Source organism: Catalinimonas locisalis (assembly GCF_038039535.1).
In the GTDB taxonomy this organism is placed as follows: Bacteria; Bacteroidota; Bacteroidia; order Cytophagales; family Cyclobacteriaceae; genus Catalinimonas.
This window is the reverse complement of record NZ_JBBPHP010000004.1, coordinates 288,357-329,857: the sequence shown is the minus strand read 5'-3', so window position 1 is coordinate 329,857 and position 41,501 is coordinate 288,357. Positions and strand designations below refer to the sequence as shown.

General features: G+C 40.8%; 35 protein-coding genes and 1 pseudogene (1 of these 36 only partly in view). 17 read left to right on the top strand and 19 right to left on the bottom strand.

Annotation, left to right across the window (positions count from 1 at the left end; translation table 11 throughout):
* Positions 1-182 precede the first annotated feature (182 nt).
* The 4 genes and pseudogenes from ppk1 to WJR50_RS08615 all read left to right on the top strand — a co-directional run bounded on the left by ppk1 (position 183) and on the right by WJR50_RS08615 (position 3,176).
* Positions 183-2,297, top strand: coding sequence for a polyphosphate kinase 1 (gene ppk1 / locus WJR50_RS08630; protein ID WP_341292849.1), 2,115 nt, complete (start codon positions 183-185; stop codon positions 2,295-2,297).
* Between the two features lie 115 nt (positions 2,298-2,412).
* A pseudogene (locus WJR50_RS08625) lies at positions 2,413-2,496 on the top strand (IS1/IS1595 family N-terminal zinc-binding domain-containing protein); the annotation flags it as partial.
* A 39-nt stretch (positions 2,497-2,535) separates the two neighbouring features.
* Positions 2,536-2,787, top strand: a complete 252-nt coding sequence (locus WJR50_RS08620; RefSeq protein WP_341292854.1) for a hypothetical protein — start codon at positions 2,536-2,538, stop codon at positions 2,785-2,787.
* Positions 2,772-3,176: an IS1 family transposase gene (locus WJR50_RS08615; protein ID WP_341292848.1), complete on the top strand. Its 405-nt coding sequence runs from the start codon at positions 2,772-2,774 to the stop codon at positions 3,174-3,176. The genes WJR50_RS08620 and WJR50_RS08615 overlap by 16 nt, the downstream gene beginning before the upstream one ends.
* A gap of 43 nt (positions 3,177-3,219) precedes the next feature.
* Here the strand turns inward: WJR50_RS08615 and WJR50_RS08610 are convergent, their stop codons facing one another.
* On the bottom strand, positions 3,220-4,131 hold the full coding sequence (locus WJR50_RS08610) for a Ppx/GppA phosphatase family protein (protein ID WP_341292847.1): 912 nt from the start codon (positions 4,129-4,131) through the stop codon (positions 3,220-3,222).
* A 168-nt stretch (positions 4,132-4,299) separates the two neighbouring features.
* Here WJR50_RS08610 and metF point away from each other — a divergent pair, with 168 nt between their 5' ends.
* Positions 4,300-5,253, top strand: coding sequence for a methylenetetrahydrofolate reductase [NAD(P)H] (metF, locus tag WJR50_RS08605; RefSeq protein ID WP_341292846.1), 954 nt, complete (start codon positions 4,300-4,302; stop codon positions 5,251-5,253).
* Positions 5,254-5,448: 195 nt separating this feature from the next.
* On the opposite strand, the gene WJR50_RS08600 is transcribed toward metF, so the two are convergent.
* Positions 5,449-6,576 (bottom strand): PQQ-dependent sugar dehydrogenase, encoded by a 1,128-nt coding sequence (locus WJR50_RS08600; protein ID WP_341292845.1) that lies wholly within the window; start codon positions 6,574-6,576, stop codon positions 5,449-5,451.
* A 230-nt stretch (positions 6,577-6,806) separates the two neighbouring features.
* Positions 6,807-7,661, bottom strand: a complete 855-nt coding sequence (locus WJR50_RS08595) for an alpha/beta hydrolase (RefSeq protein ID WP_341292844.1) — start codon at positions 7,659-7,661, stop codon at positions 6,807-6,809.
* 80 nt (positions 7,662-7,741) lie between these two features.
* Between WJR50_RS08595 and WJR50_RS08590 the strand changes: the two genes are divergently transcribed.
* A complete protein-coding gene (locus WJR50_RS08590) occupies positions 7,742-9,724 on the top strand; it encodes a sialate O-acetylesterase (RefSeq protein ID WP_341292843.1) in 1,983 nt (660 codons plus the stop codon).
* Between the two features lie 115 nt (positions 9,725-9,839).
* Positions 9,840-10,640, top strand: coding sequence for a YceI family protein (locus WJR50_RS08585; RefSeq protein WP_341292842.1), 801 nt, complete (start codon positions 9,840-9,842; stop codon positions 10,638-10,640).
* An 82-nt stretch (positions 10,641-10,722) separates the two neighbouring features.
* Here WJR50_RS08585 and WJR50_RS08580 read toward each other — a convergent pair whose 3' ends face one another.
* The gene (locus tag WJR50_RS08580; protein ID WP_341292841.1) at positions 10,723-11,826 is read right to left on the bottom strand and encodes a DUF1573 domain-containing protein; all 1,104 of its coding nucleotides are present in this window, start codon (positions 11,824-11,826) and stop codon (positions 10,723-10,725) included.
* Positions 11,827-12,050: 224 nt separating this feature from the next.
* Between WJR50_RS08580 and trpS the strand changes: the two genes are divergently transcribed.
* Positions 12,051-13,019: a tryptophan--tRNA ligase gene (gene trpS, locus WJR50_RS08575; protein ID WP_341292840.1), complete on the top strand. Its 969-nt coding sequence runs from the start codon at positions 12,051-12,053 to the stop codon at positions 13,017-13,019.
* 75 nt (positions 13,020-13,094) lie between these two features.
* On the opposite strand, the gene WJR50_RS08570 is transcribed toward trpS, so the two are convergent.
* Both WJR50_RS08570 and WJR50_RS08565 read right to left on the bottom strand, forming a co-directional pair.
* Entirely contained in the window at positions 13,095-15,332 is a 2,238-nt protein-coding gene (locus WJR50_RS08570) for a M1 family metallopeptidase (protein WP_341292839.1), read from the bottom strand.
* A 164-nt stretch (positions 15,333-15,496) separates the two neighbouring features.
* Entirely contained in the window at positions 15,497-15,910 is a 414-nt protein-coding gene (locus tag WJR50_RS08565; RefSeq protein WP_341292838.1) for a hypothetical protein, read from the bottom strand.
* Between the two features lie 589 nt (positions 15,911-16,499).
* On the opposite strand from WJR50_RS08565, the gene WJR50_RS08560 reads away from it, so the two are divergent.
* The 6 genes from WJR50_RS08560 (at position 16,500) to WJR50_RS08535 (ending at position 23,313) form a co-directional block, all read left to right on the top strand.
* Positions 16,500-17,156, top strand: a complete 657-nt coding sequence (locus WJR50_RS08560) for a response regulator (protein ID WP_341292837.1) — start codon at positions 16,500-16,502, stop codon at positions 17,154-17,156.
* 317 nt (positions 17,157-17,473) lie between these two features.
* Positions 17,474-19,201 (top strand): phospho-sugar mutase, encoded by a 1,728-nt coding sequence (locus WJR50_RS08555; protein WP_341292836.1) that lies wholly within the window; start codon positions 17,474-17,476, stop codon positions 19,199-19,201.
* A gap of 41 nt (positions 19,202-19,242) precedes the next feature.
* Complete coding sequence (locus WJR50_RS08550; protein WP_341292835.1) at positions 19,243-20,595, top strand: DNA recombination protein RmuC; 1,353 nt, start codon at positions 19,243-19,245, stop codon at positions 20,593-20,595.
* A 105-nt stretch (positions 20,596-20,700) separates the two neighbouring features.
* Positions 20,701-21,045, top strand: coding sequence for a MerR family transcriptional regulator (locus WJR50_RS08545; protein WP_341292834.1), 345 nt, complete (start codon positions 20,701-20,703; stop codon positions 21,043-21,045).
* Positions 21,046-21,047: 2 nt separating this feature from the next.
* Complete coding sequence (gene dprA, locus WJR50_RS08540) at positions 21,048-22,190, top strand: DNA-processing protein DprA (RefSeq protein ID WP_341292833.1); 1,143 nt, start codon at positions 21,048-21,050, stop codon at positions 22,188-22,190.
* A gap of 37 nt (positions 22,191-22,227) precedes the next feature.
* Positions 22,228-23,313 (top strand): tetratricopeptide repeat protein, encoded by a 1,086-nt coding sequence (locus tag WJR50_RS08535; RefSeq protein ID WP_341292832.1) that lies wholly within the window; start codon positions 22,228-22,230, stop codon positions 23,311-23,313.
* A gap of 8 nt (positions 23,314-23,321) precedes the next feature.
* On the opposite strand, the gene WJR50_RS08530 is transcribed toward WJR50_RS08535, so the two are convergent.
* The 5 genes from WJR50_RS08530 to tamL all read right to left on the bottom strand — a co-directional run bounded on the left by WJR50_RS08530 (position 23,322) and on the right by tamL (position 31,158).
* The gene (locus tag WJR50_RS08530; protein WP_341292831.1) at positions 23,322-23,951 is read right to left on the bottom strand and encodes a tetratricopeptide repeat protein; all 630 of its coding nucleotides are present in this window, start codon (positions 23,949-23,951) and stop codon (positions 23,322-23,324) included.
* Positions 23,952-24,059: 108 nt separating this feature from the next.
* Positions 24,060-24,959, bottom strand: coding sequence for an oxygen-dependent coproporphyrinogen oxidase (gene hemF / locus WJR50_RS08525; protein WP_341292830.1), 900 nt, complete (start codon positions 24,957-24,959; stop codon positions 24,060-24,062).
* A complete protein-coding gene (locus tag WJR50_RS08520; protein ID WP_341292829.1) occupies positions 24,952-25,446 on the bottom strand; it encodes a CIA30 family protein in 495 nt (164 codons plus the stop codon). The genes hemF and WJR50_RS08520 overlap by 8 nt, the downstream gene beginning before the upstream one ends.
* A gap of 175 nt (positions 25,447-25,621) precedes the next feature.
* Entirely contained in the window at positions 25,622-28,432 is a 2,811-nt protein-coding gene (locus WJR50_RS08515; RefSeq protein ID WP_341292828.1) for a fibronectin type III domain-containing protein, read from the bottom strand.
* A gap of 260 nt (positions 28,433-28,692) precedes the next feature.
* On the bottom strand, positions 28,693-31,158 hold the full coding sequence (tamL, locus tag WJR50_RS08510) for a translocation and assembly module lipoprotein TamL (protein ID WP_341292827.1): 2,466 nt from the start codon (positions 31,156-31,158) through the stop codon (positions 28,693-28,695).
* Between tamL and WJR50_RS08505 the strand changes: the two genes are divergently transcribed.
* Positions 31,149-31,901 (top strand): TrmH family RNA methyltransferase, encoded by a 753-nt coding sequence (locus WJR50_RS08505; RefSeq protein WP_341292826.1) that lies wholly within the window; start codon positions 31,149-31,151, stop codon positions 31,899-31,901. The two genes, tamL and WJR50_RS08505, sit on opposite strands and share 10 nt — an antisense overlap.
* 305 nt (positions 31,902-32,206) lie before the next feature.
* Positions 32,207-32,875, top strand: coding sequence for a response regulator (locus WJR50_RS08500; protein WP_341292825.1), 669 nt, complete (start codon positions 32,207-32,209; stop codon positions 32,873-32,875).
* Here WJR50_RS08500 and WJR50_RS08495 read toward each other — a convergent pair whose 3' ends face one another.
* From WJR50_RS08495 to WJR50_RS08460, 8 genes are all read right to left on the bottom strand, one after another.
* Positions 32,876-33,676, bottom strand: a complete 801-nt coding sequence (locus WJR50_RS08495; RefSeq protein WP_341292824.1) for a queuosine precursor transporter — start codon at positions 33,674-33,676, stop codon at positions 32,876-32,878.
* 2 nt (positions 33,677-33,678) lie between these two features.
* Complete coding sequence (locus tag WJR50_RS08490) at positions 33,679-34,599, bottom strand: ribonuclease Z (RefSeq protein WP_341292823.1); 921 nt, start codon at positions 34,597-34,599, stop codon at positions 33,679-33,681.
* Between the two features lie 3 nt (positions 34,600-34,602).
* Positions 34,603-35,001 carry an STAS domain-containing protein gene (locus WJR50_RS08485; RefSeq protein ID WP_341292822.1) on the bottom strand — a complete coding sequence of 133 codons (399 nt, stop codon included), beginning with the start codon at positions 34,999-35,001 and terminating at the stop codon, positions 34,603-34,605.
* Between the two features lie 139 nt (positions 35,002-35,140).
* On the bottom strand, positions 35,141-36,076 hold the full coding sequence (locus WJR50_RS08480; RefSeq protein WP_341292821.1) for a phosphoribosylaminoimidazolesuccinocarboxamide synthase: 936 nt from the start codon (positions 36,074-36,076) through the stop codon (positions 35,141-35,143).
* A 100-nt stretch (positions 36,077-36,176) separates the two neighbouring features.
* Positions 36,177-37,487, bottom strand: a complete 1,311-nt coding sequence (locus WJR50_RS08475; protein WP_341292820.1) for a toxin-antitoxin system YwqK family antitoxin — start codon at positions 37,485-37,487, stop codon at positions 36,177-36,179.
* 52 nt (positions 37,488-37,539) lie between these two features.
* The gene (locus tag WJR50_RS08470; protein WP_341292819.1) at positions 37,540-38,511 is read right to left on the bottom strand and encodes a DUF2027 domain-containing protein; all 972 of its coding nucleotides are present in this window, start codon (positions 38,509-38,511) and stop codon (positions 37,540-37,542) included.
* A gap of 68 nt (positions 38,512-38,579) precedes the next feature.
* The gene (locus WJR50_RS08465) at positions 38,580-39,506 is read right to left on the bottom strand and encodes a DUF2279 domain-containing protein (RefSeq protein WP_341292818.1); all 927 of its coding nucleotides are present in this window, start codon (positions 39,504-39,506) and stop codon (positions 38,580-38,582) included.
* Between the two features lie 61 nt (positions 39,507-39,567).
* The gene (locus WJR50_RS08460; RefSeq protein WP_341292817.1) at positions 39,568-40,878 is read right to left on the bottom strand and encodes a cryptochrome/photolyase family protein; all 1,311 of its coding nucleotides are present in this window, start codon (positions 40,876-40,878) and stop codon (positions 39,568-39,570) included.
* Positions 40,879-41,049: 171 nt separating this feature from the next.
* On the opposite strand from WJR50_RS08460, the gene icd reads away from it, so the two are divergent.
* Positions 41,050-41,501, top strand: partial view of an NADP-dependent isocitrate dehydrogenase gene (gene icd, locus WJR50_RS08455; protein WP_341292816.1) — the start only. Its footprint extends 769 nt past the window's final position; 452 of the gene's 1,221 nt are visible here — the first part of the coding sequence; the start codon lies at positions 41,050-41,052; the stop codon falls past the right edge of the window.

The window sequence follows — 41,501 nt, the reverse complement described above, 5'->3', positions numbered from 1 at the left end:
TGGCTACTTTGGCAAAACTGTCAAATTATCATCAACCGACTGGCGTAAATACCAAATAGAATTTTTAAACATGATCTTAGAAATAAATCAGGATGAACGAGTAGAACATTTTTTCGTATTTCATCATTAGAATAAGTAAGTTGAATTTTCTTAAGCAAAGCTTTATAACCTTTATACACTGGATGTTAGCCAAAGACAGAGTACAATCTTCAATAGCCACAAGCAACTATATAAGCCGTGACCTGAGCTGGATGCAATTTAACTACCGAGTGCTGGAACAGGCCAAAAAATCCAATCGCAACATTTTTGAGAAGCTCAAGTTCATGGCCATCACTTCCTCTAACCTTGACGAGTTTTTTATGATTAGGCTGGGTAGTTTGTACAATTATCTGGATTACGGCAAAGAGAGGATAGACTACTCAGGCCTGAGAGAAAAACCTTTCCGTAAAAAGCTCTTGAAAGAAGTACATCAGTTCGTCAAAGAGCAGAACGATTATTATACTGGTAAACTGGTTCCGGAATTTAAGAAACAACATTTCCGTATCGTCAAAAATATCAAGGAGCTTGAGGCGAATGAGAAAAAGAAGATCTCAGATTATTTTAATCGTACGATCTACCCCATGCTCACTCCGATGGTATACGACAGCTACCATGCTTTCCCTACCCTGATGAATAAAATACTCATCTACGGAGTAGTGACACGTAACCCACAGGAAAAAAAAGACCAGAAGAAGCTTTCTTTTGTACAGATTCCTCAGAACCTTCCTCGTTTTTATGAGATTGACCGGGGAGATGAGTTCTTGTTTGTACCCATTGAAGAGGCTATCCGGGAGCATATAGACTTGCTGTTCCGTAATATTGAAATGCTTTCTGTAAGCCTGTTTCGTATCACCCGAAATGGTGATTTTACCTTAGATGAAAGTGATGATATAGAAGCAAATTTTATTGAGGAAGTAAGACGAAAGCTAAAAACAAGAAAGACCGGCCGCGTAGTAAGAGTAGAGGTAGAAGAAGGTTACAGCCATTGGATGATGCGGCTGCTGGTCAATCGCTGGAACATAGACAAAGACAATATTTTTGAAGTGCCCAGTGGGGGAATTATTGACTACACGGCACTTTTTGAAGTAATCAGTAATAGTGAGTTCAAAAATAAGTTACCTAAGCCGCATCTTCCGGTACCCCCACTCACCTATCCTGAAACCGGCTCTGAAGATATCTTTGAAGTATTAAAGGATAGAGATATTCTGCTACATCATCCCTATAATGACATTGAGCCGCTTTTGGAACTCATTGAACAGTCGGCTGAAGACTCGAATGTGCTGGCCATTAAACTTACCATTTATCGCCTGGCCAAAGATTCGCGTATAACCACCGCATTGCTCAAAGCTGCGGAAAGTGGTAAACATGTGTCGGTACTGTTTGAAGTGAAGGCCCGCTTTGATGAGGAAAATAATATGCGCGAAGCGCAGAAACTGCATAAAGCTGGCTGCTTTGTCATCTATGGTATCAGTAATTTTAAAACCCATACCAAGCTGTTGCTGATTGTTAGGCGAGATGGAAAAAGTGTTACCCGTTATGTGCATATGTCCAGCGGAAATTATAATGAGAAAACTGCTAAACTGTACACTGATTTGGGCTTGCTGAGTACCAATGAAGTGTACGCCCATGATGTGTCAGAATTTTTTAATGTAATTACCGGGCACTCCTTACCCACAAATTATCAATACCTGCTTACTGCCCCCAAAGATATGCGGCAGCAGCTGATAGAGCTGATCAGGGCTGAAGCCGAAAATGCCAGAAATGGCCTGCCCAGTGGTATTGTAATCAAAATAAATTCACTGGAAGACAGAGAGACCATTGAAGAGCTTTACAAAGCTTCACAGGCTGGCGTAACGATCAAACTGATTGTGCGAGGAATATGCTGTCTGCGTCCCGGACGTACCGGCCTGAGTGAAAACATAACAGTACGCTCCATAGTGGGAGATTATCTGGAACACTCGCGTATTTATTATTTTCATAATAACAATGACCCCAAGGTCTACGGTGGAAGTGCTGACGTGATGGTACGTAGTTTTGACAGGCGATTAGAGTCTCTCTTTCTGTTTGTGGATCCAATTGTCAAAAGGCAGGCCATCAATATTCTGGCTTATAATCTGAAAGATAATGTAAATACCTATATCATGCAGGAAAGTGGGGAATATGTGATCAGGGAAAGAGGTAAAGAGGCTGCTTTTAATATTCACCGGGAGTTCTATAGAGTTACGCGTGATGAGTTGGATAAGGTAAAGCTATTTTAATGAAGCGCATTTAATTTGTAGTATCAAAGAAAGCTTGGTTGAGGGTAGTGTTCTTTAAGTAAGGATGAGGATTTTGAAAGAATAGCAATGTGAGGGAAGTTTGTAGGATGCGACCGTGCGACGTCCGCTCAAACAAACTCACCCTTGCCCACATTGCCAAAGTGAATATACAGTCAAGAACGGCAAAACCTACTATGGTAAGCAAAATCATAAGTGTAAAATCTGTAAAAGACAATTTGTGGAACGGAAAGATGCACCCTATCAAAGCTTTAAAGAAGAAGTTCTTCCTCTCTTGCTACTAGAACGGCTTTCTTTGCGCGGTATTAGCAGAGTATTAGGCCAAAGCTTGACCTGGATTGATAAACGAATGAGGGTACTGTGGGATAGTTTGCCGAAAGAACTACCTATTGGTAGGCTTGATGATGCCCTCATTGATCTTTACTGCCTGGAAGCAGCGGTCCCCGCCGGAACGAAATGTGGAGCTTTGTAGGGGCGAAAGATTGTCCAGAATGGATTTGGATAGCCATTGAACGAAATACTCGGCTAGTGGTAGGCTATCATATTGGTAGCCGTGATGAGCAAGGTGCTTTGGGGCTACTATTGAGCATTCCAGGCAGGTTATTAAACAATTCATTGGTCTTTACCGATGACTTCCCTTCCTATGGTACCGTATTTAAGAAGGGACAACTACAGCAGGAAGGAAAAGGTCAGAATACTAAAATTGAACGGATCAACAATACCATCCGCCAACGTTGCAGTCGGCTGGTTAGAAAAGCATTATCCTTCTCCAAGAAATGGGAAAATCACTACTTAGCCATCAAATATTTTCTAGTAGATTACAATCTTGCCATTTTAGCAAAAAAAACATCCTTACTTTAAGTGCACGACCTGGTTGAGAATGTAAGCGTTGAGAGGCAGCAGATCAACTCGCTTTGATTTGGTGCTTCTCATAGAGCATTTGCATTACGCCGTCTTTAAGTCCCAGTTTAGGTACCAGTATCTGGGTTGCTCTGGCCCATTGCATCGCAGCAATATAAATGTCAGAAGCTGGTATAATTACATCAGCACGGTCAGGGTTGAGCTGTAGTTTGTTGATGCGTTCTTCCAGCGTATGACTCGCTAAGAAATCTCTCGTGCTGATGATTTTGCTGAGAGAGAGTATCTTGCCGCTCCTTGTACCTGATAGGTCAAATGTTTTGTTGATGTTGCCTCCCGTACCAATGGCGGTGACCTTGCCAAAATCTTTTTTGACATTCGTTTTGATCCACTGCTCCATCTCATTCCATACCTGTGCTAATGACTTGCGGGTATTAAGCCTTCTTACGGAACCAATAGGAAAAGAATGAGCCATCACCTTTTCTTTGTTCACATAGAGATTCAGCTCGGTACTGCCTCCCCCTACGTCTATGTGCAGATAAGTCTTATTTTCCTCCAGGTGGCTCATCAGAGCGATATTCAAAATTTCTGCTTCGGCATCCCCATCAATAATCTGTAGCTCAAGTCCATACTCCTGACGTACCTGTTCAATGAGTTCAGGGCCATTTTCGGCCTCGCGCATGGCAGAGGTAGCGCAGCCCATATAGTCATCCACCTCGTAAAGGTCTATGAGTAATTTAAATGCTTTCATCAGCTTTAAGAACTTAGCTGCGCGTTCGGCGCCTATGCGGTGCGAAGGGTTGTCTTCAGTAACTTCAAACACATCCTGGCCCAGGCGAAGCGGAAAACGAACATATTCCAGCTTTTTAAAAGTAGTTTTTTCTTCGTAACGGATGACACTACTTACCTGAAGGCGGATGGCATTTGACCCTATATCAATGGCGGCTAATTTTCTCATATAAAAATATTCGTCTATGGCACAAAAGTAAAAAAGAAATTAGTTTATGTACGCTAGCATAAAGCTGGTAGAAGCTATAATCGTTCAGCTAGTGACATTCTCATAAAATGTAAAATGAGTGGCTAATATGCTGTGGTCTCATAAGAGTTTTTGTAATTTCGCATCATCATGAAAGTAATTGAACATATACAAAAAGCGAATCGCACACTCTTTACCATTGAAATTCTTCCTCCCAAGAAAGGAGAGGATATTAACACGCTTTTCAATCATGTAGAAACTTTGTTGGAGTTTGAACCCTCTTTTATTGATGTAACTTATCATAGGGAAGAGTATATCTATAAAGAGCAGTCAGATGGAAGCTTTAAGAAGCTTACTACCCGCAAGCGACCTGGTACGGTGGGTATTTGTGCTGCAATTCAAAATCGCTATAATATAGATACTGTTCCTCACCTGATCTGCGGAGGTTTCTCCAAAGAGGATACCGAAAACATGTTGATTGAGTTGGACTTCCTGGGAATAGAAAATATTCTTGCCCTGAGAGGTGATCCTATTAAGTCTGAGCCTGGATTTAAAGCACATCCCGATGGACATTGCTATGCCAGTGAGCTGATCAAGCAGGTGAGAGATATGAATGATGGGACGTACCTCAATGCTGAACTGGAGGAAGCAACTCCTACCAACTTCTGCATTGGGGCAGCAGGTTACCCTGAAAAACATTTTGAATCTCCTAATCTGGATACGGACTTTCAACACCTCAAAACGAAGGTAGACAATGGTGCCGAGTTTATCGTGACCCAGATGTTTTTCAATAATCAGGCGTACTTTGATTTTGTTAAAAGCTGCCGCGAACACGATATCAATGTTCCCATCATCCCCGGCCTGAAACCCATGGCTACGCTGAAGCACCTTACTTTGCTCCCCCAGTTTTTCCATCTGGATATTCCTGAGGAACTGGCTCGCGAGGTAGAGAAGTGTAAGGACAATAAAGAAGTAAAAGAAGTAGGTGTAGAATGGTGCGTGCAGCAGTGCAAAGAACTGATTGATTTTGGTGCACCAGTACTTCACTTTTATACCATGAGCCGCTCGGAACTGGTCAAAAGAGTAGCGAAAGAAGTATTTTAGATCAAAAAAATTAACCAATTGGTTAATCTCTCTGAAAATAAACGTGCTGTAAATGCTTACAGCCGATTAAAAATATTTGAAGCCTTCATCTCACAAAAGATGAAGGCTTCAGTATGATTACAGCCCATGTTTAATCTCTTTGCCGAAAAAGAAGATTAAATACGCTGATGTATTCTTGAATCATTTAGAGTTTTTTTACTCTTCCAAAGGGCTGATATGCCAGATATTTCCTTCTTCTTCATCGGTAAGTACATAGAGCGTACCATCAGCCGCCTGCTCTACATCACGGATGCGACCTCCCAAAGGAATTCGTTCTACTTCAGAGGCGCTGTCCTCCTGTATTTCCACGCGTACCAGGCCACCGCTGGTTAATCCACCAATCAGCAGGCTACCTTGCCACTCGGTAAACGCCTCTCCGGTGTAGTATTCCATACCTGAAGGAGAAATGGTAGGTGTCCAGTGTATCAATGCATTGGCAAATTCAGGGCGAGTAGTAGGGTCAGGAATGTCCGTACCATCATAATTATCTCCCCAGCTTACCACCGGCCAGCCATAATTACGGGATGCTTCGGGCTGGTTAAGCTCATCACCTCCCATAGGTCCCATTTCAGCGACCCACAGCTGTCCTGTATTGGGATCAATGGTAGCACTTTCAATATTGCGATGTCCATACGACCAGATTTCATCTTCTGCATCCTGCTGGTCTACAAAAGGATTGTCTTCAGGAATGCTGCCATCCGTATTGATGCGTACAATGCTTCCAAGATGGTTGGAGAGATTTTGGGCAGGGTCAAATTTAAACCTTTCTCCCAATGTCAGGAATAGAGTTCCTTCTTCAGCAAAAACGATTCTGCCTCCGAAGTGGTTAGGACCTTTTACTTTAGGTTCCTGACTAAAAATCACTGTAAAATCATTGATCTTACCGTTTTCAAATTTACCACGGCCCAGTGCGGTAGAAGCAGTGCTGTCAGTTCCCGGCTCTGCAAACGAAAGGTAGATATATTGATTGTTTTCAAAGTCTGGGTCAAGCGCTACATCCAGTAAGCCTCCCTGGCCTACATTAAACACCTCGGGTGTACCTCCAACAGGCTCAGAAAGTGTGGAATCATTGTTGAAAATCCGCAAGGCTCCGGAGCGCTCAGTAACTAAAAGCCTTCCATCGGGCAAAAATGCCATGCCCCAGGGGTGGGTAAGTCCTTCTACCACCTTTTTCACCTCCAATGCTCCGGCATCGGTCACTACTGTGCTCTTCTGAGCATTTGCAGAGGTGCCTATACATAAAAAGATACATAGGGCACCAAAAAAATATTTCACGTCACTCATTGTGCTTCTTTGTTTGATAAAAAAATCCTTTCTCAAGCCATAACCTGATACCTAAACCAATGTTCATGTATTCAAAATATTGATGAGAAGTGACTAAAGGATTTGAGCTTTATTAGAGGTTAAAAAAGTTTTGTCGGGCAATTTGGAGGTTAAGTGGAAATAATATGATTTGCTGCCAATAATGTACGCTGGCTTTTGCTAAACCTTGAGTAGGTCTAACTTGCTTCAAGTTAGGGAAATCTTTGTTCAACCCATTCTCTGAGATCCCTCAGTACATCAGCTCTGGCGACCGGAATTTCATTGATCATTTCGTGATACAGTCCGTCATACAGCTTCAGTGTTTTGTCAGTACTGCGTGCTAGTTCATAAAACCTTTGTGAACCTTCGGAAGTAGTGATTCTATCGCCGGTACCATGCATAATGTAGAGAGGAATGTACAATTGACCAGCTTTCGCATATAAAGTTTTGTGTACGTTAAACATCTCATAGCCCAGCCTTACTGAGCCAAGACCATGTACCAGAGGATCAGCTTTATAGTGAGCAATGACTTCCTGGTCATGGGAGAGATACTTTGCATTGATGTTAGAACTCAATGTGAGCGAAGGTAGCAGAGGGACCAAACCTTTGGCAGCAAGTCTTGCTACTTTCAGGTAAGCATTCCAATAAGGTTCTATACCAGGCGAACTCAGAATGAGCGCGCTTAGATCTTTCTGATAGTTCAACGCATAAAGGGCCGCAATGACTCCTCCCAAAGAATGCCCCATCAGCATCACCTGCTTAATATTCTGCTCCTCAATCACCTGTTTTACCAACTCATGTAAATCATGTGCAAAGTCTGTCAAAGCATTTACATGTCCTCGCTTGCCTTCACTTCTGCCATGTCCGCGGGCATCCATGGCATAAAAAGCAGTTCCACTTCCCTCAAAATAATTGAGCAGATTTGCATAACGGCCACTATGCTCTCCCAGTCCATGCTGAAAGACAATCGTACGTTTTATCTGTTCTTCAGGTATCCATTTTTGCCAGAAGCACCGACAATTATCTTTGGGAGAATAGAAGAAATCCTGTATGTTTTGATAACTCATGCGATGTAGACTTGATGAGAACTTTTAAAATCTTATGAGTTTTTATAATATAGTCACCTCGCTTACTGAATCCAAAACTTATGATAAACAACAAAAATTACCTGCTTAGATTTATCTTCATTTTTTCTATCGCAATTGTGGGGCTTTCGTCCTGTGAAAGTCCGGATGCCACTGGTATTGAGCTGCATCAGCTCTTTACAGAGCATGCTGTTCTTCAAAGGGAAGCTCCACTAAAAATATGGGGTACTGCTGATCCGGGTGGTACATTGGAAGTTAGCCTGGGTGAGCAGAGTCAGAAAGCAGAAGCTGATGCTGAGGGTAAGTGGATGGTAGAACTTAACGCAATGGAAGCTGGCGGTCCTTATGAATTACAGATCACCGGAGGAGATACTACTGTTCTTTTGAATGACATTATGATAGGAGATGTCTGGCTGGCTTCAGGACAGTCAAACATGGAATGGCCACTTAGTGCTCAGGTAGATAATTTTGAGGAGGAAATTGCCAATGCCAATTATCCTGAGATCAGGCTGTTTACCGTAGAGCGTAATACCAGCTATGAGCCATTAGAAGACTTGGCACAAGGTACTTGGTCACAAACCTCATCTGAAACTATCGGAAGCTTTTCAGCAGTAGCATATTTTTTCGGTCGTGAGATCCATCAGGAACTGGATGTGCCCATCGGTCTTATCAATTCCAGTTGGGGCGGCACGCCTGCGGAAGCCTGGACCAGTGAAGAGGCAGTGAGTGATATGCAGGCATTTGAAGAAGAACTTCAGAAAATTGAGCAGCAACTACAAACTAACCCTGCAAACTCTGATGTAGAAAAAAGAAAGGAGCGGGACCGTATATTGTCTGAGGCTAATGCTCAGGCCCAGCAGGAAAATTTTTCTCCTGAGCTTGATACTGAGGAATGGTCTACCATGCAACTACCCACTTCATGGGAAGAAGCTGATACTGCTCTGGCTACCTATGATGGCTTTGTGTGGTTTCAGAAAACCATTGACATCCCTGAAAGATACGCCGGTAAGGCAATGACTTTGCACTTAGGCAGAATTGATGATGCTGATATCACCTGGTTTAATGACCAGAAAGTAGGACAGACCTATGGTTATGGTAATATCCGTACTTATGAGGTGCCCGCCTCAGCGGTAAAAACCGGAGAAAATACGATCACGGTAAGAGTACAGGATAACGCGGGAAATGGCGGCCTCCTCGGTCCTGTCAGTGAAATGTATATGGAGCTGAGTGGTGAACAAACGGGTATTTCATTGGATGGGCTCTGGAAGTATAATGCCACCGAGTCTCTTCCGGAAGTAGATATGTTTCCCAGTGAACCGGCTATCCTCTATAATGCTATGATCAATCCCCTGATTCCCTATCCACTCAAAGGTGCAATCTGGTACCAGGGAGAAAGTAATGCTTACCGTGCCAAGCAGTACCAGACATTATTCCCCCTTATGATAGAAGATTGGCGCAATCAGTGGAACATTGGCAAGTTTCCATTTCTTTTTGTACAGCTGGCCAATTTTATCACCGGAGGACCGGGAGATGAAAGCTGGGCAGAACTCAGAGAAGCACAGCTCATGGCTTTAGATCTGGATAATACGGGTATGGCCGTAACCATTGACATTGGTGATTCCACCGACATTCACCCCCGAAATAAGCAGGATGTCGGGAAACGATTGGCTTTAGCTGCTCTTAAGGTTGCTTACGGACAGGAAAACGCATGGAGCGGACCTATGTATGAATCTATGCGGGTAGAAGGCGATTCTGCCATTCTTACATTTTCTGAAGTAGCTGACGGACTAATGGTGGTTCCCGGAGAAAAGTTAAAAGGCTTTACTATTGCCGGAGCGGATCAGCAGTTTTACCCAGCTAATGCTAAAATTATTAGTAAAACTGAAGTTTCTGTTAAAAGCCCACAGGTGGCAGAGCCCGAAGCAGTTCGCTATGGGTGGGCGAATAATCCAAAAACGAATTTGTATAATGAAGCTTTCCTGCCTGCTTCTCCTTTTCGCACAGATGAATGGGAAAATTTACAGAATAATCAAAATGGAATTTAAATACTTATGGCACATTAATTTTGTGTAAAGTCTCATTTACTATGAAACATTTTGATGTAGCAACAGTTAATATGACTTGTTTAAAACAAACAATTTTTATTAAACAAGCTAATTTATGAAGACATTGAAGTATTTCTCTTTAGCTATTGTAGCATCTTTTTTAGTGGTAAGTTGTGCACAAAAGCCACAAAGTGATGAAGCAGAAGTTTCAGAGGCACAAGAAGTTGAAGAAGTGAGCGCCAGTGCCAGCAGCTATGCCCTGGACCTTACACAAAGTGAGTTAATGTGGAATGGATTTAAGCCTACCGGGCAACACTATGGTACTATCGGTATAGAGGATGGTTCTCTGGCAGTAGAAAATAACGAAGTTGTAGGCGGCAATTTTACTGTAGACCTTAATGATATTGACGTGCAGGACTTGGAAGGTGAAGATCGTGATAAGCTTACTGGCCATCTGAAGTCTGAAGATTTCTTTCATGTAGAGCAATATCCTACTGCTGAGTTTGTGATTACTGAGGTCAACTCCTACAATGCAAATACTGCTTCAACTGAAGAGAATGAAAACATGGCAGTAAAAGTGAATGAAGAAGAAATAAGTGAGTACAAACTGGAAAATCCTACGCATATGGTTACAGGTAACCTTACCATGCGTGATACTACGCTTAGCATCACATTTCCCGCTCGTATCAATGTAACAGATAATGAGATAACTGCTGAAGCTAAATTTAACATTGACCGTACCAACTGGAAAGTGTCGTACAATGATGAGGGAGATCCGGTACGTGTAGCTCAGGATAAATTTATCTACAATACTGTAAATGTAGGCTTTGATATTACGGCTACCAAAGGTAGTGAGCCTCAGGCAAGTACGCCTTCATCTGAGGAAAACTCAGCCGGTGATAATACCGACAGCTAACAGTAAATCGTTTATAAAGCAAAAAGGCTATCCCAACCGGATAGCCTTTCTTTTTTGCCCGCTGTTTTATTTTTAATGCTTATTATTCGCTATCGGAGTCAGCAGTAAGTACTCTGCCGTTGATGGTGATTTGCTGAGTAGGAGCCTTAGGGTCATTGGAGAAGATAGTAACCATTTTCTGCTGTCTTCCTCTACGTCCGTTAGAGTTGAAAGTAACAGATATTTTACTGCTCTCGCCCGGTGCCAGCGTATCCTTCTCCGGCGCAGAAACTGTGCAGCCGCAATTGGCTTTGGTTTCACGAATATTCAAAGGACTTTTTCCGGTATTGGTAAATGTGAAGTTTGCTCTTACTAATTCTCCTTCTTTTATGCTGCCAAAGTCATAGCTGGTTTTTTCTAAAGTGAGTCTGGGAGCCTGCTTCAGCTCTTCCTCAGTCATAGGAGGAAAGTACTCCTCTATGGTAGCCATTACAGTAAATTCCTTCACGCTGTCTTCAGCTTCATTGGTAAAAATACGAATACGGTCAGAAGCGAACCCCAGGCTTTTACGCGCCTGTGCATCATACGTCAAGTTGATGTTTCCCTTCTGATTGGGGAGCAATTCTTTAGGCTCTACTTCTATGGTGATATAGTCAGGCGTAACAGCGTTTGCACTGAAGATAACACTCTCTTCACTGTCATTGAATACTTCAAATGATTTGGTAACCGGCTCCTTAGTGAGGACCTTTCCCATGTTGAGCGAACGGTACTTTACTCTTAGCTTACCAAGCTGAGTAGGAAAATCATCCTCAGGAGTTTTGGGCTTAGGCTGCACAATACCCTGGATATACAATACCGCATTACTTGTTTCGGCATTAGAAGTGACCGTAATTGACTTTCTGAATGTTCCAGGGCGGTTCATAGGATTATACTGCGCCACAATAGTCCCGCTCTCGCCGGGAGGAATCGGGTCTTTAGACCAAGTAGGGGTAGTGCATCCGCAAGAGGGGCGTACATTACTAATGATAAGCGGTGAGTTTCCCGTATTGGTAAATGTAAATTCGTGGGATACCGGTCCGCCTTCTTCCTGTATAGCGCCAAAATCATGGCTATTGCTTTCAAACTGTATAGAAGGCTTTTGATCCTGTGCCCAGACAAAGGCTGACAGAAAAATCAAACAAGCGATAAACGACAACTTTCTTTTCATGAGGGACATTTTAGCTTATGTTTTGGGCTGAATAAGTTTTTCAGGTAGACGAACAATTTTTGTGCTATACATGTCATTTCCGTAGGGAATTCAGCTTTTTATCTTACCCACTTCAATGCCATATCAACTTAAAATGAATTTGTTAATAAAAGTTCGTCTTCTCACTTTATTTTGCCCTTGAAGTGATATTTTCATTTACTTTGTCAAAAAAACTGGAGAAAAAGATGTCAAGAATACTAACGGGTATACAAAGTACGGGTCGGCCACACTTGGGTAACATTCTGGGAGCTATCGTTCCGGCCATTACCCTTTCTAATCAGGAGAATAATGAGTCGCTATTTTTTATTGCTGATCTTCACTCACTGACCACTATAAAGGATGCAGAGACCAGGAAGCATAATACAGATGCCGTAGCCGCGGCCTGGTTGGCCTTTGGCTTTGATACGGATAAAAACATTTTCTACAGACAGTCGCGTATTTCTGAGGTTTGTGAAATGACCTGGTATCTCAACTGTTTTACGCCTTATCCGATGCTGGCCAATGCGCATTCTTTCAAAGATAAATCCGACAGGCTGGCGGATGTGAATGCAGGTCTGTTCACCTATCCGGTGTTGATGACTTCGGATATTATCATGTATGATGCGGATTATGTGCCGGTAGGTAAAGATCAGCAGCAGCATCTGGAGATGGCTCGTGATATTGCCAATACTTTTAATAGTCAGTATGGCGATACATTTGTGCTTCCTGAAGCCAAAATTGACGAAAGCCGCATGATAATCCCCGGTACAGATGGACAGAAGATGAGTAAATCTTATGGCAATACTCTGGATATATTTCTTCCGGATAAAAAACTGCGTAAGCAGGTGATGTCTATCGTGACGGACAGTACCCCTTTGGAAGAGCCTAAGAATCCGGATGGCGATACAGTATTTGCGCTATACAGCCTGCTGGCTACTGAGGAGCAAATTGCTGATATGCGTAAAAAATATGAAGGTGGAAACTATGGCTACGGCCACGCCAAGCAGGAATTGTACGAACTGATTCTTGAAAAATATGCAGAAGAACGTAAGGCTTTCAACTACTATATGGAAAACCTGCCGGAACTGCATGGCAAACTTGAAAAAGGAGAGGCTAAAGCCAGAGAGATTGCCCGTGAGGTTTTAGGAAAGGTGAAAGAGAAGTTGGGTTATTGATAATGGTGTTATGGTGCGATAGTGTTATGGTTTAAAAGTACTTGACCCACCATAACACCATAACATCAAGAACTATTACTCTCTAGAATTTTTATCTTTAAACTTATCAAACTTAGACTTGTCTTCTGCTCTGGGGAAAACATTGTCGCTTAGGTCAGTATCGGCAGTTTCCTGATCAGGATCTAGGGTGATAGAAGCCAGCTCTTTATCCAGAGCGAACACTTTACTGGCTGAATTTTCATTTTTACGCCAGATCTCAGCCGGGATTTTACGCGTTTCTGAAGTGCCATCAGCATAGTTAAACTGCACAATGAGCGGCATTACCAGCCCCCCTTCATTTTTGAAAGTGACTTCATAAATATTTTTGCCCTCGTATTGCTTACGAATGGCGTCATCATTCTGACGATTCATAAACTCACCGTAGAAACGTTCGTCGGTATTAGTAACGGTAAGCGGCTCATAAGTTTCCGGCATCTCCTTCGTATCTTCTGCCGAAGCTTCCGCTTCGTTAATATCGCCTTCCTGAGCAGTAACATTTTTCTCCACACTTACTTCTTCCGGTTGAAGCTTGTACCACTTCACATCGTCCACAGTAAGATCTACATGGTCGGTGGTGTAGAACCAGCCTTTCCAGAACCAGTCCAGATCTACGGCAGAGGCATCTTCCATAGTGCGGAAAAAGTCAGCCGGAGTAGGGCTTTTGAATTTCCAACGCTGAGCGTATTCTTTAAAAGCGGCATCAAAAAGCTCCGGTCCCATGATGGTATTTCGCAATGTGTACAGTGCAGCCGAAGGCTTACCATAGGCATTGTATCCAAACTGCATAATCTGCTCGGAATTGGTCATGATAGGGCGAATGAGATTTTTATCTCCTCCCATGTAAGTGGTAATAGTCTGCGGTGTACCAAATTTGAGTGGCATATCAGGATAAAACTCTTCGCTGGTCAGATTTTCCAGAAAGGTATTCAAGCCTTCGTCCATCCAGGTCCACTGACGTTCGTCAGAGTTTACAATCATAGGGAAGAAGTTATGACCAACCTCATGGATGATCACGCCAATCATGCCCCATTTTTTACTATCAGAGTAAGAGCCATCAGGGTTAGGGCGACCATAGTTAAAGCAGATCATGGGATATTCCATACCGATAGAAGCCGCATGTACCGAAATGGCTACCGGATAAGGATAATCAAATGTACGGTTAGAGTAGCCAACCAGTGTATTTTTTACCGCCAGAGTGGATTCTTTCTCCCAAAGTGGATTACCTTCTTTAGGATAGTAGGACATAGCCATAGGCTCCTTATCATTGATCTTTACGGCCATCGCGTCCCAGATAAACTTACGGGAAGAGGCAAAAGCAAAATCACGTACTCTATCGGCCTTGAATATCCAGGTTTTCTTGCCAGTAGCTTTAGTTTTTTCGTTTTCTCTGGCTTCCTCTTCCGTTACGACCATCACCGGCTTTTCATATTCATTTTTGGCCTGCGCCAGTCTTTTGCTCTGCTCAGAGGTAAGTACACTTTTCGCGTTCTGTAGCTCACCGGTAGCGGCTACGATATGGTCTTCAGGTACAGTAATGGCCACCTGAAAATCACCGAAAGAAAGAGTAAACTCTCCATTGCCCAGAAACTGCTTGTTCTGCCATCCGTTCACATCATCATACCTTACCATGCGCGGATAAAACTGCGCGATAGTATAAAGGTAGTTGTCGTCTTCCGGGAAGTACTCATAGCCGGAACGGCCTCCGTCCATCATACGGTCGTTAATATTGTACGACCAGTCTACATGAAAGCTGAAGTTTTCTCCCGGATTAAGCGTTTGTGGCAGATTAACCTTCATCATCGTTTTGTTGATGATGTGCTCCAGCGGCTTTCCATTATCATCCGTTACGGATTTAATGTCAAAGCCACCCTCAAAGTCATTATCATACATCACGTACTTCTGGAAAATACGGGCAGGTAAAGAATCCCTCACACTGCTCTGCTCAGTAATGGGAGTATTGGAGTCCTGAGCTCTCATATTCTGGTCAAGCTGTAGCCAGAGATAAGTAAGAGGTTCGGGTGAGTTATTGTAATAAGTGATTTTTTCCGATCCGCTTACTGATTGGTTTTCATCGTTAAGCTCAACTTGTATATCGTAGTCGGCCTGCTGTTGCCAGTACTTATAACCGGGAGCACCTGAGGCAGTACGGTATTCATTCGGGGTAGGAAGGGTCGTGCCTAGCTGCTCAAACTTTCCCTTATGCTCTTGTCCTTCCTGTGCCCAGACTGTACCTAAGCTCAGCAGGAATATCAGAGTTGTTGAAATATATCTCATAGTATTGAATTATTGATCCTTAGATAGAATATTGCATAAGCGTGCAATATACGCAGGAATAAAATGACAAATGGAATCAATAAGTTCTGTTATGAGGATAATTGCTGTTAAAAAAGCAATATGGAGGGCAGAAAAAAAGCCTGCAATGCTACAGGCTCCGAGTTTTACTTAGCTATCCAAACTTGTTCTTCCTGCTGGCTGCCTATTTGCAACATCAGGCGGGTAGGTTTGGGTACCAATACCAGACGGGTGAGCTTGTCTGGATATTCATCTACATCTACTAGTACACCTCCATCAGCTGCATGATAAGTTACCTGTCCGTTATCCTCTTTTTTTACATACTTATTAGCCAGATATGCGATAGGTAGTAAAACATCATTATCAGGACACAGCTCATCGTGTACATCAGCCAGGATATCTTCCAAATACTCACCATACTGCTCTACAAAGTCATCTTCCAGATCATGAAGTTCCTCTTCCACCTCATCATAGTTTTTGTCATTATAGTTAAGCTGACTCAGGATGTTTTTCTTTTCAACAATTTTTACCAGTACTTGGTCAAGCGCTTCAATATCCATAAAAAATAATTTTATTAATCAGTGTTTGTTACGATTTGAATCAGAATATGCAAAATTCATAAGACTAATCGGAACTTGCAAAACAAGTAACTAAAATGTTTTATAAGCTCAAGCAAAGATGAGCAATAAATAGATTAAGTATTTCGTTAAAATTTTGTTTTGATAAATTAAACAAAAGAAGATATAAAATAGTATGAATTTTAGGTGGATTTTTTTATCAAGCAGATCCCCACAAAATTTTTTGCTGGATGAAATGCTTTATATTGCCTTCATATAACAATCAGAAATCCTATAAGGACAACATCTCTTTGACATGCTAATCAGCAGAAACACAGAAGATATTTGACTTGTAGGTAAATACTTAACAGTATTATGAGTATGATAATCTATTTTTTTGCACTCCTAGTAGAATAATCGTATAGTTTGTGTGTATCTTTCCAAGATTATATAGATTTTAGTAACCTTGTAGAAGTGTGCAGAAGTAGCTCGCGGAATGAAATTATTATATCGGCTTCCAAAAGTATACTTGTTTTGTCAGAGAGAATTGTGTGAGTAGAAGTTATAAAGTTTCAAACATTAAAGTTTATAAATGCATCAGATTAATATCCTTTTAGTGGATGACCATCAGATTATTCGTGATGGTATAAAGTTAATGTTACAAAATTGTGATTTTATCAATATAGCCGAAGAAGCGTCAAACGTCACTGAAGCATTAGAGGTATTGGAAAGGCAGAATGATATTGGTATGGTAATTTCCGATATTTCTTTGCCCAAAGAGGATGGGTTTGAGTTGCTGAAGGTAATAAAGAAGAAGTTTGATAATGTTCAGTTCCTGTTTCTCAGTATGTATATTGAAGAACATTATGCATTGCAGGCAGTAGAACATGGTGCCGATGGATATCTTCCCAAAGATGTATCGGTGAATGCATTGATTGGAGCGATCAAAACGATTCACGAAGGGGATATCTGTTACGATAAAAAAATCTCAGATCTCATTATCAAAGCTTTTATCAATAAGAATATCCGCCGCTATGGCATTGGTGAATCCAGCCGCTCGCTTACCAAACGTGAGAAAGAAATTCTTGCTCAGGTAATTGATGGTGTCAGCAATGCAATTATTGCAGAAAAATTGGACATCAGTGTACGTACCGTAGAAAATCACAGAGCCAATATATTAAGAAAGGTAGGCGTAAAGAATACGGCAGAGTTAGTTCGTTATACTTTACAGCATGATGTGCTCAATTGAGTACCTTATGAATTTTTTTATCTACTTCTAATCTGAGAACTTCAAAGCAAACTTTCCTGAATTGACAGTTTTTAAACTATTTCTATGCAATTTTTGCAAAGGAATAGGATGAACTGTGGTTTTCTTTTTCTGGAAAAAATATAGGGGAACCAATACGTGATACCCTATCTGAAGAAGGTAGGGGTATTCTGCGCTTCAAAAAGCCTTATTACACTATTTTAATCAAAATTATCCTGTAAATTTAGGTCATTGTCCCTCGTGACACACCTAAATTTTTTTAAATTATTGCATATAGCTAATCATCCAAAACTTGCATTATGGATATTAAAATTAAAGAAAAAGCCCAAAAATGGTTGGATAGCAATATTGATGAAGAGAGTAAGCTCACCATCAAAAAAATGTTGCAAAATAGTAATGAAGACGAGCTAATTGATGCCTTTTACAAGGATCTTGAATTTGGTACCGGAGGACTAAGAGGAGTAATGGGAGTAGGGTCAAACCGTATCAACAAATATACGGTAGGTATGGCTACCCAGGGATTGAGTAATTATCTTTTACAAACCTACCCTGATAAGGACATTAGTGTGGCCATTGCCCACGACAGCCGGAACAATAGCCGTTACTTCGCTCAAGTTACCGCTGATGTGTTTTCTGCCAATGGCATTAAAGTTTACTTTTTTGATGACCTAAGACCTACACCAGAGCTTTCATTTGCCATTCGTACCCTGGGTTGTCAGAGTGGAGTGGTACTGACCGCCTCTCATAACCCTAAAGAATATAATGGATATAAGGCTTACTGGAATGATGGTGGGCAGCTTATAGCTCCTCATGACAAAAATGTGATCCGTGAAGTAAGTAAGATTGAAGGGATCAATGCCGTAAAGTTTGATAAGGACGAAAGCAAAATTCAGATCATAGGAAAAGATATTGATGATCAGTACCTGAATATGCTGAAAGGGCTTTCGCTCTCACCTGAAGCGATTGAACGCCAGAAGGATCTAAAGATTGTCTTTACGCCTATTCATGGTACTGCGATCAAACTTGTGCCTCCTGCTTTAGAAAAACTGGGTTTTACGAATGTTCATATTGTGCAGGAGCAGGCCAAACCGGATGGAAACTTCCCTACAGTAGTATATCCAAATCCTGAAGAATCTGAAGCGTTGGACATTGCGCTCAAGCAAGCCACAGAGATAGATGCTGATATCCTGATGGGAACTGACCCTGACGCTGACCGGGTAGGCATAGCCGCTAAAAATCCTCATGGAAAGTTTCAGTTGCTCAATGGTAATCAGACAGGCAGCATGCTGATCCACTATCTCCTGAAGATGTGGCAGGAAAAAGGTAAACTGGATGGGAAGCAGTTTGTAGCCAAAACCATTGTAACTACTGACCTGATTGAGAAAATAGCTCAGCATTTTGAAGTAAACTGCTATGACACTCTTACCGGTTTCAAATACATTGCAGCCTTGATACGTGAAAAAGAGGGACAGGAGGAGTTTATAGGTGGTGGAGAAGAAAGCTATGGTTATCTCTTTGGCGATAAAGTGAGAGACAAAGATGCAGTGGCTTCTTGTGTAATGATAGCCGAGATGGCTGCTTATGTCAAAGATCAGGGGATGAGTCTGTTTGATTTCCTTCTGGATACTTACCTGAAGTTTGGTTTGTACCACGAACGCCTGCATTCCCTTACCAAGAAAGGCAAAAGCGGGGTAGAAGAAATACAACAGATGATGCTTGATCTGAGAAATGATCCTCCCAAGACTATAGGTGGTGAGAAAGTAGTCAAAATTATAGACTATCAGGAAGGAAAAGAGAAAGATATGGTGAGTGGAGATCTTAAACCTATTGATTTTCCAGAGTCTAATGTATTGCAATTCTTTACTGAAGGAGGTAGCAAAATCTCAGCTCGCCCATCTGGTACTGAGCCTAAAATTAAGTTTTACTTTAGCATTAGAGGAGAACTGGATAATAAATCAGATTATGACAAGAAAGTGCAGCAACTGGAAGAAAAGATTTCCAGTATTATTCAGGAGATGCAGATCTAAACATTTCTGATCAATATTTTTAAGCTATCCTTCTTTTGTAAATGGAGGATAGCTTTTTTATTTTAAATAAGGTAGATGATATGGATATGATTGTAGAGTCTTTACTATTATTAGTAGCTGTAATATTGGGTGCTGCGGGAGGGTGGATTGCTGCACGTTTCAGGTATCAGCGACCATTTACCAATCCTCAGGAGATAGAGAGAAAATATATCTCTAAGGAATTGTACAGTGATGCCAAAAGAGAGCTTTATGATAGTCAGCAACAGCTGCTAAGACTGACTAAAGCTTTGGCAGCAAAAGAGCAACAGAACCAATCCCTCCATGAACAGCTACTGAATCAGAAAAATGAAGTGCAGGACCTTCAGCAGCAGTTTAGGCATGAGTTCAAAAACCTGGCCAACGAGTTGCTAGAGGAAAAAAGCCAGAAGTTTACTGCGCTAAATGAAGAGAAACTTAGTCATATCCTTAATCCTCTTAAAGAAAAAATCACTGATTTTCGCAGCAAAATGGAGCAGACCTACCATGAAGAAATTCGTGAGCGAGCTTCTTTAAAGAAAGAAATTGAACAGTTAATGCATCTGAACCAGCAAATCAGTGAGGACGCGATTCGGCTTACCAAAGCGCTCAAGGGAGATAACAAAGTACAGGGAGACTGGGGCGAAATGCAGTTGGAGCTTATTCTGGAAAAGGCAGGATTGGAAAAAAATATCCATTATACCAGCCAGAGTAGTTTTAATGACCAGATGGAAGAACGTTCTCAGCGCCCTGATTATATTATTAATCTTCCTGAGAGTAAACACCTTATTTTGGATGCTAAAGTTTCCCTGACAGCCTATGAAAACTATTATAATACTGAAGATCAGGCGGAAAGGAATCACTATCTGAAAGAGCATCTGGATAGTATCTATCGGCATATGAAAGGTCTGAGCGAAAAAAACTACCAGCATTTGTACCAGATCAATCAGCCTGACTATGTCATTATGTTTGTGCCACTTGAGCCAGCCCTGACAGCAGCCCTTCGTGAGGATGCTAAAGTTTTTGAGAAATGCCTGGACAAAAATATCGTTTTGGTTTCTACCTCCACACTATTAGCTACGCTGCGGACAATCTCCTATATCTGGAAGCAGGAAAATCAGAAAAAAAATGTTGTAGAGATTGCCGTAGAAAGTGGTAAATTGTATGATAAGTTTGTAGGCTTTGTGGACGACCTCGGTAAGATTGAGAATAGTTTGCAATCTGCACAAGGACATTATCAACAAGCTATCAATAAACTTTGTTACGGTAAAGGTAATCTGGTGAGGAGAGTGGAAAAGCTAAAAGAACTAGGAGCCAACGCGAGCAAGTCAATACCCGATAACCTGCTTGATAAGAGTATAGAAGTAAGGAAGATGTAATATTTAACTTTATTTATTCATAATATTACTTTTTTTATTAAAATATCACTAAATTAGCATCTTTGAATAGAAATAAGGTGCTACTCAACTTCTAAGTGTACACATATGACCTATAAGGAAAAAGAAATTGAGAAAAAATACTTTTCCATTGGAGAAGTTGCTGAGCAGCTTAACATAGCACCATCTCAGATTAGATTTTGGGAAGGAGAGTTTGACATCATTAAGCCTCAGAAGAATCGTAATGGTAAGCGACAGTTTACTAAAGAGGATATAGAAAAACTTAAGATGGTATATCATCTGGTGAAGGAAAAAGGTTATACGCTGCAAGGTGCAAAACAGATGATAAAAAATAATAATAAAGGCCTCAAAGATAAGATGGAGATGATTGAGTCATTAGAAGAGGTAAAAGCATTTTTGATAGAAATAAAGCAAAAGCTAGACAATCAATAAGCATGAGTGCGGTAAGCAATAGTTTTTCTGAAGTAGATATTAAAATCAATCAGGTTGCGCTAAGTATGTTGCCTTTTGTAGGAGGGGCATTGGCAAAACAATTGATCAACTATTGTGGGTCCGCAGAAGCTGTATTTACCAGTCCGATCAGGCATTTAAAGCGTATTCCTGGAATTGGAGATAAGATTATCGGAGGAATAAAAAATGCTGGCGAATTATTAGAGAAAGCTGAAGAAGAGGTTTTTCGTTGCCAGCAGGAAGGGATCAATATTCTGGCCTATACTGATGAAGAGTATCCGGAGCGGCTCAGGCATATTTACGATGCTCCGATCCTTCTTTATTATACAGGGGAGGCTAACCTTAATCATCATAGGGTGTTGAGTATTGTGGGAACACGGCAGGCTACACCTTACGGAAAAGAGATTGTAGAGTCTTTAGTGAGTGAATTAGCAGCTTTTCAGCCTGTTATCGTCAGTGGGCTTGCCTATGGCATTGATATTTGTGCTCATCGTGCAGCGTTGAAGTACGGGCTGCCTACAGTCGGTGTAATGGGTAGTGGAATGGATATTATTTATCCTTCTGTGCATCGTAGAGAAGCATACCAAATGCAGGAAGAAGGCGGCTTACTCACTGAAAATCCTTTGGGTACCAAACCCGATGCAAGAAAATTTCCGGCAAGAAACAGAATTATAGCCGCCTTATCTGATGCTACTATCGTCATTGAAGCGGCTGAAAAAGGAGGAGCGCTGATTACTGCAAATCTGGCAAATGATTATGATAGGGAAGTATTTGCGGTACCAGGAAGCTGGCAGCAACCTTATTCTAAAGGATGTAACAAACTGATCAAGCAACACAAAGCACATATTCTTACCCAGGTGACAGATATTATTGAAATGTTAAATTGGGATTGTGATGCTAGTGTGAAGAAAGAAATGCATCAACCTGTTTTACAGGTTGCAATAGATGATGAAGAACAGCAGGTTGTAGATGTATTGAGCAAACAATCGGAAGCTATGATTATGGATAACCTAAGTTGGCATACTCAGCTCTCGATAAGTAAGCTTGCTTCCATACTGTTGAGTTTAGAGTTTAAAGGTGTTATTAAGTCACTACCGGGTAAAAAGTATCAAATGGTAGGACGCTAAGGTGTATGATAATTATTCAACATTAGAGCATTTAGCTATGGTGAAAAATTATTATCATTTGTTAGGAGTTGACTATGATGTCTCTTCTGCTGATCTAAAATTGGCATATCGTAATCTTGCAAAAAAATATCATCCTGATATAAATCCTGATGATAGCGAGAAAGAAGAAATGTTTAAGCTGGTAAGCGAAGCCTATGAAGTATTGTCTGATCAAAATAAGAAGGCAGCTTATGATCTTACATTATTACTTGGACTTAATGACCTTTATGCAAGTCTTGAGGAAGAGGAAAGAAGGTATCGCTACGCGCGCAGACGAGCTTACTATTCTGGCAACTATTATCCTCCCAAAAGAGAGCCGATTACTTACTCCAGGAAAGTATATGCTGCAGTAATTTCATTAGTAGTAGTAGCGGCTATGTCAGTGCTTATTGTTCCTTTTGGCTTATCACATTATTCATCCGCCTACCATTACGACAAAGGGTTGGAATACTATAATGATCATCAATATTTTGCTGCACTCAATAGCCTGCATCGTGCTATTATTGATTTTGGAAGTAAAGATATTGAGGCTTGTTTACTTTCCGGAAACATACTAATGAACCAGTATGGGCAGTATTCTGCGGCTATGGAATATGCAAATATAGGTTTGAAGCGAGCTTCTACCAATCTTGAAAAAGTTCAGCTACTTTATCTTAAAGGTATGTGCATGAAAGGCGGAGGTGACTATCATAATGCAATCAATCAATTTGAAGAAGCTATAGCAATTTGGCCGGAGTATGATAGTCTTTATTTTCAGATAGGTACTATACAAGCATATCACTTAGGAAATTATCAGGAAGCCAAAAACCTTATAGATCACCTCATGGTACTAAACCCAGGTTTTCATGAGGCATATTATACTCGTGCTTATTGTAATTATCGGTTGGGAAATTATGAAGATGCATCAAAAGACATTACCACCTTCTTATCTACTGGGCAAACGAAAGAAGGTGAAGCTTATTTGATGCAGGCCCTGGTTGCTGATAAGTTACATCAGTCTGAAGAAGCATGTATAGCCATAAAAAAAGCTTCCCATCACGATGTGAGAGAAGCTAATAAACTTAAAAACAAATACTGTTTGTGATAGGCTATTTACTGAATTGCACGTCGGTTACACACATTTCTTATCATATCATAAGCTTTCAAATCACCTAATTCACCGGCCTTACTCAGGTCAAGGCAACCTTCCTGCATTAGCCCATGTTCTATGCGAAGCACTCCTCTTAGGAAGTATGCGTCAACATTTTTTGGATGGATCTGGAGGATCTTGGTGCAGTCGTTGATAGCATCTTTGTAGGCTTCCAACTCCCGACGTGCTTGTCCCCTTTGGTAATAGGCGTTCACATGATTTTCATTAAGCTTTATGGCTTCGCTAAAATCTTCAATGGCACCATAATAATCCTGGAGAGAGAACTTAATGTTTCCTCTTTCATAATATGCTTCTGCATACTCAGGGTTGATTTCTACTACCATGTTATAGTCTTTCATAGCCCCATGGTAATCTTCAAAAATTCTTTTTGTATTGCCTCTAAAAAAATAAGCCTGATAACGTAGTGAGTCAGCATCTATCGCTTTATTAAAACTTATAAGTGCCTCTTTGTACATACCCTCTCCAAAAAGCTTACGTCCCTTCTCTACATACTCTGTAGCTTCATTTTGTGCGTTGGCTCCAAATATCACAAGAAAAGCTAGAATTAAAGATAAATATAATTTTGACGACATATCACTATATATTTTAGTAATAATATATAGGCAAAGTACTAAAAAATAGGTGTTAAATTAAAACTATAAGCGTTATAAGGAGAGCGCATGTAATGTTTAAAGCAAACTTCAGAGTATCTCTAGCCAATTAATGCCTTTGTTTAGATACTTTAAAGTTTCGTATTCCTTGCTGCCTTCTTCAGGATGATAATTATAACTCCAATTCGCCTGTGGGGGTAGACTCATTAAAATTGACTCTGTCCGTCCCTGGGTATCAAGACCAAATTTGGTTCCCTTATCCCAAACCAGGTTAAACTCTACATAACGTCCTCTTCTGACCAATTGCCACTCTTTTTCACGCTCTCCAAAAGGTAAGTCTTTATTTTTATGAATTAAATTTGTGTAAATAGGTGCAAAAGTATTGCCTACATCTTGTACAAAGTGAAAAAGCTGCTCCAAACTCACTTCCTCAGAAGGAGATAACCTGTCAAAAAAGATTCCTCCTACTCCTCTCGTTTCCTGGCGATGCCTTACATAAAAATAATCATCAGCCCAGGCTTTAAACTTTGCATAGTATTCGGAATGGTGTTTATCACATATGTTTTTTAGTTCTTGGTGAAAATATTGGGCATCCGGCAGGTTGACATAATGAGGAGTAAGATCAATTCCTCCACCAAACCAATTGGTGCCATTGTCCATCTCAAAATAACGCACATTCATATGGATAATGGGTACCATAGGACTTAGTGGATGCATGACAATAGAGACCCCCGTAGCATAAAAATCTGTTTCAGGCAGTTGAAGTGCTTGTAATATTTTTTCAGGAGTTTTACCATATACTGCCGAAAATGCTACTCCTCCTTTCTCAATAATATCACCCTGAATGATACGGGTTCTACCACCTCCACCCCCTTCACGTTTCCAACTGTCTTCTATAAATTTTCCGCGGCCGTCAGCCTTTTCTAGTTGCCTACATATATCGTCCTGTAAAGACATAAACCAGTTGGTAATTTCTTCTTTATTATACATATGGTTTTATACTTTTTACTGTTAAATGAAAAGGTCCCTCCTGCTGATCTGAAATGAGAAATCCAACCATTGAAAGGTGGGAAGGATCAAAAATTTCATTGACTTTTTTACCCCGGATTGATGCTTCAAGTTTTGAAAAGGGCAGAAGTATCTGCTGTTCAAAGGAGTGCGTTTGAAAGCGTGCCTGGAAACGTGGACTTCCTGAACCACGTTGGTTGGCCAGGTTAAGCTTATATGTTTTTTGATCTCCAACAACTACTAAGCTAAGTCCACGATAACCCTTCAAATCAATTGGTGACAAAAGCTCATGATGTACAGAAGCAAAGCCTCCTTTGTTTTTTAAGAATAGCACACCAGACCACTCTAGCTGGTTATTGTTGCTGTGGTAAGCAGTACTCACTGAAACTCCTCCCATCACAGTATCATTGACACATTTCCATGCGGGTTTATCCGGGGGATTGAAAAAGTATGAAAAATCGTTATCCATATAATAACTATTGTACATAACAAGACCTACAAATGCCAATATTAGGTTGAAGAAAATGGATTGACAAATACTGGCAGAATTATCAAATGAATCGCTTTTGTAATTTTATTATGATTACTAACGAAAAAAGCCATACTGAATTGGTATGGCTGTGGATAATGACAACACAGTAAACTTACCTGTCTGCTTTATGGTCAGGTATATTCGAAGTTGTTTTGTCTATATCTTCTAAAAAATTGTCATTAGCCATTCCCAAAGTTTCCCCTTCTATTTTTAGAGGAGCAGACATAATACCACATGAATTATTAGAAATAAACACAGAGTATTCCCCAGGTTCACTGACAGTACATAAGTGACTGGATTCTTCGTCAAGTGGTTTTCCATTTTTAAACCAACGGTATTCATAGGAAGGCTTCTCATTGGCTTGTAACACTATTTTGTGTTGATCACTATTCGCATCATAAATTTGCAGATCAGCTTCAAAAGTTGTGAATGTATCAAATGTAACTGGAGTCGACCATTTACTGCTGGTGTAAACATTATAAGCTTTTACTCTACAAAAATATGCACTGTCTTCTTCCAGGCCTGTTACAGTATGAGAAGCATCAGTAATGATTGTATCCTGTACAACAACTTCTTTTCCATGCTCGTAGGTGTAAACCTGAAAATGAAAATTTTCAGCAGCCTTTACTTTGGCCCATTTGAAAAAATATTCTCCACAAATATTAAGCAGCAAGGAGTCGGCAGCACCAACCACCTGAGGAGCAGGGATACTTTGAGCTACCGAAATATCATCTAAATAAATTCCTCCTTTAAGATTGCCTGTTCCTGTAAACTTTCTGTCTCCTGATTGTTGAAAACGTATTACATATTGTTCAGAGAAGCGAATATTAGCCGTAACGGCAAGAGAGTCAAGGTTAAGAAAATGAGCCTGATACCTGCCTTTAGCTTCAGGAAAGCTCCAAGCTTTTGCAAAGCTTTTGCCTCCGTCTCTACTAAGCCATATACCATCTTCTTTATCAACCATATCGTAATTATTATACAGCCAAAAATTAAGTTGCAAACTTTGCTGCTGACTCAGGTCTAGGTGGAGGTCTATGGCATTGGTAGTTTGCTTTCCATCTTCGGTCCTTCCTATAGCCAGCCCTCGGGAACTTTGGTAGCCTACTGAGTCTAAAATTTTAATAAATCCTCCTGGCTTGATATGCTGAACAGAAGCGGTCAACATTGGATTACCAACATGCCAATGAGCACCAAGCGTGTCTTCAAAATTTTCCGAAAAAGGGATTTTTTGGTAAGTAAGTGCTACTGGATCTGTGATGCTGATATTATCAAGATAAATACCATCACTAATGGTGCGTGTACCTTCAAAATCATCATCATCATATTGCTGAAAGCGAACAACAAAACTTTGAGTGAGATTCAGGTTTTGTTGTTTTGCGAGCTGAGCAATGCTGAGAGAAGGAATGTCTCCAAACTGGCCATCAGTCCAGTTGTCACAATCAAAATCAAAGACTTTTTTAAAGTTTCTGCCTCCATCGCTGCTAAAGAAAATACCATCTAGTGGATGTGACTCATCATAGTTATCATAAAAATCAAAATTAAGAGATGCCTCATGGTGACCTTCCATATCAATATACAGGTCTAAGGCATTTGTAGTGTAGCTTTTATCGGTACTACTGCCTAATCTTACAGCACGGTTTCCATCCTTCATGGTGGTAACTTCTACGATGCCATTAGGCTTAACACTTCCATCATAGGCAGCAAAGCCTACTTGCCAATAAGGAGCAAGCTCTTTATCCTCAAAACTTTCATGCAATGGAAGTGAGGCATAAACGGGAGGTTTATCATAAACACGAATATTATCTATCATTATACCGTCACTTGATAGCCTGCTTCCCTCAAAGTCATCATCATCGTGTTGTTGGAATCTGATGACAAAGCGCTCATTTGTTTTCAGACCATATGCCTGGGCAAGCTCGTTAATATTAAGTGGAGGTAACGAACCGAAATGATCGTCACTCCAATGATCTGCGTCAAAAGCATAAACTTTACGGAAAGAAAGGCCTCCGTTATCGCTAAAAAATATACCGTCTGCTGCATGGGTTTCATCCCGGTTATCATAGATGTCAAACTGCAGTTTCGCATGATGGTATGAGGCTAAGTTGAGGTGAATATCCAGTGCATTAGTAGCGGGACTTTTGTCCATCTTACTTCCCATACGCAGCACATTTCCTCTGATATTGTCAAAGTGAACAATTTCTACAAGGGCGGCTGGCGATATCACATCTGAACTGTCTGATAAAATAGCGTTTCCGGTAAGGATGGTGGAAGATTCCTGGAATAATTTATCATTAGAAAAATCTTCAAAAAAAGGAAGTGAGGCATAGGCGATATTATACCCTAACACCTCTACATGATCCAGATAAATACCATCGCTAAATTCCTGCCCACCATTAAAGTCATCTTTACCATATTGTTGAAAGCGGATAATACTTTCCTCACTTAGTAAAATACCTTTTGCTCTGGCTAAGGCATTAAGGTTTATGGGAGGAAGAGAAGCACCATACTTCTGGGGCCATTGGTCAAATTCAAAAGCAAAGATTTTTTCAAAAGATGTTCCTCCGTCCACACTTAAGAAAATTCCATCTTGCACATGTGACTCTTCATGATTGCTGTAAATCACAAACTGCAGCATAAACTGCTGATTCCCGGAGAGGTCAAGGGGTAAGTCAAGGCGATTAAGGGTATGCGTATCATCTTTGCTTTTTCCGATGCGCACAGCATAATTCCCTTCTAAGCCTTCAGTAGGAAAAACTTCTATTACTCCGTTCGGTTGGCCAGGATTAATTTGCCATTGGGAAAGAAAGCTTCCTTCTTCAAAGTTGTCGGAAAAGATAATTTCTTGACCCAGAATATTCTTATAGCTCAGGAGTAGTAGGGTAAGAATAAATCCTATTGATTTTATTTTTGAGTAGACTGTCATCACTACTATTTTCAAAAATGGTAAAAATCTTACATATGTTATGTTTAACAAATATAACTATAAATATATAAAATTATCCTATTTATATAAATAAAAAATGTAGATTACATTTAAAATAGGCATAATTATAAAAACGTCTTAGTTTTTTGAGATCATTTTATGCAATTAAATTGGTATGAATTTACAGAGAATAAGGGTAAATCTCAACGAAAAAGTACTCATGTAATAATTAAATACAGTGAGTGAAATGTTAAAAAAATTTAGAAAGGATAACCTATACCAATATTGAATACACCATGAGAAATTTCATCCCAGACAGAAAATTTTTGACCGATCCATCGTTGTCCTTCTTCTCGGGCAGGATCATACATTTTTACTCCATAGTCAAAACGAATAATTAAAAATGAAAAGTCAAGCCTTAGTCCTAAACCTGATCCGACAGCAATCTGCTTGTAAAATGAACCTAGCTCAAAATTAGCGTCAGGCCGAGAAGCGGTTTCATAAAAAAGCCAAACATTACCAGCATCAACAAAAAAGGCTCCGCTTACAAATCCAAATAGCTCTCTTCTAAGCTCCATACTTGCCTCTAGAAGAATTTCTCCGGGTTGCTCATTATTGTATACAAAGTATCCATCCTCATCAGGGGCAGTTTGAGGAGGTGCTCCACCGGGTCCAAGACGACGAGGCCTCCATGCTCTGATGCTATTACTTCCACCGGCAAAAAAGTATTTCTCGTAGGGTAGTACATTTCCTGTAGTATCACCATAAGGCACAGCTACTCCAATATTCAGGCGGTAGGCAAAATCAGATGTTCTTGAGATGGGAATATACTGACGGAAATCAGTGTTAACTTTAACATATTTAAAGTACTCCAGTCCTCTTTTAGTAACGATTTCAGGGTCAATGAAATTAAATATCGTACCTCCGCTTTCCAGGTATAGTTTAAGGTAGGAGGCGTTACTCTTCCTGTTTGCATAGTTGCCATAGTTATTAAAATTAAAAATGGTAGAGAAATTTATGCTACTCACAAAGGAAGGTTCAAAAGATCTACTTAGGGGGATACCCAATGAATCTTGTCTGTCCAGAATATCCTGAAAGTTGTCACTAATATTTCTAGAGTCAATCAGGTTGATATCAATAGGCGTAAAAATAAAGCTTACTCGCTGTTGTTTTTGCCAGGTGTAAGAGAGCGAAGTATTAAAATTCGTTCGCACGTATTCCTGCCGGTCGGTGTAGTTATACCCTGTTTGGAGCCGGGTACGGGGGTTGAGTGCTCCTAAACTTGACTTCCAGTCTTCAGGAAGTGGAAAGATAAATTGTGGAAATGTAAGCGATAAATTTCCTCCGGCGTCCACACTACGGTAAGCTCCCTGTCCTTCTGTACCCGAAGGAGGGGGAACTCCCTCTATGCCTGCTCTGGCATTAAGCTCCATAATTTCTAACCCTCCGAATACATTCCTGATCTTGAGAGAAGAGTTGACAAAGGGCCCTGGTAGTCCTTGGCTAACATTCAGACCAACTTCATTTGACGTTTGGTACTTTTTGAGCGGACTCGCATACACACGTGCTATAAAATTATTTCCCGTGGTATCATAGTTAATATTGATAAACTTAAAAACATCAAGATTAGAGAGTTGTCGCTGTGTCTGTAGAGACTCCTCCAAACTGTACAGACTATCTGGATAAATAAATATGCGTCGGTCAAGGATTTTCTTATAATACTGGTATTCGTAATATCGATAAACAATATTATTGTATTCACTGGATTTACGTAATCCTAAGGAACGGTCGTTGCGAATATCAGAGTCTGTGACGAAGATGACCGAGTCTATTTTAAACCTCTTGTGATATCCTCTTTTCGCCGGCTCCCGAATGAGTGTGTTAATAGCAACCTCTCTCTGGCTGATGGTTGAATCAACTTCATACTCAATATATTGTCGGCTGAAGTCGTAAAAGCCGTTATTTCTAAGTAATGTCTCAATTCGCTCTCTTTCCTGTGAAAGTTTTTCCTGATCATAAACCTGACCTTCTCTTACCAGGCGTTCGTCATAGCTCTGGCTAAGTAACCTCTGAATGACAGTATCTTCAGTCAAATATGTGATAGTATCGATACGGTAAGGAAGTTGCTCACTGATTGTGTAGTTAGACGTAACCTTCCTGCCATCTAAAGTAGTCTCATGTTCCACTGAACCATTAAAATAGCCCTTAGTATGGATGTAGTTTTCCATTTGCTGTCGTGTAATTTCTGCCTGAGCGCTATCGTATATTGATAATGGCTCACCCCAGCGCATCAGAAGGTTACCCTCTTCCAGCTTACGATCTATTTTATTAACCTTTTTTTCCTTCTTTTCTTCTAGTCTTTGTATTTTCTTTTCTTTCTCAGCATTTTCAATTTTAGAGTTATATTCATCAATGATGTCTTGTTTCTCCTGTTGCAGTTCCTGCTTGTCATAAAAGTCTAAGCCAATGTGATAGATCCATACAAATGGAGTAAAAGGAATGAGGGGAAACTTACGGTTAGGTTCCTGACGGTAAAAGTCAGACAGGTCATCCTCACTAACCCTGTTGGCATCATTGATATTTTGTTTATATAGCAAATATTCTCCTTCATCCAGATAACGGGTACCCAGACAGCCTGACAGGAGAAAGCCTATTAACAGAGCAAGTATACTGCTCTTTAGGACACGGTATAATGGGACAGTACTAATAGCTAAAAATGATTTCAAAAAGGATTCTAAAATTAATTAAGTCTCTTCAACAAAAGAAGTACAGAAAAAAATATAAACTCTTCCTGGTTGAAGGAAGTAAAAATATACTGGAACTTCTGTCAACGCATTTTAGCATTAGAACGCTGATAGCTACTCCAGTGTTTATAGAAGTTCATAAAGATCTGATAAATAAGCACAAAGTAACAGAAATTATCCTAACAGATGAAAAACAGCTTTCTGCTGCCAGCACGCTTAAGACTAATAATGCAGCACTTGCTATTGTAGAGATACCCGATGCTCAACCCTACCAAAGCATCACGGATCAATATGAGCTGGTACTGGATGATATTAATGATCCGGGAAATCTGGGTACGATTTTGCGCATTGCCGATTGGTATGGTATCCCCCAGATTATTTGCTCCCCAGAAACCACCGATCTGTATAATCCTAAGGTAATCAGCGCAAGTATGGGGTCCTTTCTAAGAGTAAAAGTTTTCTACACGGAGCTGGAATCTTTCTTTAAAAAAAACAACAAGCCGGTGTATGCAGCTTATGCAGATGCTGGTGAGAATGTACATACCATAAATTTTGGTAGAGAAGGAATCCTCCTGATGGGAAGCGAATCTCATGGTATTAATCCCCACTATGCTGCATATGTAGACCATAGAGTCCATATACCTTCCTACGGACAGGCAGAATCATTAAATGTAAGTATAGCTACTTCTGTGATTTGTGATAATATGAGAAGATCTGCTGAGTAATTGAGTGTTGCATTTGGCTATATACTTAAAATCAAATTTAATAGTTGGCCTAGAAAAAGTTCTCAAATAAACTTTTTCTGAATATTTTTGAGATTGTTTTGAATTATAAGACATAAAAGTATTTTTACTCAATAATTATAAGTGATAATTTAGAATTATTAACTTTCAGCCCTTTTAGCTTAGAAGTAAGACCAAAAACTTTGAATAAATAGGTAAAGCGTGTTTTATCTTGTTGCTTAAACACATGGTGGGCAAGAGAACAACTGCTATTGAAGTGAAACAAAAGATTCTACAAGCTTAACTATATGAGAAAAAATTTGAAACTGATCATTGTAGATGATCATGTACTTTTCAGGCAAGGACTTACTAGGTTATTGAAGGAGAGGTTAGAAACGATCAATATTAAAGAAGCTGGCAATGGAAAAGAATTGTTAGCTATGCTGGAAACTCAAAAGCCCGATATCGTACTTATGGATTTGGAGATGCCTGAAATGGATGGTATAGAAACTTCCAATGCACTCTTAAATAATCCGAAATTTAGTGACATTAAGATTATTGTGCTTAGCATGCATGAGCAGGAAAAATTTGTAGTAGAACTTATAGAGAGTGGAGTCTTCGGTTATATCTTAAAGGATGCAGACATAGATGAAGTGCTTGAGGCTATTCGCGCAGTCGATAATGGGCAATATTATGTGAGTCAGCATACTTTTAATGCTATTCGGAAAGATATCAGCGAAAATAGTAAGTTTCAGCACTCCTTTGCCCAGGAGAATGAGAAATTGTCACCACGCGAGGAAGAGATATTAAGGCTGATCTGTAGAGAATATACGAATAAAGAAATGGCCGAAGAGCTTAACCTCAGTGTACGTACTATTGATGGCCACCGTAATCGCCTGCTCAAAAAAACGGGTATGAAAAATACAGCTGGCCTGATCAAGTATGCCCTTCAGACCGGATTTTATAACCTGGATTAATTAATCCAGGGATTTGTTTTGCGTAGCTTCATACATCATGTTTTCCGCTAGTTCTTTTCCAAGGTAATTATCAATCAGATAATGAGCTACATACAATAATGGCGTAAGAATAACAGCAACAGTGAATTTATAGATATAATTGACGATACCCACTGCGAATACCTGCGCGATAGGCCAGTTGCCAAATACGTAGAAAGCAATAAAAAGCACAACAAAACTATCTACCAACTGAGAAACTAATGTAGAGCCGGTAGCTCTAAGCCATATTTTGCTGCTACCGGTTATCCTTCTTAGCTTTTGAAAAACAATGACATCCAAAAGCTGACCTATGAGGAATGCGATCAATGAACCAATGATAATTCCAAGACCCTGGCGGAAAATCTTCTGAAAAGCAAAATTGATGTTAAAGTAATTACCGGCTTCATCAGTGTTGTTTACTTCCAGCCAGAACGAAGCTGGCGCTAACTCTGTGACAAGGTAAATTACTATAAAAGAGTAAGCGATGAATATGACGGTAAGATAGCTGATTTGTTTTACGCCTCTTTTGCCAAAATACTCATTGATTACATCGGTAGTAATAAATACAACGGGCCAGATCACTGCCCCGGCAGTAAGATTAAAATCTAAAATAAAATCACCGAAAAGATGAATTTGGGCAGGCTGAAGACCCAAAGTAGTTTCAGCAGAGAATATTTTTACTCCGATCATTTCAGCTAATAATGCATTAGTCAGAAAGATACCGCTGAGGACGATGAAAAGAATATTTCTTTTATGCTTATTGGTAGTAGTAGATGTGGTCACAGTTATATATCATCTATAAAGTAATCTTTTCCTTCCAGCGCAAGTAAGGTATTGGGAAATACGGTTTTTGCTTCTTCTAATAACGGTTCTAATGTCTTATACCTACTTGAATAATGTCCAATAATAAGTTGATCTACTTTAGCTTTGTAAGCTATAGTTGCTGCTTCCACAGTTGTACTATGGTATCTTTCGTTTGCCTTCTGAGCTTCATTATGCATGAATGTAGCTTCGTGGTAGAGCAAGTCAACTCCTTCTATATAGTCAAGTAGTTTTTCGTTGTAGCGAGTATCGGAGCAGTAAGCATACGCACGACTTTTTCTGGGAGGTAATGTCAGCTCTTCATTAGTATAGCGCAGGCTTCCATCGGCATTGTACATATTTTTGCCTTCTTTCAGAGCCAGAATGTCTGCTACCGAGATATCCGGATTAAGCTTTTCCTTGTTGATACGTCTGGGTTTCTCTTTTTCTCGGAAAAGAAAGCCACAACACTCAATACCGTGCTCAAGTGGCAAACTATGTACAGTAAATGATGGGTTGTCGTATAAGAGTTGTGACCTAAGATGGTCTGTAATACTAAAATGAATTTTGAATTTCAGATTAGCGTGCGTAGCTCTCATCTGTACAGTTATCATTTCAGAGAGCTTATAAGGACCGTAGATATATAAATCTTCGGTCCTTCCTGTGAGATTCAGCGTATTGATTAAAGCGATAAGGCCAAACACATGATCTCCATGCAGATGGCTGATAAAGATATGGTTTATTCGGCTTACTTTGGCTTTGTACTTCAGCAACTGCATCTGGGTTCCCTCACCACAGTCTATTAACATGTAGTGATTTTCCAGATTAAGTAACTGGCTGCTTTGGTGTCGGCCGTAAGCAGGCGTTGCTGAATTAGCCCCTAATATTTTAAGCTGAAAAGCCAACGTTTAGTCAACACCATTATCATTTTCAGAACCACTATTATTGAGGTCTTTCTCAATCTCATTCATAAAAACAGCGTCTACGGCCTCCTCTAAGGTTGGGATTACTGTCATCACATTGTCTAACTGAGAAATCTTGATCAGTTTCATTACGTGTTCATTTAGTCCGCACATAATGAACATACCTCCATCCTCACGGAAGATACGGTTGCCAACCAGCAAAGCACTGAGTCCGGAAGAATCAGTATATTTTACCTGTTCCATATTTAATATCAGGTTCTTAACGCCTTCGGCGTGCATAGTGATTAGTTCTGACTTAAGTTCAGGAGCAATAGAGGCATCTAATTTTTCTTCCTGGAGGAGAAAAGTACTGTACTGCTCTTTTTTGTCTATAGAATATTTCATCTGTTAATTATTTGTTTTTTTAAGGCCAGATGAAGCGACCTATCAGTGTGTCCACATACTTCAGTATGAGATTTTGCTGCTTTAAGTCATTTCATCAGATACGCAATTTATGAGTATTGTAAGATGCTAATTTACAAAACTATAAGGCATTTATTATGTTTTGCTGTATTCTGTTGAGAATATTGTCAGTTTTCTCTCTCACAAAATTTTTCCCGGTAATTTTTTCATAAAGCTCTATGTACCTTTCAGAAATACTGTTGACTACCTCATCAGTCATTTCCGGCATTTTTTGCCCTTCTTTTCCCTGAAAGCCCTGTGAAATTAACCATTGGCGGACAAATTCCTTGGAGAGCTGTTTCTGAGGTTCTCCTTTGGCCTGCCTTTCTTCATAGCCTTCAGCATAGAAGTAGCGCGAAGAGTCAGGCGTATGGATTTCATCAATCAGGTGAATACTGTCGTCAAATGTACCAAATTCGTACTTGGTGTCTACCAGAATCAAGCCTCTGTTTCGGGCAATACTGCTACCCTTCTCGTATAAGCGGTAAGTATAATCTTCCAGGCGCTTATAGTGATCTTCAGGTACGAGGCCCCTGGAGATAATTTCTTCACGGGAGATATCTTCATCATGTCCCTCCTGAGCTTTAGTCGCAGGGGTAATTATAGGATGGGGCAGAGGGTCGTTCTCTTTTAAACCTTCAGGAAGGCTTACGCCACAGAGGCTACGCTTGCCATCCCGATACTCGCGCCAGGCATGCCCTGCCAGGTATCCTCTTATCACCATCTCCACCGGATAAGGCTTGCAGTTGAAGCCTAACATGGCATTAGGGTCAGGCATGCCGGTTACCCAGTTGGGCACAATGTCAGCGGTAGCGTTCAAAAACTCAAAAGCGATCTGGCTGAGTACTTGTCCCTTATAAGGAATAGCACGTGGTAATATCACATCAAAAGCAGAAATGCGGTCGGTAGCAATGAGAACAATCTGCTTATCCAAAAAATATACGTCCCGTACTTTTCCCCGGTAAAAGCCAGTCTGGCCAGGAAGCTCAAAACGGGTTTCTGTAATAGTATTTCCCATAAGCGGGCAATTTAGTGATATGTAGATAAAAAAATACGTTATATTCAAACTAGATACAAAAATACCTGCTATACTCAAAAAATACCGGCTTTACATAAGCTTATTTGTTGTTTCCATAATCCTGAGTCTCTATTAATTTGCCCTGCTGGTCGTAGGTAGTCCATTTATCTGTTTTTTTTCCTCCGTTGTAAGTGCCCTCCTCTGCCACTTTGCCATTCTCGTGGTAAGCGCGATATGTTCCCTGCCGTACTCCATAGTAATAAGCAGTTTCACTTTTTAGCTCACCGGAAGGGTAATATTCTTTCCCTGTCCCGGTCTTTCGCCCTTTATTAAAATCCTGAGTACTTTTTATCCTTCCGTTGGGGTAGTAAGTAATTGTAGTACCTTGCTGCACCCCGTTGGCATAAGACTCTTCTTTTTCAGGTTTGCCATCTTCGTAGTAAGATTTCCAGGTGCCTACAGGTTTCTTCGCTGCATTATAAGAACGTTCCGCTTTCAACGTACCATCTTCATAGTACTGTTTTTCGGTCTTTATGCCTTCCTCATTAGTAACGATGGAAGCAAGTTCGCCATTCTTATGGTAGGTTTTACGCTCACCTATTTCCTTTCCATTACGATAAGTGCTCTCCATCTTGAGTGTGCCATCCGGATAGTAATATTTGGCCCCTCCATCCAGAAAACCTTCTTTGTAATACTCGTCGCGCAGCATCTGCCCTTCTTTGCTGAATGACTGTGAACTGCCGTGACGCTGCCCTTTACGAAAGTTTGTTTTATCCGCCACTTTCCCATTAGGATGATATTCGGTGACTAGCCCATCTACGACAGCGTTTTGGTAGGTAAATTCAGAACGCAAACTACCATCTTCATAATAACGTTTGGCTGGCCCGTGCTGCTTGCCATCCTGGTAGGTAATGACCTCCTGCAAATTGCCATTGGGATAGTAAGCTTCAATAGAGCCTTCAGGCTTACCATTTACAAAGTGCGTTTTGTTTTTCAGCGTACCATCATTGTAGTAAAGGCGCAAATCGCCCTGTAGCGTATCATTGACGTAAGTAGCAACTTGTATGGTATCGCCTTTAGGACTAAACACCACTACTTCACCATTTTTGATGCCTTTTTCATAAGGGGTAAGTCTTTGGAGAGAGCCATCGGTATAGTAGTCTTTCAGCGCGCCATAGAGTTTGCCTTTTTCAAAATGTGCTGCTGCGGCCAGACTTCCATCGTCATAAAATTTCTGGTAAAGTCCCTGCACCTGCGTGCTGTCCTCATTGAGAATGTAGTATTTCTCCATCAGCATGGTCTGGGCAGAGTCGTAATACGTCTGGACAAGGGTAGTGTCTTGAGAAAAAGCAAAGCTAATGCTGCTGCTCAATAAAATGCATATGGTAATAGTCGCTATGCAATATTTCATTATTCTTACTGTTTGATCAAAAGCGTGATTTATCCACTAACAAAGGATAACGCTATTTGATCCGAACTAGCGTGGCACCGTAGCCAAATTTTTCTTTCATGCTGTCTTCAAAGTATTTGATGCCTTCCATTTTAGACAATTTCTTGTGGATTTGATTTCTGAGGGTACCATTGCCTACTCCATGAATAAAAGTGATTTCATCCATACCCGTAGCGATCGCTTTGTCCAGCGCGTCCTCAAAAGTTTTGAGCTGTAGCTCCATCATATCATTATTGTTCATGGTATCGTACTGCTCAGTCAGCTTTTCTATGTGCAGATCTACCTGGCTGGGTGGGCGACTGAACGTAATGCGGTTGGCTACATCCTGTTCCTGAGTGTTGGCATAAATTCTTTCTTTGACCTTGTCAGGGTCAATAGGTTTTCCGGGGCCTTCATCCAGTTGAAATAAGAAAGCCGGTTTATTGAGCAGGGGAGCCTGACGCTGACTTTTGAAGAAAGTGGAAGCTTTGAGCTTCATTTTACGGGTGAGCGGTTCCCGCAAACTGTAGTAGCCATTACGATAAAACAAGCTCTGAATCACCAGGGTAGGCCATTGGTCAAACTCGCTGACCAGTACATCTTTGATTTTGACAAAATTATTAGCATTGACCATCCCGGCAGTGATGCCCTTAAAATTCTCATTAGCTTCCTCCCCAATCAGATAAGGCATGTCAAATTCCGTGGCATTGACAAAATAGGCCGAGAGTTGCTTATCGTTGAACTGCACAAAGGCGAGGTAAAGCCCCTGCCCGGTCTTAGTTTTTTTTACTTCTTCCCGAGTAGGCGTGGGCTTTGAAGTTCGGGGGGCTTCATCCCGTCGGAAATAATCAGCTTCTTCTTTGGCGATTACTACTACCTCTTCCCGCATCACCGGAATAGGAAAGCCATCTTCAATTTCTACTTCTATCAATCCTTTGTCAAGAAAGCGAGTGATGACGCCTTCTTCGCTGCCGCGCAGCATCCTGACTTTGTCTCCTATATTCATATGGTGGGTCTTTAAGGTTGCAAAAAATAATGTACAAAGGTAAGGGCTAGGGCTGACTTCTTAAAGCTTCAGAAATAAAGAGGGTAAAAACGAAATCCTCTGCCTTCTTCGTAACTCAGGGTAGGCGCGGGCAAATGAATAAGATTCACTACATAGAGTGCTCCGTTGAGCAGCTTGTTACCGAAATTGTTAGGAGGTTGTCTGAAGTGACTGAGGTCAAGATCTATGGCTAAATAATATTGCCGATAGGCTTGTAATCCGTATTCCTCATTCTCCGAAGCTCGGGCATACACCATATTTTCTGCTCCGTAGCCCACTGCTACATTAAGCCATTTGGGGATACCAGACTCAGGAAAAAAACGATAAAGATCAAAAGATAACCAATAGGTTTGCCCATTATAGTCTTTCAGAACCTCTTCATGCCAGCTTTTGCCCAAAGTATGAGGGCGCTGGGCGGGGAAGTCGGTGCGGTGAAAGGAGAACTTGGGTTGTATGCGCACTTCTTTCCAGATTTCGTATTGAAGAGGGAGAAATACTGCCCCCAGACTATTGGCGGCCAGATCGGTCCAGGAAAAACCATAGGCTTCAGAAAAGCCGTCAAATAACTCTACTGGAAGCAGCATCAGGCTGCCTGCCAGCGCTCCGTACCAGTGGCTTTTCCGCTCCGCCAGGCCTACACTTTGAAAAGCATGACTTCCTAACAGACTAAGCTGAAAAGCAGAGTAAAAATGTCCCAGTTTATCTACCTGCTTCCACTGTGGGCTATCGTCAAAAAACTGGAATGACTGGCTTTGCTGATCTTTGTACCAGAGGGAATACAGCCCAACATTGGCTGCCGCATAGCCTACTCCTCCGATAACCAGATAACGGTTGAGCTTTGCCTGATCCATCTCCATATGGCGTGCATTTGCAACGTGCACCGAATCAACAGGCTGAGCCTCCAGTCTGGTAAGCAGTGAAGTAGATGCAATGAAAATAAATAGGAGTTTTTCCACAGGGCGCAATTTAGGAAATCTACCGTTGTACCCCTTGTGAAATTAAAGAGATTGAGCGCTATTACTTTCCCACCGCCTTTTTGTATTCCTCCAGTGCCCTTTCTCTGGCTTCTTTATGGTCTACCATAGGTTCGGGATAGTCATCGGTATCAACTTCAGGTACCCAGCGATTGATGTATTCCCGCTCCTTATCAAATTTATCAGTTTGGCTGTAGGGGTTAAAAATCCGGAAATAAGGCTGAGCATCTACGCCACTGCTTGCGGCCCACTGCCAGCCACCATTATTATTAGCCAGTTCGTAGTCCAAAAGTTTTTCAGCAAAATAAGCCTCGCCCCAGCGCCAGTCAATGAGCAGATGTTTGGTCAGGAAGCTGGCCACAATCATGCGTACACGATTGTGCATATAGCCTATTTCGTTAAGCTGTCGCATTCCGGCATCTACAATGGGGTAGCCGGTTTTACCTTCGCACCAGCGTTTAAACTCCTTTTCATCATTTCTCCAATTGATTTTATCGTACTGAGGTTTGAAAGCTTTGTCCACCACCTGAGGATTATGATGCAGGATCTGCATATAAAACTCCCGCCAGATAAGCTCGCTTAGAAAAGTATCGTTGAGCTTTTTTGCCTCCTGGACTAGTTTTCGGATGCTAATTGTTCCAAAACGAAGATGAATCCCCAGGCGACTGGTGCCCTGCTCGGCAGGAAAATCACGGGCCTTGTCGTATTTTTTAATCACATCTTCATCAAGGTCATTGCTGGGAATATCCAGGCCCGAACGTTTGAAATTCATATCTTCCAGGCTGAGCATATTTCCTGCTTCCTTGGTCTGATACCAGTTGTCAAACCTCAGTGCGGAAGATAGGGGTGAAATCTCGGTCTGGGAGAATTTTTCCAGCCAGGCCCGTTTGTAAGGGGTAAAAACTTTGTAAAAGCCTCCATCATTGGTAGTGATTTCATCTTTCTCAAAAATCACCTGGTCTTTGCAGGTTATGAAAGATATATCATGCTCTGACAGTAGCTTATCTACCGCCTCATCCCTTTCTTTGGCGTAAGGCTCATAGTCACGGTTGGTATATACGTTAGTAATATCATACTCTTTGAGCAACTCTTTGTAGACGTCCAGCGGATTGCCATATTTAACCAGCAGGGTACTTCCTTTTTCTTTCAGCCGGTCTCGCATTTCTTTTACCGTATCATAAATAAATGTGACGCGGGCATCTTCAGGGTTTTCCAGGTCATCCAGAATAGTCTTATCGAAAATAAAGAGGGGAAGCACTGGCTGTTGGTCCTTCAGGGCATAATACAGAGCAGTATTATCTTCAAATCTCAGGTCGCGGCGAAACCAGAAAATAGTAATTTTGGAGGCACTCATGCTAAATCTCTATTCATTAAAACAAACAGTCACTACAACCTGTACTATAGCAAAAGTGTTTGTTCAGAAAGTATTGTTATATTGGCAATTCTTGGCTAAGACTTCATTAAGCCACTGAAAATTATTTAATTTGCCCGAAATTTTTTTTTAAATACCAAACCTCATCAATCAATGAGTGAACAAAAGATTACAATCAACAACGGTCAACTGAACGTACCTGACCAACCTATAGTCCCTTTTATTGAAGGCGATGGCATCGGTGTAGATATCTGGCCTGCCGCTCAGAAAGTTTTGGATGCTGCAGTGGAGAAAGCATATAACGGAGGCAAAAAGATCGCCTGGAAAGAAGTATATGCTGGAGAAAAATCTTATAACAAAAATGGCGAATGGTTGCCCAAAGCAACATTAGATGCTTTCAGAGAATATTTAGTAGGCATCAAAGGCCCACTGACTACTCCCGTAGGAGGTGGTATCCGTTCCTTAAATGTGGCCCTTCGTCAGGAGCTTGACCTGTATGCCTGCGTGCGTCCGGTACGTTGGTATAAAGGAACTCCTTCTCCGGTAAAAGATCCCGGTGCTACTGATATGGTGATCTTCCGTGAGAATACCGAGGATATCTATGC

Coding starts and splice junctions, on each gene's coding strand:
- ppk1 (WP_341292849.1), top strand. CDS start 183: ATGTTAGCCAAAGACAGAGTACAATCTTCAATAGCCACAAGCAACTAT.
- WJR50_RS08615 (WP_341292848.1), top strand. CDS start 2,772: ATGTGGAGCTTTGTAGGGGCGAAAGATTGTCCAGAATGGATTTGGATA.
- WJR50_RS08610 (WP_341292847.1), bottom strand. CDS start 4,131: ATGAGAAAATTAGCCGCCATTGATATAGGGTCAAATGCCATCCGCCTT.
- metF (WP_341292846.1), top strand. CDS start 4,300: ATGAAAGTAATTGAACATATACAAAAAGCGAATCGCACACTCTTTACC.
- WJR50_RS08600 (WP_341292845.1), bottom strand. CDS start 6,576: ATGAGTGACGTGAAATATTTTTTTGGTGCCCTATGTATCTTTTTATGT.
- WJR50_RS08595 (WP_341292844.1), bottom strand. CDS start 7,661: ATGAGTTATCAAAACATACAGGATTTCTTCTATTCTCCCAAAGATAAT.
- WJR50_RS08590 (WP_341292843.1), top strand. CDS start 7,742: ATGATAAACAACAAAAATTACCTGCTTAGATTTATCTTCATTTTTTCT.
- WJR50_RS08585 (WP_341292842.1), top strand. CDS start 9,840: ATGAAGACATTGAAGTATTTCTCTTTAGCTATTGTAGCATCTTTTTTA.
- WJR50_RS08580 (WP_341292841.1), bottom strand. CDS start 11,826: ATGAAAAGAAAGTTGTCGTTTATCGCTTGTTTGATTTTTCTGTCAGCC.
- trpS (WP_341292840.1), top strand. CDS start 12,051: ATGTCAAGAATACTAACGGGTATACAAAGTACGGGTCGGCCACACTTG.
- WJR50_RS08570 (WP_341292839.1), bottom strand. CDS start 15,332: ATGAGATATATTTCAACAACTCTGATATTCCTGCTGAGCTTAGGTACA.
- WJR50_RS08565 (WP_341292838.1), bottom strand. CDS start 15,910: ATGGATATTGAAGCGCTTGACCAAGTACTGGTAAAAATTGTTGAAAAG.
- WJR50_RS08560 (WP_341292837.1), top strand. CDS start 16,500: ATGCATCAGATTAATATCCTTTTAGTGGATGACCATCAGATTATTCGT.
- WJR50_RS08555 (WP_341292836.1), top strand. CDS start 17,474: ATGGATATTAAAATTAAAGAAAAAGCCCAAAAATGGTTGGATAGCAAT.
- WJR50_RS08550 (WP_341292835.1), top strand. CDS start 19,243: ATGGAGGATAGCTTTTTTATTTTAAATAAGGTAGATGATATGGATATG.
- WJR50_RS08545 (WP_341292834.1), top strand. CDS start 20,701: ATGACCTATAAGGAAAAAGAAATTGAGAAAAAATACTTTTCCATTGGA.
- dprA (WP_341292833.1), top strand. CDS start 21,048: ATGAGTGCGGTAAGCAATAGTTTTTCTGAAGTAGATATTAAAATCAAT.
- WJR50_RS08535 (WP_341292832.1), top strand. CDS start 22,228: ATGGTGAAAAATTATTATCATTTGTTAGGAGTTGACTATGATGTCTCT.
- WJR50_RS08530 (WP_341292831.1), bottom strand. CDS start 23,951: ATGTCGTCAAAATTATATTTATCTTTAATTCTAGCTTTTCTTGTGATA.
- hemF (WP_341292830.1), bottom strand. CDS start 24,959: ATGTATAATAAAGAAGAAATTACCAACTGGTTTATGTCTTTACAGGAC.
- WJR50_RS08520 (WP_341292829.1), bottom strand. CDS start 25,446: ATGGATAACGATTTTTCATACTTTTTCAATCCCCCGGATAAACCCGCA.
- WJR50_RS08515 (WP_341292828.1), bottom strand. CDS start 28,432: ATGACAGTCTACTCAAAAATAAAATCAATAGGATTTATTCTTACCCTA.
- WJR50_RS08505 (WP_341292826.1), top strand. CDS start 31,149: ATGATTTCAAAAAGGATTCTAAAATTAATTAAGTCTCTTCAACAAAAG.
- WJR50_RS08500 (WP_341292825.1), top strand. CDS start 32,207: ATGAGAAAAAATTTGAAACTGATCATTGTAGATGATCATGTACTTTTC.
- WJR50_RS08485 (WP_341292822.1), bottom strand. CDS start 35,001: ATGAAATATTCTATAGACAAAAAAGAGCAGTACAGTACTTTTCTCCTC.
- WJR50_RS08480 (WP_341292821.1), bottom strand. CDS start 36,076: ATGGGAAATACTATTACAGAAACCCGTTTTGAGCTTCCTGGCCAGACT.
- WJR50_RS08475 (WP_341292820.1), bottom strand. CDS start 37,487: ATGAAATATTGCATAGCGACTATTACCATATGCATTTTATTGAGCAGC.
- WJR50_RS08470 (WP_341292819.1), bottom strand. CDS start 38,511: ATGAATATAGGAGACAAAGTCAGGATGCTGCGCGGCAGCGAAGAAGGC.
- WJR50_RS08460 (WP_341292817.1), bottom strand. CDS start 40,878: ATGAGTGCCTCCAAAATTACTATTTTCTGGTTTCGCCGCGACCTGAGA.